A 57,671-nucleotide genomic window follows, 5' to 3' on the forward strand; every position below is an offset into this window, starting at 1 on the left:
TAAAATTGTATTAGTTGGGTACAAATTGAAGCAAAAAAAATCCAAATTCCAATCATTTGCAGAAAGGAATTTGGATTTTGAGATATTGATTTTATAATTTCTTAAACCGCAACATCATATTCACGAAGTGCATTATTTAATGAAGTTTTTAAGTCTGTAGATGGTTTGCGTGTTCCAATGATTAACGCACATGGAACCTGAAATTCACCCGCAGCGAATTTTTTAGTATAACTTCCCGGAATAACTACAGAGCGTGCAGGAACGTGGCCTTTCATTTCAACCGGTTCGTCTCCTGTAACATCAATAATTTTTGTAGATGCTGTTAAACACACGTTAGCGCCAAGCACCGCTTCTTTTCCTACGTGAACACCTTCAACAACAATACAACGGGAACCTATAAAGGCACCATCTTCAATAATTACCGGAGAAGCTTGTAATGGTTCTAAAACACCACCAATACCAACACCACCGCTTAAGTGGACATTTTTACCGATTTGAGCACAACTTCCTACAGTAGCCCAGGTATCTACCATAGTTCCTTCGTCTACATAAGCACCAATATTTACATAACTTGGCATCAGGATAACACCGCTCGAAATATATGCACCGTAACGTGCTACAGCATTTGGTACAACACGAATTCCTTTTTCAGCATAACCTCTCTTAAGAAGCATTTTATCGTGATATTCGAAAATACCAGATTCCCATGTTTCCATTTTTTGAATCGGGAAATACATTACAACTGCTTTCTTAACCCATTCGTTAACCTGCCATTTGTCTCCAACTGGTTCGGCAGTACGCAATTTTCCTGCGTCTACCAATTCGATAACTTCTCTAATAGCATCTGTTGTAGCGGTTTCTTGTAATAAAGCTCTGTTTTCCCAAGCTTGTTCGATTATAGTCTGTAAAGAATTCATACGTTTAAATTTTTGGCAAAGATAACGTATTTGCAGAAATGCAAAAAGGCAAATGAGTCTGAAAATGTTACAGGTTTAACTTTTTGTTTCTTATTTGTACAATTCGATAATGATAAGTTAATTGAATATTTACCAGATTACCTCTAAAAGTTTTTTTTATGTCAGAATATGACAAAAGTCAGGCTTTGTGTTTTTTCTTGGAGCTAATTTTGTTCCGTTGAAAAACATTCCAATCAACAAACTAATCATATAAGCAGTAAAATATGAATCAAGAAAATCTACTCCAAAACAGAGTAATTGTAGATAAGGAGGTAACCTGGGATAAAACACAGGTTATTATGAGTAAAACAAACGCATTTGGTATTATTGAATATGCCAATGAAGTTTTTGTAGATGTTTGTGGTTATGAGGACTACGAACTAATGGGTCAGCCGCATAACATTATACGTCATCCGGATATGCCAAAAGTTATTTTTAAAGTACTTTGGGAAAATCTTAAAAACGGTAAAAACTTTCATGCAATTGTAAAAAATCTGGCGAAATCTGGAAGATATTACTGGGTTATAACCGACTTTGAAATTGCACGTGACGAAAACGACGTTATTGTAAATTACTTCGGAAGAAGACAATCTGTTCCGCACGAAGTAATTGCCATGCACATTGAGCCTTTATACAAAAAGCTCCTACAGATTGAAGCGGCAAGCGGAGTTGAATTCAGTGAAAAATACCTGATTGGATTTTTGGAAGAAAAAAAGAGAAGTTATGTTGAATATATCAAGGAGCTAATTTACGAGCACGAGAAATCTCAATCTAAATTTGCTACTTATGTGGAAGAAGAGGATTCGGGAGAAGAAGAGCATAAAGGCTTTTTTGGAAGATTATTTGGAAGATAATTGAAGTTATTTTTTAGGTTTTGAATATTTGGATAGGATCCGTTCTGAGTTTTCAGGGCGGATTTTTTTTATGGTTTGTTAAAAGTCAAAAATCAAAACGGAAAAGTTTATCTTTGTGTTTTAACTTACAGAATTATGGAAGCGATAAGATTAGAATTTCAGCCGGAGATTAAAGAAAAGATCTTAAAATTATTAAGTTCGTTTACTTCTGATGAACTGAAAATTGTACAGGAAAATGATGTTTTTGATCCAAAATCGAATGAGGATAAGAGAAAATTAGAAATTGCATATGCTAAATTAAAAAATGGCGATGAAAAGCTTTACTCAATTGATGAGGCGAATTCAATTTTAGATGATACATTTTCGGAATATGACAATTAAAATTTCTAAAGCATTCTTAGAACTGCTTAAAGAACAGGTTCATTATATATATAAAGATAAGCCTAAAGCAGCATTGAAATTCAGAAAAGATCTGCTAAATAATATTAAAAAAGATTTAAAGCATCCATTTCACTTTAAAAAATCCATATTCTTTGACAACGAATATATTAGAGACTATATTTTTAAAGGTTATGTTTCTGTTTACGAAATAAATTTAGAGGAAAATATTGTTGTGGTTTTCGGTTTTATAAAATATCGAGATTCCCTGTAAGCTTTTAAAATTCAATTTATCTTTAAATAAACATGCCAAGAATCCTTTCCATAGATTACGGACAAAAACGCACCGGAATTGCAATTACAGATGAAATGCAAATAATTGCTTCAGGTCTAACTACAATTGCGACACATACATTAACAGATTTTCTGACAGATTATTTTGCAAAAGAAAAAGTGGAGGCTGTTTTAATAGGGGAACCCAAACAAATGAACGGCGAAGCTTCTGAAAGTGCTGCAGTAATTAATGGATTTGTAAAACATTTTACCAACGTTTTCCCGGAGATGAAAGTCATTCGAATGGATGAACGTTTTACCTCAAAAATGGCATTCCAAACCATGATCGACAGTGGCTTAAGTAAAAAACAGCGTCAAAATAAAGGCCTGATTGATGAAATCTCTGCCACAATTATGCTTCAGGATTATCTTTCTTCAAAAAAATAACGCTGTTCGACGTATTTTTTGTTTATAATTTAATGGTTTTTAGAAAATCCTAACTTTTATCCTGTAAAAATTAGTTTTTTTTTGCAATTAAAAAAGTACCTTTGCACTTTAAATAAAAATACTGTTATGCCTGACGAAACAATACGTTCAAATAGTGATGTAGTACTCATTGGCGCTGGAATAATGAGTGCCACTCTCGGAGTAATTTTGAAAGAATTACAACCAGATATTAAAATTGAAATTTACGAAAGATTGGATGTCGCTGCGGCAGAAAGTTCTGATGCATGGAATAATGCCGGAACGGGACATTCGGCTTTTTGTGAGCTAAATTACACTCCAGAAAAGGCAGACGGAACTATAGATCCTAAAAAAGCAATAAGTATAGCAGAATCTTTTGAGATTTCGCGCCAATTTTGGTCGTACTTAGTGCAGGAGAATAAAGTGCCTTCTCCGGAAAATTTTATTAGAAGCGTTCCTCATATGAGTTTTGTGTGGGGAGACAAAAATGTAGATTATTTAAAAAAGAGATTTGATGCGCTTCAAAGCAATCCGATCTTCTCTGAAATGACTTTCAGCACCGATTTTGAACAGCTTCAAAAATGGATGCCCCTTGTTATGGAAGGACGTAATGCTGATGAAAAATTGGCAGCGACGCATATGGAAATTGGTACCGATGTAAATTTTGGTGCTTTAACAAGAAGTATGTTCAATTACTTAGAAAAGCTGGATGGCGTTTCTTTATACTTCAACCACGAAGTTAAAAAGCTAAGACAACGTGAGGATAAATCCTGGAGAATAAAAATTAAAGATTTATCTACTGGAAATATTCGTAAAGCATATACCAAATTTGTATTTATTGGCGCAGGAGGCGGATCTTTACCGTTATTAGAGAAAGCAAATGTGCCGGAAGGAAAAGGATACGGAGGTTTCCCGGTAAGCGGACAATGGCTAAAATGCACGAATCCGGAAGTGATTGCAAAACATCAGGCAAAAGTTTATGGAAAAGCAAGTGTTGGTGCTCCGCCAATGTCTGTTCCTCATATTGATACCCGCGTAATTGATGGTGAAAAAGCACTTCTTTTTGGTCCGTTTGCAGGATTTTCAACGCGTTTCTTAAAAAACGGATCGTATTTGGATTTGCCTTTATCTATCAAAGCAAACAATTTAATCCCGATGCTGGCCGCCGGTTATCACAATATTCCATTAACAAAGTATTTAATCGAGCAGGTGCGTCAGTCTCCAAAAGACAGAATAAAAGCTTTACGCGAATACCTTCCAACGGCACGTTCTAAAGACTGGGTATTGGAAAAAGCAGGACAACGTGTTCAGGTTATTAAAAAAGACGAAAAAGAAGGTGGGGTTCTGGAGTTTGGAACCGAAGTAATTAATACCCACGACGGAACTCTGGCGGTTTTATTAGGTGCTTCTCCGGGAGCTTCTACTGCAGTTGCAATTATGGTTGATTTGATTAACAGATGTTTTGGAAATCAAATTAAAACACCGGAATGGGAAGCGAAACTAAAGAAAATGATTCCTTCTTATGGTCAGACTTTAAACGACAAGCCGGAACTTTTAGCAGAATTGAGAAAACATACTGCTGAGGTTTTAAAAATTAAATAAATCACTCGTAAGAGATCAGAATAATAAACAAATCCAGATGAATTAATCTGGATTTGTTGCTTTTAAATCGGTTGTATTTTTGAGGATTTTTTCAGAGAGATTACTCATCCAGATCAATTGTTCAATCACCATTTGTGCTTCCTGCATTTTTGCCTGACGCGTCTCTTTATCCAAATCATCATCTTCTGCAAGTCGGGTAAAGTTCTTCCTTTTAAGTTCCTCAAATTGCAGCGTGACATCTTCCTTTTCGAAAAAGGTGTCTTCCAGAATAACTTCATTTCTCAATATCGAAATAGAGTGATCCAGATTCGCCAGAATTGTTTTAATGATATAATTGAAAGATTCTGATGCTGATGTCGTCTGGTGAGATTGTATATAAGTAGAAAGTGATGCCAGGGCAGATAATAAAGAGTGATTCAGAACAACCAGTTTATTAACCAAAGGCATTGTTTTCTGCTTTGATTTTGGTTCCTGCATCATTCTTTGAAAAGAAGTCATCAGATTTCCAATTTCTACAAAGGCATTTTTTCTCGCCAGTCGATAAGAAGTGGGTACTTCACCTTTTTTATTATAAAAATCAGCAATTTCTTTTAAGTAGGTTCTGTTTGCGCGAATAGAATTTTCAATATGAATTGGTGTGTTTATAAACTCCCAGGCCGGCCATAAAAACTGGTTGGCAATAAAAGCAAGAATAGCTCCTGCAAGCGAATCTAAGATGCGGTACTGAATTACTTCGTTGACATCCGGCGTCAGAATTCCGTAGATAAAAACCACATACATCGTTACAAAAGTGGCGCTAATTTTATAATTGATCTGAGTAAATGCAATTCCGATAAGCATGCAAATTATAGAAAGAATGCTTAACGCTAAATGATTCTGGATCACAGAGACAATTCCAAATGCGATAAAACCTCCCAAGACAGTTCCAAAAATCCTGTTATAAGATCTTTCTTTTGTTAATCCATATCCGGGACGCATGATAACAACAATTGTGAGCAAAATCCAGTATACATTTTGAAAAGGAAGAATCTGCCCGAGAAAGAATCCAATTAAAATGGTAATTGTCAAACGTATCGAATGTCTGAAAATCGAAGAGGAATAACTTAGATTTTCTAACAATGTCCGAATCGGATAATATTGTGGCGTTAGGAATTTTTCGAGCTCCTTGTCTTTATCTTTTAATTTATAAGATTGCATAGCTAAAGAAAATGCCCGCTGGATGATTTTAATTTTCCCAACCTGATTTTTAGCATATTTCAGCATATTGGTTAGCATCAAAACCCCTTCCGCCGCTTCTTCTCTTCCTAAAGTTTTTTCATAATCAAAAATGGCAAATTCAAGAGCATCAAGTTCATTCTTCAAATCATGTTTATCGACATATACACTAATATGACGCACATTTTTGGATAATTTTTTTAAAGTCGAAGCCAGTTTGTACGCTACATTTTGGTAGGTTCTCAAAACATCCGGATGTTTGGCAAATTTTTGATGCAGCTTACTGTGATCAAAAGAAGTATAAAGTGCAAGTTCCTGTATCTCAACCAAAGTTATAAAGACCAAAAGCATTTTTCTGTTCTGACTTGTAGTTCCGGATGTATTCTGATTTCCGATGAGCATTTTTCTTAAATCTTCATGAATAAGATTTAATTCGACCTGAACAGCCAGTTGTTTTTCTATAATTGCTTTTCTATCGGCTTCCGGACTCCATAAATCGCCTCTCAGTTTTAAGTATTTTGCGGTTAGTTTTATGCCTTCAGCAATTTGTAATTCTACATATTTATATGGCTGTACGAAATGAAATATAAGCGAAACAATTAGATATAAAATTCCCCCAATAAAAATAAAACCGGAATACTCCACAGCCTGCCAGCGTTCATGAAGATGTCCAAACGAAAGTGAAATTGATAATAAAGCAGAAAAAGAAATTAAGGTTGCACGTTGTCCGTAAACCGAAATCATAGAACACAGAAACAATAAAAACCCTAAAAATATATAAAACAGAAAGGGATACGGATAAACCAGATTGACCAAAAGATTAACGCCCGAAACAATAAAAGAAGCCGCAATTAACCCTTTTATTTTATGACTTAAAGAACTGGGAATATCACTTGGATACGTATAGAATGCTCCTAAGGCGATAGTAAAACCAATTTCAAAATGACCTAAGTAATTTAAAACCAAAACCGGAACAACCGACGAAATTGTAACTTTAGAAGCGTTAAAAAAAGACGTACTATTTATAAATTTTGAAATCTGGTCAATCATAGAAGGCGGTTTATTATCAAAGATAAGAATTGTGTCAGTGATTTTGGCACAATTATAGCTGAGATTTTTACGGACTTCGAAAAAATATGATATAAAACAGTATTAGAATTATTCGTTGACTATTTTTTACTATTTTTGCCAGCTGAAATATCAGAACTTTAATTCTGTTTTTTACAGCATCAAAACATAAATAAAAACAAATGATTTTACCAATTGTAGGATACGGTGATCCTGTTTTAAGAAAAGTAGGTCAGGAAATTAGCCAGGATTATCCAAACCTGAAAGAAACGATCGCAAATATGTACGAGACAATGTACAATGCGTATGGAGTTGGACTTGCAGCACCGCAGGTTGGAATGCCAATTCGTTTGTTTGTTATAGACACAACACCTTTTAGTGATGATGAGGATCTTCCTTCGGATGAGCAAAAAGATTTAAAAGGTTTTAAAAAGACTTTTATCAATGCCAAAATCATTAAAGAAGAGGGAGAAGAGTGGGGATTTAATGAAGGATGTCTGAGTATTCCCGATGTACGCGAGGATGTTTACAGAAAACCAACTGTAACAATCGAATATTGTGAAGAAGATTTTGTAATGAAAACAGAAGTATTCGACGGATTGATAGCAAGAGTTATTCAGCATGAATACGATCATATTGAAGGAATTTTGTTTACAGATAAAATTTCGTCTCTTAAAAAAAGACTGATTCAAAAGAAACTAAAAAATATTACGGAAGGAAAAACGTTTCAGGAATACAGAATGAAATTTTTTGCAGCCAAAAAAGGAAGATAAGTTTTCTAAATAATTAGAAACAAAAAATAAATCAAATTCTTAATACAAATTTTAATAAAATGAATTTAACGAAAATTTTAGCTATTTCAGGAAAACCAGGTTTATACGAACTAAAAGTACAAACACGTACAGGTTTTGTTGCGGAATCATTAATTGATGGGAAGAAGATTACTGTAAATCTAAAAAGCAATGTAAGTTTATTGTCTGAAATTTCGATTTACACTTATGAAGGTGAAAAACCGTTAACCGAAGTAATGCAGCAGATTGCCGTTAAAGAAAACAAAGGACAAGCTATCTCTCATAAAGAAGACAATGCTACTTTAGCAGCTTATTTTAAAGAAATTCTTCCTGATTATGATGAGGAAAGAGTTTATCCTTCAGATATCAAAAAAGTATTAAACTGGTACAATACACTTCAGTCTAAAGGACTGGTTACAGATTTGGCTCCGGCTGTTGAAGAAGCTAAAGAAGAAGTTCCTGCTGCAGAACCAAAAAAAGCACCGGCAGCTAAAAAAGCAAAAGCTAAAAAAGAAGAAGAATAATAATATTATTTTCTTTTAAATATAATAATCCTGTTAAGAATGTTTTCCTGACAGGATTTTTTAATTTTACAGGAATTACGTTTAAAAAATTAAAAACTTCAAAATGAATAGAGGAAATCAGTTAAAGGCGTTTGAGAGATTACTGAATATCATGGATGAACTGCGTGAACAATGTCCCTGGGATAAAAAGCAAACGCTTCAGACACTGAGACATCTAACTATCGAAGAAACCTATGAGTTGGGCGATGCTATTCTGGATAATGATTTAACTGAAGTTAAAAAAGAACTGGGCGATTTATTGCTTCATATTGTTTTTTATGCAAAAATAGGTAGTGAAACCAACGATTTTGATATTGCAGATGTATGCAATGAAATCTGCGAAAAGTTAATTCATCGTCATCCTCATATTTATGGTGATGTGAAAGTGGAAAATGAGGAGGAAGTCAAACAAAATTGGGAAAAGCTAAAACTCAAAGAAGGAAAGAAATCTGTTTTGGAAGGGGTTCCAAGAAGTCTTCCTGCTTTAGTAAAAGCCAGCCGAATTCAGGATAAAGTAAAAGGTGTGGGTTTTGACTGGGAAGAACCTCATCAGGTTTGGGACAAGGTGCAGGAAGAATTACAAGAATTGCAAGAAGAAGTTAAATCTGGTAATCCCGATAAAATTGAGGACGAATTTGGAGATGTTTTGTTTTCGATGATAAATTATGCCCGTTTTTTAAATGTAAATCCCGAGGATGCTTTAGAAAGAACCAATAAAAAATTCATTAAACGATTTCAATACTTGGAAAGTAAAGCAGAGCAGTTAGGTAAACCTTTAATGGATATGACGCTTACAGAGATGGATGTTTTCTGGAATGAGGCAAAAAAGCTTTAATTATCGGCTAATTTTTTTAAAGCGCGAACGTCTTTCAGTAAAATCTTTTTTCCAACTAATTCAATTAAACCTAATTTATTAAAATCAGATAATAAACGAATACAACTTTCTGTAGCTGTGCCAATAATACCGGCTAACTCTTCGCGGGTTAGCTGTATTTTTAATGTCTTATCTGTGTCTTCTCCAAAAGCTTCATACAGATGCAGTAAAGTTTCGGCCAGTCTTTGCTTAACAGTTTTTTGAACCAAAGCAATTTTCTCATTTTCAGATTCTTTCAAATCCTCGCACACAGACTGCATCATGTTTAAAGAGAACTGATTATTGGTATTAAAAAAATTGATAATTTCGGTTTTAGGAATAAAACAAACTTCCATGTCAGCGATGGCTTTGGCACTCAAATTTGCCGGCTCATTACTAATCATAGAACGTTGGCCAAGAAGTTCGCCAGATCTTACCAATTTTACAATTTGATCTTTACCATTTGCGCTTAGTTTAGAAAGTTTTCCAACGCCGTCCTTTACGCAAAAAACGCCATTAGTTACCTCGCCTTCCTCAAAAATGGCTTCTCCTTTTTTAATTTTGTAAGTAGTTTTACTGCCAGCCAATTTTATAACCTCTTCTTTGTTAAGAGCTTTTAAAGAACTTAGCTGGCGCACAATGCATTGATCACATTTACTCATGACAATATTTGTTTGTGCAAAATTACATATATTTAAGGGTATAAAATATCATTATAGGGTAAATTATTCATAAAAAGATATCACCTTGAGGATGACTCTTTTATTTTTCATAATTTTAAGATCTAATTTCCCAATAACATGACAATTATCATCTTAATAATTGTGCGTTATTTGGAAATTTGCAGCCTAAAAACAAGTTTATGAGGGAGCAAAGTTGTTTTCATTGTGGTCTGACCATTGAACAAAATGAAGAAATCGATTTTGATAACAAAAAGTTTTGTTGTGCTGGATGTAAAACAGTCTACGAAATTTTTAGTATTAATGATTTAACCTCTTATTATGATTTTGAAAAATCACCTGGCGCCACTCCACAGGATATAAAAGGGAAGTATGATTTTTTAGATAATGATGCAATTCTGTCCAAAGTACTGGAGTTTCAGGAAGGAAATACAGCCATTGTTTCTTTAAGTATACCTCACATTCATTGCAGTTCCTGCATTTGGATTTTAGAAAATCTAAACCGTCTTCAGCCTGGAATCACTATTTCGCAGGTAAATTTTCACGAAAAGAAAGTTCGAATAACGTTTAATTCGGATTTAGTTTCTTTGAAAGAAATTGTATATCTCTTAAGTTCAATAGGCTATGAGCCTTACATCAGTTTAGAAAATTACGGATCTGAAAAAGCAAAAATAGACAGAAGTTTAACCTATAAGCTTGGTGTTGCCTTCTTTTGCTTTGGAAATATTATGCTGCTTTCATTTCCCGAGTATTTCGAAATGAAGGAATTCTGGCTGGATAGTTATAAACCATTTTTCAGGATTTTAATTTTTCTTCTCGCATTGCCCAGTTTTCTGTATTCAGCCAGCGGATATTATGTTTCTGCCTATCATAGTATTAGAACAAAAATGCTTAATATCGATATTCCGATAGCTTTAGGAATTATCGTTATGTTTATTCGCAGCTCTTATGATATGCTGATGGATCATGGCCCGGGATTTTTTGACAGTTTAGCGAGTTTGGTATTTTTTATGCTTCTTGGTAAAATGTTTCAAACCAAAACATATAGTTTTTTAAGTTTTGAAAGGGATTTTAAATCTTATTTTCCTATTGCCGTTACCAAAATACATAAAGATGCGTCAGAAGAAAATGTGGCAATCTACGATGTCCTAAAAGGAGATAGGTTACTAATTAGAAATCAGGAGCTTATTCCTGTTGATGGAATCCTAATCAGCGAAAGCGCAGAAATCGATTATAGCTTTGTAACAGGTGAAGCAGTGCCAATTACCAAAAAGTCGGGAGATAAAATTTTTGCAGGCGGAAAACAAATCGGAAAAGTGGTAGAGATGGAAGTTTTGCATTCTGTTTCCCAAAGCTATTTAACCCAATTATGGAGTAACGAAATTTTTCAGAAAAAAGTAGATCAGAAACACAAAACTATAACAGATGCAATAAGCCGGTATTTCACCCCAATCTTATTGCTCATTGCATTTGTTGGTTTTGGTTATTGGATATTTATAGATGCCAATATTGCTTTTAATGTCTTTACCGCTGTATTAATTGTGGCCTGTCCCTGTGCATTGGCCCTTACAGCTCCCTTTACATTTGGAAATATTTTAAGAATTTTAGGCAAAAAGAAATTTTATTTAAAAAATGCTGTCGTAATTGAGCAGCTTGCCAAAGTTAATACGATTGTTTTTGATAAGACAGGTACTATTACGACGAATAAAAAATCAAATATACTTTACGAAGGAAATGCTCTTTCTGATTCGGATTTAATGCTTATTAAAAACGTTTTACGAGGATCCAATCATCCGTTAAGCAGGATGTTGTATGATTTCCTGCCAGATACACAACGTATTAATGTTGATGACTTTAATGAAATTACCGGGAAGGGAATCATTGCATTTGCAGAAGGAAGAGAAATTAAAATGGGTTCAGGAAAATTTGTCAATGATATAGCTCCAGATAGTGAAATTGAAAAAACAGCGTTGCACATTAAGATAGGCGATATTTATTTTGGAAGATTTACTTTCCAGAACCAATATCGGAACGGTTTAAAAAAGCTGTTTTCAAATCTTAGTAAACAGTACGAAATTAAAGTACTTTCTGGAGATAACGATGGCGAAAGAGCAACTTTAGAAACGATTCTTCCAAAAGGAACAGAATTGATATTCAATCAGAAACCGGAACAGAAGCTTGAATATATAAAAGAACTCCAGCTTAAAGGTCATAATGTAATGATGGTAGGAGATGGTTTAAATGATGCCGGAGCACTTGCGCAAAGTAATGTTGGAATCTCTATTTCTGAGAATGTTAATGTCTTTTCACCTGCATGTGACGCTATACTGGACGCATCTGAATTTTCGCAGTTGCATTATTTTGTAAAACTCTCTCACAAAGCGATTTTAATTATAAAAATGAGTTTCACTTTATCATTGCTTTACAACGTGGTCGGACTTGCATTTGCTGTTACCGGAAATCTGCTTCCTTTGGTGGCTGCCATCATCATGCCTTTGAGTACAATTACGATTGTTAGTTTCGTTACTTTTATGTCTAACTATTTCAGCAAGAGTAATTTAAAATAATTTTAAATTATTTTTAAAATTATTTTTCGTACATTTAACAATCTTCTCCTTTATGATAATTATCATATTTTATACGCCTCCCACACGTTAATTTTGTTAACATAAATCCAGGGTATGAGTGTTATTTATCTATTAATTTCAGTAAGTATTTTTGTGGCAATCTGTTTCTTTATTGCCTTTATCGCAGCTGTCAGATCCGGACAGTATGATGATGATTATACGCCTTCAGTCAGAATTCTCTTTGACGACGAAACCAAAATTAATCCCCAGAATAATAATTCACCAATCGAAGAAAAACAAGTATAATTATGGAAATGGAACAGTTTTATTACGACAACAAAATTGTAAAAAAATTCATTTACGCCACAATACTCTTTGGAGTTGTGGGTATGTTAGTAGGGCTTACCTTAGCGGTAATGTACCTTTTTCCCAACATGACAGATGGGATATCATGGCTTAGTTACGGCCGTTTAAGACCCTTACACACCAATGCGGTAATTTTCGCCTTTGTAGGTAATGCTTTTTTTGCCGGTATGTATTATTCGCTGCAAAGATTGCTAAAAGCCAGAATGTTCAGTGATTTTTTAAGCAATTTACATTTCTGGGGCTGGCAGTTAATCATTGTTGCCGCTGCAATTACACTTCCTTTGGGATATACTTCTTCTAAAGAATATGCAGAATTAGAATGGCCGATCGATATTGCAATTGCTTTAATATGGGTAGTTATGGGAATCAATATGATTGGAACCATGCTGCGCCGAAGAGAGCGTCATTTATATGTGGCCATCTGGTTTTATCTGGCAACATTTGTGACTGTTGCGGTCTTACATATTTTTAATAATATAGAAATTCCTGTTTCCGCCTTAAAAAGTTATTCTGTATATGCAGGAGTTCAGGATGCTCTCGTGCAATGGTGGTATGGACATAATGCGGTTGCATTCTTTCTGACAACTCCATTCTTAGGATTAATGTATTACTTTGTTCCTAAAATTGCAAACAGACCTGTATATTCATACAGATTATCAATTATTCACTTTTGGTCGCTTATTTTTATTTATATCTGGGCAGGACCACACCACTTATTATATTCTGCTTTGCCAAACTGGGCGCAGAATTTAGGAGTTGCATTTTCTGTTATGTTGATTGCTCCTTCCTGGGGAGGTATGATTAACGGACTTCTCACATTAAGAGGTGCATGGGATAAAGTTCGTGAAGAACCGGTTTTAAAATTCTTTGTTGTTGCAATTACAGGTTACGGAATGGCGACATTTGAAGGTCCGATGCTTTCTCTGAAAAATGTTAATGCGATCGCGCATTATACGGACTGGATCGTTGCACACGTTCACGTAGGAGCATTAGCATGGAATGGTTTTATGTCTTTTGGTATTATTTACTGGTTGATTCCGCGAATGACCAAATCTGATTTATTTTCTAAGAAATTAGCAAATTTCCATTTCTGGATTGGTACTTTAGGTATCATTGTGTATACAATTCCTTTATATGTCGCTGGTTTCCAACAAGCTTCTATGTGGAAACAATTTAATCCAGACGGAACTTTAACCTATGGAAACTTCTTAGAAACAGTAACTGCTATTATGCCAATGTATTGGATGAGAGCAATTGGAGGTAGTTTATACCTAATTGGTATGCTTACTTTGGTCTACAATATTATAATGACCGTAAAAGCAGGAAATACTATTGAAGATGAACTGGCTCAGGCACCGGCTTTACAGAGAATAAGTAGTGGAAGAGTGAGAGGAGAAAAATTCCATTCCTGGTTAGAGAGAAAACCAATTCAGTTAACCATTTTAGCGACAGTTGCTATTTTAATTGGAGGTGTAATTCAGATTGTACCCACAATTATGGTGAAATCAAACATTCCAACAATTTCAAGTGTAAAACCGTATACACCTCTGGAACTGGAAGGGCGTGACCTATATATTAGAGAAGGCTGCGTTGGATGTCATTCACAATCTGTTCGTCCTTTCAGAAGTGAAGTAGAGCGTTACGGAGTGCAGGCAAAAGCAGGAGAGTTTGTTTACGATCATCCGTTCTTATGGGGTTCAAAACGTACTGGTCCCGATTTGCTAAGAGTGGGTGGAAAATACAATGACAACTGGCATTTTAACCACATGTGGAATCCGCAAAGTACATCTGCAGGATCAATTATGCCAGGGTATAAATGGTTATTTGATAATGAAGCAATGGATATTTCATTAACACAAAAGAAAATGCAGGCTATGATTTCATTGGGTGTCCCATACACACCGGAAGAAGTGGCAAATGCGCAGAGAACTTTGAGAGACCAGGCTGTTAAAATTGAAAAAAGCTTAGAAGCCGACCCTGATTTTGTGAAAAGTTATGAAGACAGCCGTAAAAAAGCTGCTGCAAAAGGTGAAAAATTCATCCCGATGAATGAAAGAGAAATCGTGGCTTTGATTGCCTACATTCAAAGACTTGGTACTGATATTAAAGTAAAAGAAACTTCAAAATAACAGCATTATGTTTGAACAAATAAAACACAATATGGAAACAATATCGGGTGTAGAAATTTACCCGATTCTTTCCCTTTTAATTTTCTTCCTTTTTTTTGTAGGATTAGGCTTTTGGGTATTCTCTTATAGAAAAGAAAAAATTCAGGAAATGAGTAATATACCTTTAGATGAAGGACTTAGTGTAATCACAAAAGATAGATAAAATGAAAAAGTTTTTCCCAGTATATGTTAGAGTACCGTTGATTTTTTTCATCGTATTTGCTTTGATGGAATATTTTATTGATTCAGGTGATAAACCTGCTTTTATTAAATATCCCATGGTTGCGCTCTTTTTATTTGTCTTTTTATTCATTCTCATTGCGATCGAAATTACACTTAGTGCTGTAAATAGAGTAATGTATCAGTTGTTATCTCCTGAAGAAAAGGAAAAATTAGAACTCGAAGAAAGTTTAAGTTTTAAAGAAAGCACCTGGTATAAAGATTTAATGCATAAGCTGACACAAACAGCTCCAATGGAAAAAGAGGGCGATTTGTTAATGGATCATGATTATGACGGAATAAAAGAGCTTGATAATAATTTACCGCCATGGTGGGTATATTTATTCTACATCTGTATCATTTTTGGAGTAATTTATGTCGTTCGCTATGATGTCATGGGAGCAGACAACCAGGAAATGGAGCTGAAAAAAGAAATGGCACAGGCAAAAATTGATGTTGAGGAATACATGAAAACGGCACCCGATCTAATGGATGAAAAAACAGTGGTTCTACTACGGGATACACCTAGTTTAGCAGAAGGCAAAGAAATTTTTACCACCAATTGTGCAGCTTGCCACCGTGCCGATGCAGGAGGACAAATTGGACCGAATCTTACCGATAACAAATGGATTTTGGGCGGAGGGATTAAAAATCTCTTTCACACAATTACAAATGGAGGCAGGGACGGTAAAGGTATGATTGCCTGGAAGGGAACTCTTAAACCAAAAGAAATACAAAAAGTAGCGAGTTATATTTTATCTCTGCAAGGAAGTAATCCCAAAGATCCTAAAGAGTCAGAAGGCGAAGTTTGGGTAGAAGATAGTGCCCCTAATGATTCAGCCGCTGCCAAAGATAATACCACTGAAGTTAAAAAATAAATAAAAATACCATGTCAAATTTACCAGACGAAGCTTTTAGAGATACTATTGGAACAATAGATGAAGGTGGTAAACGGAAATTTATATTCCCTAAAAAACCGTCTGGTAGATTTTACGATTACAGAAAGATTGTAAGCTACGTCTTGCTTGCAATATTATTCGTAAATCCTTTTATTAAGATAAATGGAAACCAGTTTATGATGTTCAATATTATGGAACGTCGTTTCAATATATTTGGTTTTCCTTTTTGGCCACAGGATTTTTATCTCTTCGTTATATCAATGCTAATAGGCGTTGTATTTATACTCTTATTTACTGTTGTTTTTGGACGAATTTTTTGTGGCTGGATTTGTCCGCAAACTATTTTTCTCGAAATGGTGTTCCGTCGAATTGAATATTGGATTGACGGGGACCGCGGTGCGCAATCCCGCTTAGCACGACAGGAATGGAATGCAGAAAAAATTAGAAAACGACTCCTAAAGTGGACTGTTTTCTTTTTAATCTCTTTTATCATTGCTAATGTCTTTTTGGCTTATTTGGTCGGAAGCGATGCTTTATTTTTAATGATAGAGCAGGGACCAGTCAACCAGGCAAGTAATTTTATTGCCCTTCTTATTTTTACCGGTGTTTTCTACTTCGTATTTGTTTGGTTTCGTGAACAGGTTTGTATTATTGCCTGCCCGTATGGAAGATTACAGGGCGTTCTTTTAGATAATAAATCCATAAATGTTGCGTATGATTTTGTGCGTGGTGAAAAAGAGAACGGACGTGCAAAATTCAATAAAAAAGAAGATCGGGCCTTAACCGGAAAAGGAGATTGTATAGATTGCCTTCAATGTGTTAATGTTTGTCCGATGGGAATTGACATTAGGAACGGGACACAACTCGAATGCACAAACTGCACAGCCTGTATTGACGAATGTGATCATATAATGGATTCTGTAGGTTTGCCAAAAGGTCTTATTCGTTATGCATCTGAAGATGAAATTGTCAAAAAAGAACCTTTCCGATTTACGGCCAGAATGAAAGGATACACTGCAGTCCTGTTTATTTTATTAAGCATCTTTGTGGGAATGTTATTTTTAAGAACAAATGTTGAGGCTGTTATTTTAAGATTGCCAGGTCAGTTGTTTCAGCATAATGGAGATAAAATCAGTAATGTTTACACTTATAAAATTGTAAACAAGACGATGAAAGACTACAAAGACATTCATTTTGAATTAATCGATCAAAAAGGGACCATCAAAAATGTCGGTAACACACATTTTAAAATGGCAAAAGAAGGAATTTCTCAAGGAACACTATTTATTGAAATTGATGAAGTTCTTTTGGAAAGTGACAAAACAAAAGTTAAAATTGGGGTTTATAATGGTTCTGAACTCCTTGAAACCACAACTACAAATTTCTTAGGACCAAGAAGTTTCAATTAAAAAAGTATTATTATGAAAGTTAACTGGGGTACCGGAATCGTCATAGCATTTGGATTGTTTATGACATTTATTTTATATTTTGTTTTTGAAGTTCAATCTAATTCTAAATATGATAATGATCTGGTTGTAGAAGAATACTACAAACACGATACACATTTTCAGGAAGAAATGGCGAGAATTCAGAATGCACATGATCTGCAGTATAAACCTTCAATAAAATATACCGGAAACGGAGTTGCGGTAACCTTTCCTCCGGGATTTGAAAGCGGGAAAGTAAAAGGAAATATTTTATTGTACAGACCTTCCAACAAGAAGTTTGACTTTAATACTCAGATTGCTCTAACGAATTCTGAAATTGTTATTCCTCAGAAAAAATTAATTAAAGGCCGTTGGGATGTCAATATGGAATGGCAATATGAAGGTAAAAAATACCTGTCTAAAGAAGTAATTTACGTAAACTAAACATAATGTTATTCTCAGCTTTCTTTCTAGGTTTAATTAGTAGTCTGCATTGCGTTGGAATGTGCGGACCTATTGCTATGATGCTTCCTGTTGACAGACAAAATGAAGCAAAAAAGATAACGCAGATGATGACGTATCACTTTGGAAGATTGAGTGCGTACGCGTCAATCGGATTGATTTTTGGATTACTCGGAAGAGGATTTTTTCTGGCAGGTTTACAACAAAAGATGTCCATAATTATCGGAATAATTATGATTGTAATCGTTTTGATTCCGGAAAAAAGATTTGCGCACTACAATTTTTCTAAACCTGTATATAAAATCATTTCTAAAATCAAATCAAATCTGGGAAGTCAATTTAAGAATAAGAGTTACAAATCTCTTTTTACAATTGGTTTACTTAACGGTTTTTTACCCTGCGGAATGGTATATGTAGCTCTTTTTGGAGCGATTGCTATGCAAAGTGCGAGCTATGGAGTTCTTTATATGATCCTGTTCGGAATAGGAACTATACCTTTAATGACAATTGTTGTGTATGTAAATACATTGCTGAGACTTCCGTTTCGAAATAAAATTCAAAAGGCGATTCCGTATGTAGCGGTTATAATAGGAGTATTGTTTATTCTGCGTGGTTTAGGATTAGGAATCCCGTATTTATCTCCTTCAAACATGAGTTTATTTGTACAGCAGACTCCTAACTGCCATTAAGAAATAATTTAAACTAACTAACCATTCTTAGACAGTCATCGAGAACAAATTTGTTTCCGGTGACTTTCTTTTTAAATGTAAATCAAAAGCCATACAAATATTACGTACAAATGGTCTTCCTTCTTCAGTGATTTTGATGCCGTTGTTTTCGATAACGATCAAATTGTCATTTTCTATTTCTTTTAAAGCAGTCAAAACTTCAGAAAGTTCAGGAAAATTTAAATAATCTTTCTCCCAGGAAGTTTTAAGTTCACAGGTTAAATTTAAAATGTGTTTTCTTATAATAAGATCTTCATCATTTAAAATATGTCCTTTTACGACAGGAAGTTTTTCAGATTCCAAAATCTGATAATATTCTTCAAGATTTTTAGTGTTTTGTGCAAAACTATACCAGCTGTCACTTATAGAGGATACGCCCAGACCAATCATAACCTGAGTTTTGGAAGCGCTGTAGCCCATAAAATTTCTATGCAGATTTCCGTTATGGGCAGCTTTATACAAACTATCCCCGGTCAAGGCAAAATGATCCATACCAATTTCGTGATAACCATTTTGGATCAATAGCTTTTTTCCTGTTTCGTAAAGTTTTCTTTTTTCAGAGTCTTTAGGAAGATTTTCGTCATTGAAACCTCTTTGACCATTTCCTTTTATCCATGGCACGTGGGCATAGCTGTAAAAAGCCAAACGGTCTGGTTTTAAAGAGTTGGTTTTTTCAACGGTATCAATTACATCTTCGATAGTCTGAAATGGAAGTCCAAAAATAATATCATGTCCAATTGAAGTATAACCAATTTCTTTTGCCCAAAAAGTAACTTTTGCAACATTATGAAAAGGCTGGATTCTGTTAATAGCTTTCTGAACTTTGGCAGAATAATCCTGAACGCCAAAGCTTACCCGGCGAAAACCTAAATCGTATAGCTTTTTTAGCTGTTCGTAAGTGGTATTGTTAGGGTGTCCTTCAAAACTAAATTCGTGATTCGGTGCTTTTATTGCATTAGTGAAAATGCCGTTTATAAGAAGCTCCAGATTTTCTTTAGAAAAAAATGTCGGAGTTCCTCCTCCCAGATGTATTTCCTTAATAACCGGCTTTTCTGATAGTAAGTCGCAATACATTTTCCATTCTTTCAAAACAGCCTGAATGTATTTTTCCTCAACAGAATGATTTTTGGTAATGCGCTTGTTGCATCCGCAAAAAGTGCACATGCTTTCGCAGAAAGGTAAATGAATGTATAAACTAATTCCGTTTTGTGAGTTGCTTTCTGAAAAAGATTTTTGCAAAGTAGTGATCCATTTTTCTGATGTAAAATCATCTTCGTTCCAGTAGGGAACAGTCGGATAACTGGTATATCTTGGGCCTGGGACATTGTACTTTTGAGTCAAAGAAATTTTCATAATGACAGATTTAGTTTTCATCAAAATTAAAACTTCGTGCAACGACAGAAAATGACAAATATCATGTAAACAGCAAAAAAAAGAGACTCACAACGGAGTCTCTTTAATTGAATTAAATAACTAACTTGAAATAGAATCTTGGATGATTTTAAGCCATTTTTTTGCAAACTGATGATCCTGGTAAACACTTATCTGTTTGATGCGGTCGTCGTCGAAATCATAGAATGGAATTATTATCTTTTTTGAAGTTGCTTTTTCCTGAAATTCAAAATCAATTTTAATAATCGTATCAGAATTTGAATCGGTTGTTGGAATCAATTTACAGGAAGAAACAGTATTTAAATCTACAAAAGTACATTCTTGTTGATTTGGATTGAAATTCATTAAAATGAACTTATTGTTTTTCTGATCAATTGTCAGCGTTTTATTATTGATCGATTCTGTTAAATCAAATTCTTCCGGATGATTAGGATTGAATCTCTTTTTAATATTTAAAATTTTTGATTTGTTCGCTGCAGATGAGCGTGCAGAAAAGTATACAGGGATTGCAACTATAATTAAAATTACAATACCCATTATTGTGGTAGTAGTTTCCATATTTTTTATGAATTAAATAAAATGATTTGATAACCAGCTTTCATATAGAAAAATGGTTAGTTTTAATTGAAGATTAGATCTTTATAAAAAAATCAAATATTTTATTTACCAGAAAAAGTGGAAAGCATAGAGAATTACCAAAACCTTTTTACTTTGAGTTGTAAAAACTTTAGTAAATGCGGAAAAAGAGGTAACCGTTTGATGTTGTGGAATAAGCGGTAAAAGAGAATCAAAAGACCTTATTATGCCTACAGGATTTGTTTTGATGTTTGCCGCAAACTGATAATTTCCTTGTGGCTGGATGAAAGCATCAGAATCTTTAACCTGTTTAGAGAAGCTGGAATCGGTTTTTTCCGTGTCACTTATATGCACAGATGAGCTGTCTGCCTGATAAGCAAACAAACCTGCAACTAAAAATGCAATTATAATAACGGTTTTATGAATCCATTTCATTTTGGCGAAATTAAGTCATAAAACACAATTAAAGAAACTTTATAGAATTAATTAACAGTCAAAAAAAAAATCCTTAGTATTTATTGAACTAAGGATTTGAGTTTATTGCTGCATCTTAAAATAATAATCGGCGGAATGTTTACCGCTTCCATAAAATAAAAAGAAGATACAAATCATTAAAGTTACTATCGCAAGAATCAAACTTTCTGAATGCATGTAACCCATAAAATTGATGAGAACAGCGCCAAATAAAATAGGTAATTGTGCAGCTATTGCCCAACGCGTCAGAAGCCCGAAAATAATCATTATACCACCAATCATATGAGCCGGAGCAATGTAATGCAGCATAAACATACCTCCGCCAAACCTGTCAATTGGAGAGATCAAGTCATGCAGGTATTGTACATTGGTTACAAAAGATACGCCTTTCATAAATAAAAATCCACCCAAAACAATCCGTACTAAATCTACTGGTAAATAAGTGTGCGAATTGGCCCATTTATTTAAACTTTTTACATTTTCCATGATGCTGTGTGATTAAAAATTCTATACTAAATTACTAATTTTTAATGATATATTTATTTTAACAGCCTGAAAATAAGTTTTTTACTTTTTTTATTTAGTGTTTTGAGGATTTTTAAGTTAGACCTGAATAACTCCTAGATTAAATTGTTTTTGAATAGGAGCGTGGTTGGCAGCTTCAATTCCAATTGAGATCCAGTTTCGTGTTTCCAAAGGATCGATTATGGCGTCTGTCCAAAGTCTGGAAGCTGCATAATAAGGAGAGGTCTGCTCGTCGTAACGTGCTTTAATTTTATTAAATAATTCCGTTTCTTTAGCTTCATCGACTATTTGTCCTTTCGCTTTAAGCGAAGATGCTTCGATTTGAGCTAACACTTTTGCTGCCTGAGTACCGCCCATAACGGCCAGTTCGGCGCTTGGCCAGGCAAATATTAAACGTGGATCATAGGCTTTTCCGCACATCGCGTAATTTCCTGCTCCGTAAGAGTTTCCGACAATGACGGTAAATTTCGGAACCACAGAGTTACTAACTGCATTTACCATTTTTGCACCGTCTTTTATAATTCCGCCGTGTTCAGATTTAGAACCCACCATAAAACCGGTTACATCCTGCAGAAACACTAAAGGAATTTTCTTCTGGTTGCAATTGGCAATGAAACGGGTCGCTTTATCTGCACTATCAGAATAGATAACACCGCCGAACTGCATTTCACCTTTTTTGGTTTTAACCACTTTTCTCTGATTTGCAATAATTCCGACAGCCCAGCCGTCAATTCTGGCGTAGCCGGTAATTAGCGACTGTCCATAGCCTTCTTTATAAGCTTCAAATTCAGAGTTATCGACTAAACGTTTTATGATTTCCATCATATCGTATTGCTCCGTTCTTGCTTTCGGAAGAATTCCGTAAATTTCATTTGGTTCTAAAGCAGGTTTCTCAGATTTAATCCGGCTGAAACCGGCCTTATCATAATCACCTATTTTATCGACAATATTTTTTATTTTGTCTAAAGCGTCTTTATCATCTTTAGCTTTATAATCGGTTACACCAGAAATTTCACAATGTGTTGTAGCTCCACCCAAAGTTTCGTTATCGATAGTTTCTCCAATTGCGGCTTTTACGAGATAGCTTCCGGCAAGGAAAATACTTCCTGTTTTGTCTACAATTAAAGCTTCGTCACTCATAATTGGCAAGTAAGCACCTCCTGCAACACAGCTTCCCATAACAGCGGCAATTTGGGTAATTCCCATGCTGCTCATTTGGGCATTGTTTCTAAAGATTCTGCCGAAATGCTCTTTGTCGGGGAAAATCTCATCCTGCATTGGCAGATAAACTCCGGCGCTGTCGACCAGATAAATAATGGGAAGCCTGTTTTCCATGGCGATTTCCTGTGCACGCAGATTTTTTTTCCCCGTGATCGGAAACCATGCGCCGGCTTTTACCGTTGCATCATTTGCTACAACAATACATTGTTTACCTTTTATATACCCAATTTTTACCACAACACCACCAGAAGGGCATCCGCCGTGTTCCAAGTACATTCCGTCGCCTGCAAAACCACCAATCTCAATACTTTTTGCATTTTCATCCAATAAATAAGCAATTCTCTCGCGAGCAGTCATTTTACCTTCAGCATGTAATTTTTCGATTCTTTTTTCGCCTCCGCCTAATTTGACTTTGGCAAATTTTTGTTTTAATTCAGAAAGGAGTAATTTATTGTGATCTTCGTTTTTATTGAAGTTTAAATCCATGATATAGTATTGATTTTATAAAATAGTGTTGGCTAATTTACAAAATCCATTGAAATAAACCCGATAAAGTAGTTGTAGTAAATAGAAATAATTTTAATAAAATAGCTAAAAAAAACAGAAGCTTTGCTTCTGTTTTTTTTTAGCACCTTAGCACCTTAGCACCTTAGCACCTTAGCACCTTAGCACCTTAGCACCTTAGCACCTTAGCACCTTAGTTTATTTTTTAGAATTACAAACCATTCTTTTTAAAATGGCCCATTGTTTTAGAGCGTCTCTTGCTTCTACAGCAGGATAACCCAACATGGTTTTCCCTGCAGGAACATCGCCTGTAACACCAGAACCAGCACCTATAGTAGCACCGTCTCCAATAGTAGTGTGATCTTTTATAGAGGCACTTCCGCCAATAATAACACCGTTTCCTAGAGTAACAGAACCCGCAAGGCCGCTGTTTCCGGCCATAATACAAAATTTTCCTAATTTACTGTTATGACCTATCTGAACCAAATTATCAATTTTACAGCCATCTCCAAGAACTGTTGAGCTGAATTTACCACGATCAATACAAGTATTCGCACCAATTTCTACACAGTTTCCTATAATAACATTTCCAATTTGTGGAATTTTAACCAGACCTTTTTCTGCACAAGGACGAAATCCAAAACCATCGGCACCAATTGTCGCATTTGGGTGAATGATACAGTCGTTACCAATATGACAACGCTCACGGATAACACTTCCGGACCAAATTGTGGTGTTTCTTCCAATGGTGCATTCATCTAAAATGGTTACGTTAGGATAAAGTATTGTACCTGCTCCAATTTCGACTTTTGGTCCTACGTAACATCCCGCACCAATTTTAGCGCCTTCGCCAATAATTGCCGTCTCATCGACAGTTGCTGACTTGTGAATGTCTGCGCGGAACAAAGGGGCAGGAGGAGCAAAAAGAGCAAGAATTTGGGACATAGCCAAATCTGCATTTTTAACCTTAATAAAAGCACGGTTTTCGCCAGGTTCTATCGAAATATCTTCATTAACAACCGCTATTGAAGCATTGGAAGCCGACCAGTATTTTTCATATTTTTTATTTCCTATAAATGAAATTTCCGAATTGGTCGCTTTTTCCAGTTGTTCTGTAGCAGTAATGTGTTGAGATGTAGTGCCATAAATGACACCGTTTATTATTTCGTTAATTTCTTGAATTGAATAGGATCTCATTAGCAGATAAAGGGTTAATTTTTGCCAAATAAAATGAATTACATTTTAATAACCTAATGGTTTTTTGAGATATGTGTAAAATTATATTGCCAATATTGAAAAATTAACTTTTTGTATATTAAATTGATGTATTTCTTTTAAAATTTAGCATTTGCTTTAATATTTATTTCCTGACAAAATAAAATTTTATAAGTCCTTAACAATGAGAGGGAAGAGCATATTTAAAAAAAAAACGATTCCTATTATAGGAATCGCTTTTGTGACTATTTGATATTATTTACTCTTTTACTTTTGACAAAGAAAGAGCATTTATGCAATATCTTAAACCGCTTGGTTCAGGACCGTCAGGAAAAATATGTCCCAGATGGGAGTCGCAGGTATTACAAACTACCTCAACACGAATCATTCCATGAGATTTGTCCGCATAATATCCAACGGCATTTTCTTTTACGGGTTGTGTAAAAGAAGGCCAACCTGTTCCTGATTCGAATTTTTCGCTGGCGTCAAAAAGTAATGTTCCACAACATTTACATTCGTAAATTCCAGGTTCGAACAAGCTGCACATTTCAGAACTGAAAGATCTTTCGGTTCCTTTTAAACGTGTAACCTGAAATTCTTCAGGAGTTAAAGTTTCCTTCCATTCTTCCGGTGTTTTTTCAACTCTCTTATCCGGAGCCGGATTTCCTTTATTTGTAAAATGAATTACATCTGCCCATTTTATCATAACTATTGTTTTTTTAGTTCAGGTTTAATGTCTGAAGTTAGAGATTCAGGTTTCATATTTGTGCAAACTGAATACTAAATCCGGGCACTAATTTACTCTTCCTCTTTTTGTCCCATCATCATTAAATAGGCTTTTAAGAAAGCATCAATATTTCCGTTCATAACGCCGTCAACGTCGCTGGTTTCGTAACCGGTACGAACGTCTTTTACTAATTTATAAGGCTGCATTACGTAATTACGAATCTGCGAGCCCCATTCAATTTTCATTTTTCCGGCTTCGATATCAGCACGTTGTGCCTGCTGTTTTTTTAATTCAATTTCATACAATTGAGAGCGAAGCATCTGCATAGCCCGTTGTCTGTTGTCTTGCTGCGATCTGGTTTCAGAACATTGAATCTGGATTCCGGTTGGCTTATGTACCAATTGAACCTTCGTTTCCACTTTATTTACGTTCTGTCCTCCCGCACCACTCGAACGAGATGTAGTAATTTCGATATCAGCAGGATTAATGTCGATCTCAATACTGTCATCTACAAGCGGATACACGTATACAGAGACAAATGAAGTATGACGTTTTGCGTTACTGTCAAAAGGTGAGATGCGAACCAGACGGTGAACACCATTTTCTCCCTTTAGGTAACCAAAAGAATAGTCTCCTTCAAATTCTAAAGTTACGGTTTTTATTCCGGCAACATCACCTTCCTGAAAGTTAAGTTCTTTTATTTTGTAACCATAACTTTCGCCCCACATCATGTACATACGCATCAGCATTCCTGCCCAGTCACAGCTTTCGGTTCCGCCGGCTCCCGCTGTAATTTGTACAACGGCACTTAAACTGTCGCCTTCATCAGAAAGCATATTTTTAAATTCTATGTTCTCGATGTGCGATTGCGCCGCATTATACTGTTCATCCAGTTCTTCAACAGAGAATTCTCCTTCTTTATAAAAATCATATGCAAGCTGTAATTCGTCTGTAAGCGAAACGGCTTTGTCATAATCTTCGATCCATTTTTTCTTGTTTCGAAGGTTTTTTACAATATTCTCTGCTTCTTTTGCATTGTTCCAAAAGTCTGGGGCGAACGTTTTTTCTTCTTCGTTTGCGATTTCGATTAGCTTGGCATCAACGTCAAAGATACCTCCTCAACGCACCAAGGCGCTCCACAATACCTTTTACTTGTTCGGCTGTTGTCATAAATTAATTAATAGGTTTTATATGTTTTTTAGAATTATTACGTTAATTTGGTCTATAGAATCCCGCGAGTTAAATTTTACCAAACTTGCGGAGAATAACTATTTGTAATACGTAATTTTGCATACAAAAATAAGATATAGTTTTTAGAATATGGAAATAAATTTAATCAGCGATACCATAACCAAGCCCACTTATGAAATGCTGCAGTATATGTTTAACGCTCAGGTAGGTGATGATGTATACAAACAGGACCCAACGGTGATTGAATTGGAAAACAGAACAGCAGAGTTTTTTGGTATGGAAGCTGGACTTTTTTTTCCGTCTGGAACTATGGCCAATCAAACTGCGATTAAGCTGCATACCCAGCCGGGCGAACAATTAATTGCCGATAAATATGCGCATGTGTATCATTATGAAGGAGGCGGAGTGTCTTTTAACAGCGGAGTTTCCTGTTGTTTGATTGACGGAAACCGCGGAATGATTACGGCTTCTCAGGTAAAAGCTGCAATAAACGATCCCGAATTTTATCATAGTCCGCTTACAAGTCTCGTTTGTGTAGAAAATACAACAAACAAAGGAGGTGGTGCCTGTTATGAATTAGATGATTTAAAGGAAATAAAAAAAGTTTGCGACGCCAATAATTTGAAATTTCACTTAGATGGCGCGAGAATCTGGAATGCATTGGTCGCTAAGAGGCAAAATCCAAGAGAATTTGGTGCAATATTCGATACTATTTCGGTGTGTCTGTCTAAAGGATTAGGAGCACCTATTGGATCTGTACTGTTAGGAAGTAAAGCTGATATTCACAGAGCGTTGAGGATCAGGAAGATACTTGGTGGAGGAATGCGTCAGGTAGGTTACTTGGCTGCAGCCGGATTATATGCGCTGGCACATAATATTGAAAGACTTGCGGAGGATCATCGTCGGGCGAAAGAAATTGCGAAGATATTAAGTACAAAACCCTGGATTGCTGCAATTGAACCCGTAGAAACCAATATTTTGATTTTTTCACTGGCGGAAGGTTACAGCGATCAATTATTAATAGAAAAATTAAAACAAAAAAACATATTAATAAGCTCTCTTGGGCATAATAAATTAAGAATTGTAACGCACCTGGATTACAAAGAAGTTATGCATACGTATGTTTTGGAGACGCTATCGAAGTTCTAAACGAAGGTTTAAAGGTTCAGAGGCTCAAAGTTGCAAAGATTTAAAAAAAAAGGACAAAGGTTAACCGGGAAGTTAACCTTTGTAACTTTAAAGCTTTATTGCTTTGTTCCTTATTTAAACAAATTATCCATTCCCGGAATAGAAGGCATATCCATTCTCGCAACAGCGTCTAATTCTCTTTCGTTAACATCTGTAGCTTTTTCAATTGCTTTGTTTAATGTTACAATCAGGTAATCTTCCAATTGCTCTTTATCTTCCAGAAGAGAATCGTCTATAGAAATTGTTTTTATCTTTCTGCTTGCGGTAATTGTAATTTTTAATAATCCGTCAGCGCTTTGTTCATCAATCAAAACAGTATCCAGACGCTTTTTAGTATCTTCAATTTTTTGTTGGGTTTCTTTAAGTTTACCCATCATTCCCATTAAATCCATTTTTGTCGATTTTTTAAATTATTTCAGACAAAATTAGTATATTGCTTTGTGAATTCAATAGAATATTTTAAGAAAAAGTTAATCATGTTCTGTTGGGTTTGTGTTATTTTTGCGTCTTCAATTTAAAAATTAATGCTCATTCAATGCAAAATGATATATCGGCTCCAAAGGCTAAAATAATTCCTAAAACATTAAAAAAACATAAAGAATCCAGAGTTGATAACTACTTCTGGCTAAATAACCGCGAAAACCCCGAGGTTATAGAGTATCTAAATCAGGAAAATTCTTATTATGAGAATATGACTTCTCATACCAAAAATTTGCAAAACAGTCTTTTTGAAGAAATGAAAGCTAGAATAAAAGAAGATGATTCCTCTGTTCCTTACTTTTATAATGGCTATTTTTACATTACGCGTTTTGAAACTGGTCAGGATTATCCAATTTTTGCAAGAAAAAAAGGGAGTCTTTCAGCAGAGGAAGAAATTTTATTCAACTGCAACGAAATGGCCAAAGGTTATGCTTATTTTAAACTGGGCGGATTAAGTATAAGTCCGGATAATAAATTTGCAAGTTTTGGAGTAGATTTAGTGGGAAGAAGAATCTATACCATTCAAATTAAAAATTTAGAAACAAACGAAATATTAGCGGACAGAATCGAAAATGTAACGGGAGCTTCTGTTTGGGCAAACGATAACAACACGATTTTTTACGTTAGACAGGATGAAACAACTTTAAGAGCTGATAAAGTTTTCAGACATAAACTGCAAACAGATTCAAAAGATGATGTTTTGGTTTATAATGAAACAGATGATACTTTTAATGTTTCTATTAGCAAAGAAAAATCAAGAAAATATATTGTAATTGGTTCAGGAAGTACGCTTACGACTGAATACAGAATTTTAAATTCAGATCATCCTGATGGTGAATTTCAGGTTTTTCAGCCGCGTGTACGCGGACTGGAATATAGTATTTCGCACTATGAAGATTCGTTTTATATTTTAACAAATAAAGATAAAGCGACGAATTTTAAATTAATGAAAACGCCAGAAAACAAAACAGGAAAGAAAAACTGGGTAGATTTGATTCCGCACAGAGAAGATGTTTTGTTGGAAGATATTGAGATATTTAAAAATTATTTAGTTGTAGAAGAGCGCTCAAATGGTTTAAACCACATCCGCATTATGCCCTGGAATGAAGAACCGGATTATTATCTTCCTTTTGGCAGTGAAACTTACAATGCTTATACAACAACAAATGTTGATTTTGACACCGATATATTGCGTTACAGCTATCAATCTTTAGCAACGCCTTCTTCTGTAATTGATTTCAATATGAAAACTAAAACCAAAGAAATTTTAAAAGAGCAACAGGTTTTAGGAGGAAAATTTGATAAAGAAAATTACATCGAAGAACGTGTATGGGCTACAGCCAGAGACGGAGTGAAAGTTCCTATTTCTATGGTTTACAGAAAAGGACTTGAGAAAAACGGTAAAAATCCTTTGCTGCTTTATGCCTACGGCTCGTACGGAATCACAATGGATACTTATTTCTCTTCAACCAGATTATCGCTTCTGGACCGTGGATTTGTGTATGCAATCGCCCATATCAGGGGAGGTGAGGACCTGGGAAGACAATGGTACGAAGATGGAAAACTGTTAAAAAAGAAAAATACCTTTACAGATTTCATCGATTGCTCTAAATTTGTAATAGACCAAAAGTATACTTCACCGGAACATTTATATGCTGAAGGAGGATCTGCCGGCGGACTTTTAATGGGAGTAATCGTAAATGAAGCTCCTGAATTATATAATGGAGTCATTGCTCAGGTGCCTTTTGTAGACGTAATTACCACGATGCTGGATGACAGTATTCCGCTTACAACCGGAGAGTATGACGAATGGGGTAACCCAAACAATAAAAAATATTATGATTATATGTTGTCGTATTCACCTTACGATAATGTAAAAGCACAGGATTATCCTAACATGTACGTGTCTACGGGATTGCATGATTCGCAGGTACAGTATTGGGAGCCAGCTAAATGGGTTGCAAAATTGCGGGAAATAAAAACAAATAATAATCTTTTGTTTTTAGATATCAACATGGATGCAGGGCATGGCGGGGCTTCGGGACGTTTTGAGGCTTTGAAGGACTTAGCAAAAGAATTTAGTTTTTTATTAGATTTAGAAAAAATTGAAAGCTAATTAGAAAATTTTTGTTAAATTTGCAACCTATCAAGGTTAATTAAAAAGACCTTTGATTAACTATTTTTTTATGAAAGAAGAAATAACCGCTTATAATAATGTTTTAGAGTTAATAGGTAATACTCCGCTTATTAAGCTAAATAAAATCACCGAAGAGTTAGAAGGAAATTTCTACGCAAAGGTAGAAGCTTTCAACCCAGGTCATTCCTCAAAAGATAGAATAGCATTATATATTATTGAAGAAGCCGAGAAAAAGGGAATTCTGTCGCCGGGAGATACCATTATCGAAACCACATCCGGAAATACCGGATTTAGTTTAGCAATGGTAAGCATTATTAAAGGTTACAATTGTATTTTGGCAGTAAGCTCAAAATCATCCAAAGATAAGATTGACATGTTGAGAAGTTTGGGCGCCAAAGTGTACGTCTGTCCGGCTCACGTATCGGCAGATGATGAAAGATCGTATTATAATGTTGCCAAACGTTTACATGAGGAGACAAAAGGATCAGTTTACATTAATCAATATTTCAACCAATTGAATATTGATGCTCACTACAACACTACAGGTCCTGAAATTTGGGAACAGACAAAAGGACAAATCACGCATTTAGTTGCTTGCAGCGGAACGGGAGGAACTATCTCTGGAACTGCAAAATTCTTAAAAGAAAAAAATCCAAATATTAGAATTCTCGGAGTTGATGCTTTTGGTTCTGTATTGAAAAAATACCACGAAACAAAAGAATTTGACAGTAAAGAAATTTACCCGTACCGCATAGAAGGCTTAGGTAAAAACTTAATTCCGTCTGCAACTGATTTTGATATTATTGATAAATTCATGAAAGTAACCGACGAAGAAAGTGCACACTCAGCAAGAGAAATCACTCGTAAAGAAGGTTTATTTGTTGGATATACTTCGGGAGCAGTAATGCAGGCTATAAAGCAATACGCAGAAGAAGGAGAGTTTACAAAAGACAGCAATATTATTGCCATCTTTCCGGATCACGGATCACGTTATATGAGTAAAGTATTTAGCGATGACTGGATGAACGAACAAGGTTTCTTTGACAGTGTTAATGAAGAAGAAGCTCAAAAAATTGAATTTATAAAGTAAAATATTTACTATCGCAATAAAACTCCATTCTAACAGAATGGAGTTTTTTTTTGCTCCCTAATATGTAATGTTAATTTCTTTTAGATTTTATAATGAACTTTAAAAAATAACGTGTTTATACGTAAGAAATTAGAAAACACATTAAAATAAGTGCATTTTTTTAATATTATTTTTAAAGTTTATAAAATGCTGTTTGTCGACAAAAAAGCAATGATTTGGTTATTTTAACGAGTATTTGTGTAGGTTGTCGGGAATATTTCCGTCAGCTATCATAATAATATAGTTTAGTGTATTGAAATGGCATAAGTCGTTTAATCCTTAAAATTCAATTATTATGAGAAAATTTCTACTGACATTGTTGTTTGTAAGTTATTTTAATGCCGATGCACAAACACCAATTCAGGAATTTAACTTTAATGGTACATTAAACAATACTACCAATACTATCTCCTTCATGGGTACTGACAATTTCGTTGCTGATAGGGCGGGAGTTGTTAAAGGCGCTCAACGTTTAAATAATAAAGCTCTTGAGGCGGTAATAGATGATCTTCCTCAGGGAAAGAGTGCGCGCACAATAAGTATTTGGGTGAAGTTTAATGATATTGCAAGTGCAAATTATATCTGGGGATACGGCAATCCGTATAATGCGCAGTACTGCGGCCTTTTACAACAAGGGACAACTAACTCTAATTCTGATCTAAGTTTAGCGGCGTGGGGTGCTTCTAATGATGTGATAGTTTCTACGCCACTTGAAAAATATGTATGGTACAATTATACAATTACTTATGAAGGCACTACATCTAAAATATATCGTGATGGAAAATTATTAAAGTTTTTGGAAGGAATGACTAGAGCGACCAATGGAAATGTTTTTAGATTGGGCGAAATAAATACATCAATAGGAATTAATGCAGATGTTGACGATTTAAAAGTGTTTGATATTGCTTTAACAGCAGAGCAGGTAAATGAATTGTATGAAGGTGAAAAACCTCTTACGGCTGTTGGGCCGTCTTTAGAAACTAAAAGCACCAAAGCTATGGTTACGAGAGGGAAAAACGTAAAGTCTGCTAATGCTTCAATAGTAACATCCGGTGATGTTAATGGAGTAACAAAAAATATAGAGGTTTATTCGCAGGGACAAAAAATAGTAGGTAGTAATGCTATGAATATTAACGATCTTCCCGAAGGAACCTATTTGTTGAAAATTACAAGTGCTCCTGCTAAAAAAGTCACTTCTAAATAAAATAATTGAAATTATAATTTTGGTTAATTTTTCCTGCTGCTTCGGAATACAATTTTTGAAATAGTAAAAAGACCTTTTGAAAGCCTCAAAAGGCCTTTTTGTCTATGAGAGAAATTTATTTTGCATTGCAATAGAAAATTATAAGTAATGTAAAATTAATTTAGAAGAGAATTGTGTAATTATATGCATGAATTATTTTGTGAAGCTGAATTAAAATTATAATTTTAACAAAATTTGTAAAAAATAATATGCAAAACTCTGAATGAGCAATTTACTGACTTATAGTTTTGTATCTAATAATAAAAATTTAATATAATACTTTTCTAAAATAAATTCTTATGAAAAAAATAGTACTCACCTTGATATTTGCAGTTTTTTTAAAGGCCAATGCGCAAAATCCGGTGCAGGAATTTAATTTCAATGGAAATTTAAACAGTGCTGATATTTCTACGTCTTTCTTAGGAACGCCTGTTTTTGTAAATGACAGATCGGGAACTCCCAAAGGGGCTTTAAGACTTATTAATAAAGGATTTCAGAGTGTAGTTGGCGATCTTCCGCAAGGCAATAAGCCCAAAACTATTTCGGTTTGGGTAAAATTTAATGCGGTCAATACGGCGAATTATATTTTTAATTATGGTACACCAGTAAACGGACAATATTTTGCATTAATCCAACAACCGGCAACTTCCGGAACTTCTGATCTTAGTTTAGTGGGGTGGGGCGACAAAAACAATGTTATCGTTTCTGTTCCGCTTGTAAAAGACACCTGGTACATGTACACTGTCTCTTATGATGGAAATGTCTCGAAGATTTATCGAAATGGTGAGCTATTAAAATCAGTTGACGGGATTCAGAGAATGGCAAAAGGTTATATTTTAAGTCTTGGAAAACTCAATACAGCAACCAGTATCAATGCAGATATTGATGACCTGAAATTATATAGCGTTGCCATGACAGACGAGCAGGTAATGGAAGCATATAATACCTCTAAATCAAATACTGTTGTAAGTCAGCCAAAGTCTGTTGCCGTTGCCACAGCAAAAAAAGAATTACCGTCCACTGTTAAAGCACCAGCTGCTGCGACAAATCTCATAGCGACTACGGGTAAAAATATTGAAGTTTACTCTGAAGGAAAAAAAATTATGGATAGCAACGGATCTAATCTTGGCGATTTACCTGAAGGAACTTATCTGATTAAGGTAATGAATACATCGGTAAAAAAATAACGTTTATTAGCAAAAAAAAAATAAAAGTCTTCTGAATCCGGAAGACTTTTTTTTAGTCCAATTTCCACCCAAAAGTGGTTTGAAAAACATAGTCTTCTTTTGATGATCCGGGATTCGGCTTGTTGTCGTAATTATAAATATAAGAGAGTTTGATAAAAAAATCCAAAGGCAAATCGTATTTGGTGTCCAGTGAAAAATCGGTACGGATCCTTTTACTTTCTGTGATACTAGGAAAAACGGTTACTTTTGACTGAATGCTAAAATCGCCCACATCGTAAAAATTAACATCTGTTCCCAAAAATAGCTCTAAACTTTTATTGGGTTCGCTTGTTCCTGTAAAACGTTCATGGTTAAAAGATAATCCCGAAGCAACTCCCCAGTATTTTTTATTGCTGTGTACAAGATATTTTCCATATCCGGCTTTAGATATTACACGAAGCTCAATATCCTGTTCTGTATTGGACAAAGTGGTTACGGATAAGGGAATAAAATAGTCTTTAGGGAGGAGATGCACATAACTCAAATCGGTATCAATCCTGCGTATGGGTTCGCTGTCATCCTGAATCGACTGAATCTGCTTAAAAGTTGCCGTACCATACCATCTTTTTGCCGTATAGCCTAAATTAACATTGATAGTTAATTGCTGCAGGTTCTGAGATTTTGTCAATTTTATTCCTGCATCGAAACTCGCATCCAGTCGGTCCCAGAAGCTGTTATCTACAGGTTTTATACGAACAATATCGGTAAGATCCACGATGCTTTTGGTTTGCGTTTCAATATTGGTAATCTCACATTTATATGGTGAATTGATTTTTTTGATTTTACCGTTTAACAAAACGCCATTGGAGAGATTAATGATATGAATTCTGTCTGATCCTATATTTTTTACATACTTCCATTCCACTTTAAAATCGTCCTTGCTGTAATCTGTCTCTATTTGTAAAATACCTTTGTTCATTGTTTTTATCTCTCCAACAATAATATCGTTGTTTTTTAGCACGATTGTATCATTGGTCTGACCGCTGATTTCAAGAAAAAACAAAAGAAAAAATAAAGGTAGAATTCTCTTCATATTTGTGTTTATTTCTTTGATTATCAGCTTGTAAGTATAAAGTTAGAAATAAAAACGAAATGAATTCAAAAATCATAAAAAAAATCCCACTCCAATGAATTGAAAATGGGATTAAAGATTATGTTATTACTGTAAGATATGGATTATCTTTTTTTCTGCTGACCTGGTGCATACGCTCTGGCGCTTTTATCTCCGTTCATTTTTTTGGCTTGTCCCGGTGGAATTTTACCACTAGAGCGTACATGTGTATGAGTGTGTGTATGCGTACTGCAGCCGACTACGCTTAAAATTAAAAAGATTAGCACTAAAGCGACTACGCCTATTTTGGTAAATTTTGAGGTTTGCATTTTTTTGTTTTTAATTATTTTATTTTTTCAAAAATATGTAATTGATTTCCCGTATGCAAAGTATAAATTTTATTTTCGATTATTTAGAATGCTTATTCAGTTAACCAACTATACCAAATTCAATATCTTCTATTAGAGATCCCCAAAAATACCCATTGTCATTTTTTAATAAATCTTGATCGATTTTTAATAATTCACTTTCTAAAAATTGAGCATATTTCTTGTGATTTCGATCTTCCCTATAATTACCAAATTTTTTTTCTGGAATAATAATTTGCCATAAACTATCATATGCATAGAGCTGCAAAACTAGATTTTTGAGGGATTTTGAAAGAAAAACTGCATCATCTCTAATTATCATTTTTGATGTAGTATCTAGAATTATATTGTTATAAAAAGTATTTCCAATTTTAATTTCTGTTTTTGATAATAAGAAAATGTCATTAATGAATTGAAAATCTAACACACCATTTGGTAAGCCAATTTTTGAAATAATTAAATTTTCTTCATCTGTTAATTTTTCGCTTAAATTTAATTCTATAATCCTTTTTACTAATTTATTATTAAAATACTTTGTTATTTTACTTTCAAACATCATTTTAAATTATTTAAACATATTAAAATCAACGGCTCTTTGTTCAATAGATGATTGTCTTATTAACTTTACGCTAGCATCACTTCCAATTCCTGGATAGTCATAACTATATCTTATTTCTTCATTTGGCCCAATTTTATCTAAAAACAATTTAATATCAGCCTCAGGATAACGCTCTTTAAATGGTGAATCAACTATTGATAAACAGTAATCATCTTGAGTTAAAGCAAAGTCAAGACATTTATATAACATTTTCCCATATTCCAATGTTCCTGTTTTTAATAAATGCTCCCAATAATCATCTTCAAACACTTTTTCATTATTCAATCTATGATGATGATAATAAATAAAATGAACTGCCATTCCTAAATATTTTTGAAGAGTTTTTACTTCCATTTTAGTAAATTCTATTTATTTTAAGATTATTTATATTCACTCCTCTAGAAATTAATTCTTCAATCAACCGTGTTAATGATTTTGCTGAAGTTTAGATGTATACATATCATCTTTAAAGAACTTCATTATTGTCTCACATTGTGCATTTGAACTAAGAAATGAAAATAATGCAATACAGAGAGTTAAATTTATTTTTATTATTTATCGCCTTTAATTTTTGTAATTATTTCATCTGTCAACAGAGGTGATTCCCAAATACCTAAAATATAGGTAATATTTTCTCCTAGGCTATCTTCCGCGGCGCTTCTGGGCTGGAATTCAGATGCCCATCTTTTAAATTCAATTATTACATATTCTTTTCCTTGTTGTTCAATTAAGATAATTTCCCCAGGAGAATTATATAGCTTGTTAATTCTTAAAATACTATAATTATAACCTTTATGAATTGAATGTTCTTCAATTTCAAATCCATATGTTTTAGATAAAAAGATTAATTCATCAATAGAAAAAGATTCATGTGGGTCAATAAAAGGATTCGCTATTAATCTTTTGCTATAAATTTTTCTTTCAGCAGATATAATATTCCCATCATTATTTAAGAATTTTATAGAAGGCCTTATCAATTCCGTTTTAATTGAAACTATACCCTCACTATTTTTTGTTGTGCCATTTCCAAAGTTTTCGGTTTGGATACAATAAAAATTATCTATTAGTTTCATATACATCAATTTTATCTATTAATTTGTCGATCATTAAATAATTTGTCAAAGAAAAAGTTTTTTTTACAATAAAGGATCTTCAAAGCTATTAAGAATCAATAACAGAATTATTTCTTAGGATTGTAGATTTCTCCATCTGTTCCATTCGGCCATAGGCCAAATCTTGACTTAAATTCTTATAGAGTATCTGGTCGACTCATATTACCATAAAGAAAAAGAGGATCTTCTTCTATTTTTTTTATAAGTGCTTGTTTTTTTTGTTCATCTATAATTTTTTCCCCTTCAGTCATTTCTAACCTCTAATTTTTAGATTGCTTAGCTTGATTTTCTTCGACGATGTCTAAAATGATATTTAATTGTCCTCTTTGTAAAAGTATTTCAAATATAATTGCCCAACTAAAATCTTTTTTTGGAGATTCTTCACACATTTCAACTAATATTTTTATAGTTTCACTATCCAGAATAGTTGGTAAATTCTCAGGTATAATGTATTTTTTCATTATAGTCCAATTAAATCTAAATAATATGCTAAATACCCTTCCAATTATAATTTGATCTCCTCTCGAGTCAATTATTGGGCTTGGTTCGGTAGTTTGTTTAAAACTACTGGGATTCATTAATACTTTATTAATTCTTCGTTCATTATTAATTTAAGTTAAATCTTTTAATACTTCATAAAAACAAAATACTTACATACTATAAAGCCAAAATTTATGACGGAGTTTTCAGTTTAAATCTCACTTTTGGATTTATTATATTTTAAATATCCAATCTGTCGCTCTTTGTTGTTAATGTATCTCTGTAATATCCGTCTCTTTATATAGGGTAATTTCCAAAGATTATAGTATTCTAAGTTAATAAAACGATCTTCTTTTTTTAGTTCATTAAATAAATCATAAGCTAACATCCAGCCATCATTTGATGTATATTTTTGGAGTAGATTTTCAGCGCTTATATTTAATTCATCTAATTCCTCTTTTGTTATAATTTTTTCGGGTATTAAATAATCATAGAGTAATAAGTTCGCATAATCTTTTATTTCAAAATTTGTATATTCCTCTGGATTAATTAGTAATTGACTTTCTTTTGCAATATTTACCCAATCAAAATTTACATCATCGATTGCCTCAACAAAATTTTTCAATAAATCTGGTTGAATTATCATACCATTATCAATAGCGTTATTAAGCATACTAACACTATCATTATAAGGTAACCACCAATCTTCTGCAAAGTTTGCTAATGCTAAGATTAAATTTTCGCAATTTCTTTTCATTTTAAAAAGCTCAGAACATTCATAATTAGTTTGTCTCACAGGTTATTTATTAATCATAATATGATTTAATGTATGGGGTTTCGTTAAATAATTCGTCAGTCATGATATGTTATAATTCCGTTTTATTTTCTTCATCATCTAAAAAAATCATATCTGATTGTTTTAGATATAGATGATATAAAGTTAACTTTTCTTCAGCATAAGGTTGAAATAAAGCCTTAAGACTTGTAAAATTAGAAGGCTTTTGGTTTTTATTTTTGTATCGTTTTTTAGCTTATTACACTAAGAACTATGAATAACATTACTAGTACTATTACTGCGAATTTTGTGTAACTAATTTAGTTCTTCAATATTAGTTCGTAAAGCTGGAGCTTCATTCCTTAGAAGGAACCATGCATTAAAACCATTAGGTTCTTTAACCAAAACTTTGAATTCAGCACTGGAAGTAGATAAATCTGTAGCAAAAAACGCAACAGGGCAAGGATCCCCAGGCCCTGCTTTCATAATTAGTTGTGTTAATAGCAGTAAATAAAAAAAGAATCTTTTTGTTATATTTTTCATTTAGTTTATTTTAAAGTAAGTACTTATAAATTTATCATCTTTTTTTTGGAGTAACTCCATTTGTAATTGATTTGATTGGTAATCCTGTCCTCTGTATAGCCATCGAAAAAAATCCGGATATAAGCCAGTAATGTTTCTCTCATCAATAATTTTTTGTTTTTCTAAATCATATATAAAATAAATATTAGAAAATGCCTGAATAATTAAAACCTGAGTGGCATCAATTAAGTATGCCCATTCAATATCAAAACCTTCTTCAAATTTTATTTTTTTGTTTTGTAAGGTTGCAAGATCAGTTACGATTAAGCTTCTTTTATTAATTAATAAATGAGTTTCCGGATAGAAAAAGCTTCCAACTAAACTGTCCTGGATTGTATTTCCATTTTCTCTAAAAGATACTTTTAAACTTGTTTTATTAAAGTTCTCCGTATTCAATAAAATAAAATCTTTGCATGGTATAAAGGCGAAATTTTTGACAGGATGTTCTGTATCAATTTTCTCACTTAACGTGCATTGAATTGTATCTACAGAAAACAATTCTCTAGTTCTGTCTATTCCATCAATTAATATGGAATAAAATACGAGTTCCTGACCTCTGTTTGGTTCTTCCCATCCTTTGTAAACAAACTCTATTTTTTTATTTAGATTTTTATATAAATCTAAATTTTTAACTTTTTTTAATTCAATCATAATCTAATTGCTGAAGCTTTATGGTCTGTAAATAATTTCCAGTCCTCTTAAATAGAAGTAGTAAAGTGATTGTGGCAATTTTTGAGTTTGGAGTTTTTTTTAATTGATTTCCAAATATCCAAAGCATAAATTTTATTTATTGTTATTTATAATTCTTATTCCATTATATAGCTCACAAAATCCTCTCTTTTATCATAAGGAATATCATAATGTAGAGATTTTAATATCATTGTATTCCATGGTTTCCATACATCAGAAAGTTCAGTGTTTGTAACTTTGTAATGTTCCTGAATTCCTTCTACAAAATAATCTTTTAGAGGAAGGTCCAAAATTCGTACTTTTCCATCTTGTGTGAGGGCCACTTTGTACTCTAAATCATTTTTTTCATTAATATGAAAAGTAAATACACCACTATCCCAAGAACTTAAATATTCCAAGTCTCCATCCGAATCATATTGTGTAGGTATAAGGTTATTATCTTTCTCATATTCGAATATCATCGACATCATTCGCTCATTTACCCATTGGTAAAAGACTTCTGCGTAATCTAATAAATTTTTATATGCTTTCTCACTTTCCCATTTATATGAAACAGTGTATGAGCCATCATTTTTAATTTTGTATCTTACAATGTTAAATTGATCATTTGAATCAATTTTGGATTTAAAATGTTCAAAAACTTGTCTCTCATATGGATAAAGTTCTTTTCCATCTAAACTTCCTTCTTTTTTGTTGATATCTTCAAAATAGTATGTATAGATATCATAGCTGCCTCCAATGGTAAAAATAAATTTCACTTCCAAAATATCATATGAAAATTCTTTGTAGTACTCATAAAAAGCTTTAACTATTTCTTGTTCTTTCATATCTATTTTTTTATGGATTTGTAATGGCTCTTTTACTTAGTATAGTAGCTTTAACACCATCAATATATTTATATATCTACTCTTGTTGAAGTAGGTCTTTTTTGATGATCCATCAAAATGAAACTCCATCTCTACTTTAATTTTTTTGTTAGCATTAGCTTTTTTAAAATCAGATAAGGCTTTTTCCATATTAAACCAGTCTCCACCAGCTCTGTTTTGCACAATATTTTTTGCGAGAAATATCCATGCTATAAAATTTATTACTGTAATCTTATTCCATTATATAGCTCACAAAATCCTCTCTTTTATCATAAGGAATATCATAATGTAGAGATTTTAATTTCATTGTATTCCAGGATTTCCATACATCAGAAAGTTCGGTGTTTGTAACTTTGTAATGTTCCAGAATTCCTTCTATAAAATAATCTTTTACAGGAAGGTCCAAAATTCGTTCTTTTCCATCTTGTGTGAGGGCCACTTTGTACTCTAAATCATTTTTTTCATTAATATGAAAAGTAAATACACCACTATCCCAAGAACTTAAATATTCCAAGTCTCCATCCGAATCATATTGTGTAGGTATAAGATTATTATCTTTCTCATATTCGAATATCATGGACATCATTCGCTCATTTACCCATTGGTAAAAGACATCTGCTGTATTTAATAAATCTTGCTTTTCTTTTGTGATATCCCAATATTGTTCCTGAGAATAGGTTTTGTCATTGTTTATTTCTATGATAAAGCGATTAAATCTTTTTTCAGTATGAATAGTCTCTTCGAAATATTCAGATATTTTTTCTACTTCATCATCAATAGGACCAGAGCTTTTATTTGTGGAAGTTGTCGTTTCAGATAAATATCTTACCAAAAATTTGTAGCTGCCCGATGCCGTGAATTCATATTGTATACGTAATTTTTCATATGGATATTCATTATAATAATTATAAAAAGCTTCTACAACTGTAACTAAATTTATACTCATTTTTTTAAGCTTATTTAATTTTTTAACACTTAGAACTTCATCACTATCTAATATTCTAAATTCGACTATTCTTTACTATGCTGTTGCTTTATTCAATTATTGCATAATTTCTTGTTTTCTTCATTAAAACTATTTCTCCAAACTTAGTATGCAAATTAATTCTTTGTTATATTGAATACATTAGATCTATAAATATTAACATTGCAAGCAGGAATTGATAAAAAAAAGCCCTGGAAAATTCCAGAGCTTTAAATATATTAAATAAAAGAAAAATTATTCCTCTTTCATCGTATGATAAACGTTCATCACGTCATCATCCTCTTCAATTTTTTCGATTAATTTTTCAACATCCGCGATTTGAGCTTCCGTTAATTCTTTTGTAATTTGTGGAATACGCTCAAAACCAGAAGATAAAATTTCAAGGCCTCTGTTTTCAAGTTCTTTTTGCAAAGCACCAAAACTTCCAAAAGGAGCGTAGATTAAAATTCCGTCTTCGTCTTCAAAAACCTCTTCGGCACCAAAATCAATTAGCTCTAATTCTAATTCCTCAGGATCCAGATTTCCTTTTGCAATTCTGAAGTTACAGGTATGATCAAACATAAACTCAACAGAACCCTGAGTTCCCATTGTTCCGTTACATTTATTAAAATAGCTTCGAATATTGGCCACTGTTCTGTTATTGTTATCAGAAGCAGTTTCAATTAAAATTGCGATTCCGTGAGGCGCGTAGCCTTCAAACAAAATTTCTTTATAGTTGGCAGTATCTTTATTACTTGCATTTTTTATCGCGCGCTCCACATTGTCCTTTGGCATGTTGGCAGCTTTCGCATTTTGTATAACAGCTCTTAATCTAGAATTGGCATCCGGATTTGGACCGCCTTCTTTAACAGCCATTACGATGTCTTTACCAATTCTGGTAAAAGTCTTGGCCATTGCAGACCAACGTTTCATTTTTCTTCCTTTTCTAAATTCGAATGCTCTTCCCATTTCTAATTTTTAGTTTTGTGATGCAAAAATACGGTTATTCCTTATTTTTCCAAAAACAAATAAGATAGTTTTTTTGTTTTTTTAGTTTCAGCATTCTGGTCAGGTAAATTATTTAGCAGCTCCGTTAAACTCATTAATAATATTGACAGCTTCATTGAGATACGGATTGGTTTTGAGATTATCCATCTGGCCCTGATTAATCATTTTATCGGTCGGATAAGCGCCCAGTAAAAACTGATTGATACTCGAGTTGTAGACATCCAGCGGATTATTTTCATCATTAAAAGTATTGATTTCTGTCCAAAGCGCATTTAATGTTTTTTTCTGTTTGAAAACCGCGTCCAGTGTCATCAGAACCTCAGCTTTTGGGGTATTCACGAGCTGATCTATTTTGAAATTGATCTTTTTAATGTTGTTAAAAAAGTAATTATCTGTGAGTCGGGCAGAACTGTTTTTCGCAATTTTGTCGATTAAATTTCGTTTTACGTAAGTTTTATATTTTAAGAAAGGCTCAATACTGTCATTTTTTATGGCAGTCGGAAAATCACTTTCTTTCTGATAAATATCTTCATAAAACTCCGGCAGTACAACATCGGGTCTTACACCTTTATACTGATGGCTTTTTCCGGTAATTCGGTAAAATTTATTAATAGTAATTTTTAAGAAATCGGTATTTTTTTGTTCGTCAAGCGGAAGAATGGTCTGCATTGTAGCTTTTCCCAGTGTATTGCTTCCTAATAATAGGGCGCGATTGTAATCCTGCATGATAGAAGAGAAAAATTCGCTTGCAGAAGCGGTATTGCTGTTTACCAAGACCACAATCGGACCTCTGTAAATCACACCTTTGATAGGATCATTAATAACCGACTTTTCCTTTCTGTTGTCGACTACAATCGAAAGCGGCCCGGAATCTACGAACATTCCCGCCAGTTTAATAGCCTCTTCCATAGAACCACCGCCGTTGTCTATTAAGTCAATAACAAGTCCTTTAATGTTATCACGCTCGAGTTTAATAACCTCGCGTGCTACATCATCTGCACAACCTTTTCTGCTGTTACCGTCTAAATCTGCGTAGAAACTCGGAATTTTGATGTAGCCAATTTTACTGTCTTTACCGATAATAAAACTGAAAACAGAGTTCTCTTCGTCTTTCATCATCTGTTTTTCGATATAAACATCAAAACTTTTACCGGAATTGCGTTTTAAAGTCAGTGTAATCTGTTTGTTTGTTTCAGACAAAATCATCGTCGAAATAGATTCTAAAGAAGCACAGGAAACCTGTAGAGTCTCTTTCTGATTGGAAATCGAAATAATCTGATCACCTTTTTTTACCTGTCCCGTTTGAAATGCCGGTCCGTTTGGATCTACTTCATCAATAATAATTTCGTTTTTCTCATTCAGGTTGACAGTCATTCCCAGAGATAAATGTTCTTTGGATAAAGAAGCGACAAAACTAGTTTTAGAATCGTCACTAAAATAAGCTGTATGCGGATCAAAATAGGTACAGAAAAAATTATAGAATTTCTCTTCCTGCTTGGTATTGGTGTCCAACAGAGTGTTAAAACGACAAATTTCGTTAGCAAGAATTTTATCTTTTGAAACCATTTCGATAGACTTAAAATTGGTTTTAAGAGAATCGAGATTATCACTTGTTTCTGCGATTTCGTCTAAAATTTGATAACGCAGCTTTTTTGTCCAGACTCTCTCCATGTCTTCTTTTTTAAGATAAAAAGCAAAGGATTTTTTATAAAAACGAATGGTATCTTTTTTAGCGTAATCAATAGGGGCAGACTGAATTTTTTCTAAAACTTTCTTAGTACGCAAAAGTCCATTTACATAATGGGCTTTTATGTCGGTAAGAAAGCTGCAGTCATTTTTCAGAATCAGATCATCGAGATTGTAACGGTATTTTTTGGACAATTCGTCATATTCGCTTTTAAAAAAGATATTGCGTGACGGATCAAGATCGCTAATGAGATTATCAAAAACAAAAACAGATAAACTGTCATCGACTGGTTTTGGTCTTAAATGTTCGGCCTGAATCAGCGCATTTATTTTGTTTACAATTTCACAGGTTTCTGCACTATTCTGACCTAAAAATACAGTTGATGTCAGCAAAAAAAGGAACAGTGAAATCTTTTTCATAAATGGAAATTCGTGGTTTTATAATTAAAGTTACAACTATTTTTTTTACAAAAAGCAGTATTTTCTTTAAATATCGATGACCAAAAGTTTTTTCACCGTGAAATGCATTTATTTGTTTGACATCAATTAAAATATTTTTTTGCCACAGATTAAAATGATTATTAAATCTATACAAAAGGAATTCACATAAACCCCTGATATATGATTTCAAAAAACAAAAGATCACCGAAATTAGTGTAAATTCGTGGCAAAGAAACCCCCAGATTTACTAAGCATATGAATAACAAGGAATCTGTGTGATCTTAGCAAACAAAAGATTAGCGTAAATTAGTGCCATTCGTGGCAAAAAAACGAACAGAAATTAGTGTAATCCGTGGCAAAAGAATAAAAAGACATAAAAAAAATGCGTTACAACTTTCATTGCAACGCATTTTAAATATAGTTTTAAAACTAATTATTTTTTATAAAACGGCAGTTTAACCACTTTTGCAGCAACATCATTTTTTCTGATTCGGATATAAATATCACTATCTACAGCACTGTTTGCAACCGTCACATAACCTAAACCAATCCCTTTATTCATAGAAGGCGACATAGTTCCCGAAGTTACAATTCCGATTACATTTCCGGCATCATCTACAATTTCATAATCATGTCTAGGCACAGCGCGTTCCTGCATTTCAAAAGCAACTAATTTTTTAGAAACACCTTCTTCTTTTTGTTTTTTCAGGTTTTCAGAATTCGTAAAATCTTTATTGAATTTTGTAATCCATCCTAAACCAGCTTCAAGCGGAGAAGTAGTATCGTTAATATCATTTCCGTAAAGACAGAAACCCATTTCAAGACGCAAAGTATCACGCGCAGCAAGTCCGATTGGTTTAATTCCAAAAGCAGCTCCGGCTTCAAAAACCTTATTCCAAACCTGTTCTGCTTCCTCATTTTTGCAGTAAATCTCAAATCCTCCAGAACCTGTATATCCTGTTGCAGAAATAATTACATGATCAATTCCGGCAAAATCACCCACTTCAAAATGATAATACGGAATCGCAGCCAAATCAACAGAAGTCAAAGACTGCATAGCCTCAACCGCTTTTGGTCCCTGAATCGCTAATAGGGAATAATCATCAGAAAGATTTCTCATTTCAACACCCAAATCATTGTGAGAAGAAATCCAGTTCCAGTCTTTTTCAATGTTAGAAGCATTTACAACCAGTAAATACTGCTCTTCTTTCATTTTGTAAATAATCAAATCATCAACAATACCGCCATCATTATTTGGCAGACAAGAATATTGCGCTCTTCCAATTGTTAAAACAGACGCATCATTTGAGGTCACTTTCTGGATCAAAGCCAAAGCATTTGGACCCGTCAATAAAAATTCTCCCATGTGCGAAACATCAAAGACACCAACAGCATTACGAACTGTTTCATGTTCTGCATTAACTCCTTCGTATGTAATTGGCATATTATAACCCGCAAAAGGAAGCATTTTTGCTCCTAAACCTTCATGTATGTGCGTAAGCGCAGTATTTTTCATTGTGATGTTTTATAAAATTGTTTTGCAAATCTATTCAAAAAATATCTAATTTGAATCGCCTAAATTATAAATTTCGCAATATTTAGAAGCTATTTCCTGCTATCCGCTATATCTTTTACTTTTTAAAGAAAAAAGTAAAGGATACTCCATGAGCTTCGGGACTATCAGGGCCAGGACAGTCAGTTTCAAAAGAAGAATTCTGGTTTCATTTTTTTCAGTAACTTTAGTATATAAAAGATAGGGTTTTCAATTTAGCTATGTTTATCAAAAAAGTAAAACACCTTTTGAAATAAAATTACTATTCCGTTCCGATACTTTTGAATCGAGGCTATGTGTTTAAAAATATATTTATGAAGATGAAAGAACCGTATTTAATTACCAAGGAAGAAATTGTAAAATTATACAAGCCAATAGATTCCAAAGCACACAAAGGAACGCAGGGCCACGCACTGATAATTGCCGGAAGTTACGGTAAAATCGGAGCCGCCGTTTTAGCATCCAAATCCTGCTTAAAATCGGGATGCGGACTCGTAACGACTTTTACACCAAAATGCGGTTACCAGATCCTTCAAATCTCAATTCCCGAAGTTATGGTTGTAACCGATGAAAATGTAAATTTCATCACCAATATCCATTTTTCAATAATTCCGCAAGCCGTCGGAATCGGACCCGGAATAGGAAAGGAGCTCGGAACCCAAAAGGCCTTATTTGAATTTTTAAGAATCAATAAAGCACCGCTTGTTCTCGATGCTGATGCTTTAAATATTATTTCAGAAAATATATCCTGGCTGGAATTAGTTCCCGAAAACACGATTCTGACACCTCATCCAAAAGAGCTGGAACGCTTAATAGGAAAATGGAATTCAGAATCGGAAAAATTTCAGAAAACAATCGCTTTTTCAGAAAAATACAAAGTCATTGTCATTATGAAAGGTGCCCCGACATATATCATCAACAGGACTTCGGTTTACCAAAACACAACCGGAAACGCCGCACTCGCAACAGCCGGAAGCGGAGATGTCTTAACCGGAATTCTGACAAGTCTGCTCGCACAAGGCTATGAACCTAAATATGCTTCAAAATTCGGCGTATATCTCCACGGCTTAACAGCCGATTTAGCACTGCCAAATTTTGGTTACGAATCTTTTACGGCTTCCACAATTATTAAATATTTAGGAAAAGCTTTTTTGCAATTAGATAATTAGAAAATTAGATAATTAGACAATGTGTCAAATAGATAATCTGCTTATATCAGCTTAAATCTTTTTAAATCTGCGTGAAACAAAAAACTTTGCGCCTTCGCGACTTTGCGAGCTATTTTGCATTTCAGAATGGCGTTCTTAAATCTTGGCGCTCTTTACTCTTAGAAAAAATCTAGAATCTACCCTCTAAAATCTAAAATCAAAAATTTGTAAGTTTGTAATGTCAAAGATTAGAAACTTAGCAGCTTAGTTTCTTAGCGTCTTAGAATCTTTAAAAAATGGAAAACAACTTCGATCTCAGAACGGTAAACGTTACCCGTTATATAACACCACTGCGCGAAGGCGGATCTTTGCCCGCTTTGGCAGAAGCCGATGACGATTTTAAATACGTCTTAAAATTCAGAGGCGCCGGTCACGGTGTAAAAGCATTGATTGCCGAATTAGTGGGCGGACAAATCGCAAAAGCCTTAAAATTACAATTACCCGAACTGGTTTTTGCCAATCTCGATGAAGCCTTTGGAAGAACCGAAGCCGATGAAGAAATTCAGGATCTGCTGCAGGGCAGTCAGGGATTAAATCTGGCGCTTCATTTTTTATCTGGTGCCATAACTTTTGATCCTGTTGTAACTACTGTAGATGATAAATTAGCTTCGCAGATTGTCTGGCTGGATGCTTATATTACCAATGTAGACAGAACTTTCAAAAACACCAATATGCTGATTTGGCACAAAGAATTATGGCTCATAGATCACGGAGCGTGTCTGTATTTTCATCATTCCTGGAACAATTGGGAGCAGCATGCCAAAAGTCCGTTTGCTTTGATCAAAGATCATGTTTTATTGCCGCAGGCTTCCTTGTTACAAGAAGTCGATGCCGAATTTAAAGCCATTTTGACTCCGGAAATCCTGGAAGAAATTGTCAATACTATTCCGCTGGACTGGCTGCAGTGGGAAGATGCAGACGAAACGCCTGAAGGCTTGCGAAATGTATACCTGCAGTTTTTAAAGACCCGTTTAGCTCATTCAGAAATCTTTGTAAATCAGGCTAAAAATGCAAGATAATCACTTATATGAGTATGCCGTGATTCGTGTTGTACCAAGAGTAGAACGCGAAGAATTCCTGAATATCGGAATCATTTTATTTTGTAAAAAAGCGAAATTTATAAAAGTATTGGCGCACATCGACGATGCCAAAGTACAAGCGCTTTCCAGCGATTTTGATATCCAGCAATTGCATTGTAATGTAACAGCTCTAAAAAAGATAGCAGCAGGAGACAAAGACGGAGGTCCAATAGCAGAATTTGAAATTCCCGAACGTTTTCGCTGGTTAACAGCAATTAGAAGTTCTGCAATCCAGACGTCAAGACCGCATCCTGGTTTGTGTCAGGATTTAGAAAAAACGATTAATCGCTTGTTTGAAGAGTTGGTTCTCTAGAAAAGGTTCAAAGGTTCAAAGGAACATATGAGCAAAGATTTAAATCAGGAAATACACTCATTTTTGTCATCCCGAGGAACGAGGGATCTCCGTAAGTAGCTCGACAAAGATTGACGATACACTGCATGGGGTTACTTGTGGAGATCCTTCGTTCCTCGGGATGACAAACTATGCGTTTAATTTATTTTAAAAAAAACTTCGCGACTTTGCGAGATTAAAAAAAGAAAACTTTGCTCCCGATAGCTATCGGGATTGCGTAACTCTTAGCACACTTCACGGTTAAATTCTCAAAGCCTTTTCCTCATAAAAATAAACTCCAAAGGTTCATCAGAAACCGTAACATGAATTTCGCTTTCGGGAAATGGTTCTCTTTCTCCCGTGTCCACATAACCATGACGTTTGTACCACGCAATCAATTCTTCGCGAACTGAAATCACCGTCATAATAATAGAATCCAATCCCAAAGATTTTGCGAAGACTTCTGCTTCTGCCAACATCTTTTTTCCTATGCCGCTATTTTGGAGTTCCGGAGAAACGGTTAACATTCCTAAATACAATTGCTGTCCTTTTTCAATTAGTAAGACTGAACCGATAATTGTATTATTTTCCGTAAACTTCAGAATTGTATTTTTTGGATTAAGAAAAATGGCTGTCATTTCCTCTTCATCAGTTCTTTTTCCTTCTAGTAAATGCGCTTCGGTTGTCCAGCCTTTTTTAGAAGTTTCTCCTCTGTATGCTGAATTTACTAAAGTTGTTAATGCCGGAATATCTTCCAGTAATGCTTTTGTAATCATGTTTTAATAAAGAATTTGAATTGTATCCGGCTTTAGCCGGATGGGCAAAATTAGAATATTAAGAAATGCTTTAGCCAAATTGCATCGTTTTTTTGGCTAAAGCCGAAATGAGATTAAAAATCTAGACCTCCAGCTAAAGCCGGAGACAATTGAAATTGGTCGCTTTAATTTTAATAAATGTAAGGAAATATCTGAAAAATTATTGAAATTTGTAATAGTCCGAAAACAAAACAAAATATGGCAAGAATTCATTTATTCGAATTTGAAGATCAAAGTTGGTTACCCAGTTTTATAAGAAATTGCATGACCGATTTTCTGCAATTCCTTTCTAATAAAACACCCATGTACAAAGGAATTGTGCCAATTATACAAAAAGGATTAAGAGAAACCAACACCAGTCAGATAATAGATTTAGGTTCTGGCGGAGGCGGGGGGTTAATCTGGCTGAATAAAGAATTGACAAAGGATATTCCACATCTAAAAATCCTGCTGACGGATTACTTTCCCAATATTCCCGCTTTTGAACACACTCAAAAACAAGCCGATAATTTCGAATTTATAAAAACCAGAATTGACGCCAGAAATGTTCCCGAAAACCTGACCGGACTCCGGACGCAGTTTTTATCCCTGCATCATTTTAAACCTAAAGATGCACAGCAGATTCTGCAAAACGCTGTTGACTCTAATAGTTCGATTGCGATTTTTGAAGGGCAGGAGCGAAGCTTTCAGAGTATTTTAGCGATGATTTTTTCGCCGATTACAGTTTTGCTTACAACGCCTTTTATAAAACCATTTCATATTGGCCGGATTATTTTTACGTACCTGATTCCGATTGTGCCGATTTTGATTTTGTGGGATGGCGTGGTTTCTTCTTTACGAACGTATTCTGTTGACGAAATGAATGCTCTGGTTGCTAATTTAAATAACGCAGCAAATTTTAACTGGGAAATTGGAAGGGTGAAATCAGGGCCAACTAAGATTTTGTATTTGTTGGGTACGAAGAAATAGAAGGTACTTTGTTGTTTAATCAATTGCGTCTAGCTTTAGCTGGATGATACAATTAAATAGTTAAGAAAAGTGGTTGAACTTTACGAACGTTTGGTGCAAGCTGAAAAAGATAAAGTGGAGTATTTGGAGAAATTACTGAATGGGAAATAATCGTTTTTTTGAAGATATATTGAATTGAGAAGAGACCTTTGTGAGGTCTCTTTTTTTTTGTTTTGTTTCTTACCTCATATTTCTAGCGAGAGTAATTTCTAATTTTAAGTATTTATCCATTATTAATATTTAATCATTAAATTTTAAAGAATTGAATAAATCATAGATAAGATCATTTTCATTGGCAGGTTTTTTGTTTTCTGATTCCTTTAGTTCTTGATCTTCGATATATGAATTAAGACTTCCATCGATATAACTGACTCTTTGTGGATAATAACCATCAGGAAATTCATCGCGATTATAATAATAATCTTGCTCGCCTTCTAATTTTTCAATCATTTTTTCTACTTCTTTTCTATTTTCATACGTATCAAATCCAAAATCGGTTTCCATTGATTTTAGCTCATCGTTAATACTTTGAATGGTTGAAATTTCTTCACTATCAGAAGCTGATTGCATAAGACTAGATACAACATCATAGTAAATTTCATATAGATTATCTTGGTTATTTTCTTCAAATAATTCAAATTTGTTAGGAAATGTTGCTTGGATAGATGATAAAACACTTAAGTCTTCATAATACCAAATACTCGACAATATATTTTCTAATATTTTTTCGATATCAAAATTTTCTTCATCAGCAAAAATGCATAACAAATTTGAAAATTCATTAACGGATTTATTTGATATTTCTTTGGAATAAATAAATTTTGAAAATTCAGAATTAATAAATTCTGTAATTGTATCGTTATTCTTAAAAGAATAATAAATTAAATGAAGTTTATTTATAGTGATATCAGTTTGAGTTGATTTAGAATATCTTATAGTAGTGGACTCAAATTGAATATCATTAAAATTTTCGATAATGCTATCCTCCAATAGCTTAAGATGACTAGTATTTAGTTTTATTTTTAAATTAGGGTTTGACTTTTTTTCAGTTGTAAATATTTCGAATGCAGGCTTTAAAAATTTTATCGCTTTAATTATGTAGTCCTTAGCAATTGAATCTTTATTAATATAACTAACTAAAAAATCTTGAATTGATGGATTTTGATACTTAATTACTAACTTTCCAGCATAATTTTTATTTATTTGAATCATAGAGTTTTCTAATTCTCGTAAAGCTAATTTGTAAGTATAATGATTAATAGTATTGTAGGTATTTGAATTTCTGGCTTGAAATGTTTCTACTTGTTTAAAAAGTTGATCATAACTTATTTCACTGCCTACTATTAGAAGCGAATTTAAAACTATTCGTGACGTATCAGTTATCTGATTTTCATATACATGATTCCAAATTAAAAAAGGAGAATCAAATAATTTAATTAATTCTTTTGGAAATTCTAGAGAAGAAGACTCTCTCCAAAATTTATGGTTTGTAAAAGTTTCAATTATTCTAGGGTTATAGTTTGAATGATTTATAATAGATAATAAAAAATTTTGTTTAATTATTTCATCAATGTATTCGAAAGGAACTTTATTGTATAACAAATGGTTGTACAGAATCTGTGCTTTGACTAATTTGGAGTATCTTGATATGTCTAATATGCATTTCGCCAACTCTTGATCTAATATATCAAATTTTTGTTGCGCCTGATTAAGTATATATTCTCTTGTAGTAAAAATTAAAAAATGGGTGCTTGATTTTTTTATCTTATTTATAAATCGTACAATTTTTTTTTCGTCATTTAGAGCAATCGAATTATGAAGAAAATTTCTTCCTAAAAAATCGTCAAATAAAAAAATCTGCTTTTTATTTTCATTATACATTTTAAATGCGTCATCAATACTATCTGATAGATAAATAAATTCATGATTAGGTTCACTTAAAAAACTAAACACAAGCATTTCCGCTAAAGTTGTTTTTCCAATACCAGGAGAACCAGAAATAATAACATATTTATTTAGGTTTAATATGTTTAAAGCTTCATTAAAACTTTCATTTTGGACATATACTTCTAGTTTTTCAAAAATTTCTTCTTGTGAAAAACTACTTTGATTTGCTATTTGATTATTAAATATTTCGTTTAAAATGTCAGTGCTTGAAAGCCAAAGTTTAAAGAAGTTTTTTTCTACAGAAGGGAATTTATTTAGTAAATTATTAAGATCTTCTTTACCTAAAATGTCGTCATCATATTTTATAAAGGGATCGAATAAATTCTTAATTTTCACTTTATGCTGGGGAGATAGGGAAACACTAGTTGACAGAATATATCTTTCTGGCTTTAATTTTTTGACTTTATCTACTTCCTTTTTTAAGTTTGTAAATAAGTTATTGAAATTTTTATATCGCTTTGCTTGTATTATCAATAGTTTTCCTTTCGAACATCTTAGATCAATTCCCTGATCACTTCCTTCTCCAAAAGATTCTAGAAAAATATTAAGATGTAATTGTAGTAAGTCCCTTGTTAAAAGTTCAAATTCATATGGAGAGAGAATATTGAAATCGTAATTTTTCATCTTTAGAAAGTGGCTTTTGAAATTAGATAGTTATCAAACTTAATAATTTCTCTTACATTATGCTAATCTAAATCTATAAAATAGAAATCACAAATTTCAAGAAATTGAATTCTTTGAATTTGTGATTTTAAAATTTTTATAAAAGAAAAAATCTACCCCAAGAAACTTTTCAACTCCTCATAACTCCCAATCTTCACACTAACTTTCTTCTCATTAATAATACTCTCAATCTGCGCCGGAATCGGAAGTGTAATTCCTAGTGCCGGTTCAACCACATCTAAGAATTTAATTGGGTGAGCGGTTTCTAAGAAAATACCAATGGCGTTCGGGTATTTTTCAAGCTCTTTTTTCAAGCCTAAATAGCCAACAGCGCCGTGAGGTTCTGCAATGTAACCGTCGGTGTTGTAAATTTGTTTCATGGCTTGTAGCGTTTCTTCGTCGGTGTAGCTGTACGAAGAGAAATCTTTTTCAAAAGCCTTTAAATCATTGTTGTATAATTCCTGAATTCTAATAAAGTTACTTGGGTTTCCAACATCCATGGCGTTAGAAATGGTTGCTTTAGAAGGTTTTGGGTCGTATTTTCCGTTTGCTAAGAATCTTGGCACCGTATCGTTTACGTTTGTAGACGCTACGAAATGTTCAATTGGCAAACCTAATTTCTTTGCCATAATTCCGGCGCAGATATTCCCGAAGTTTCCGCTTGGACAAGAGAAAACCAATGGTTTGTTTTGGCTTTTCAACGCTTTGTAAGCAAAGAAGAAATAAAACATTTGCGGTAACCAGCGTGCAATATTAATAGAATTCGCCGAAGTCAGGTTTTTGTGTGCTAAAGTTTCGTCTAAAAATGCTTTTTTCACCATATCTTGGCAATCGTCAAAAACACCGTCAACTTCCAAAGCTTTAATGTTTTGTCCTAAAGTCGTCAATTGTTTTTCCTGAATGTCGCTTACTTTTCCAGACGGATATAAAATCACAACGTCAACACCGTCAACGCCTAAAAATCCGCTCGCAACCGCTCCGCCTGTATCGCCGGAAGTGGCTACCAAAACCGTATTTTTAGCGTCTTTTTTATCTTTATTAAAATAGCCCAGACAACGTGACATAAATCGCGCTCCAACGTCTTTAAACGCCATCGTCGGTCCGTGAAATAATTCTAACGAGTAAATTCCGTTTTCAACTTTTACAACAGGAAAATCAAAAACCAAAGTATCAGCAATGATTTCTTTTAATTTGGCTTCCGGAATTTCATCGCCCACAAATTGTTTGATCGCTTCAAAAGCAATTTCTTCGTGGCTTAAACTTTCGATTTTATCAAAAAAAGAAGAATTAAGAGGCGTAATGCTTTCCGGGAAATATAATCCTTTATCGCTCGCCAATCCTTGTATTACCGCTTCCTGAAAAGAAACTTTAGGGGCATTATGGTTTAAACTGTAGTATTTCATTGTTTTTTTGTTTAGTACTTAGTTTTTTAGTACTTAGTCCTTAGTTTTTTTAGTTTCTAGTTCTTAGTCCTTATTTCTTAGTCTAAACCTTTAGCTTTTTAGGCTAAGGACTAAAAGCTAAGGACTAAGGACTCTCTAAATAATTCGTACTCCGTCAGGATTAATCTTCGAAACATGAATTTCATACGGTAAATTCATTTTTTCGTAAACGTCGCTCATGGCTTTTGCGATTTGATCTGCGGTGTTTTTTCCTCGGCTTAAAGCGAAAATCGAAGGACCGGAACCTGAAATTCCAGAACCTAAAGCGCCGTTTTCTAAAGCCGTTTGTTTGATTAAATCAAATCCCGGAATCAAAACACTTCTTAAAGGCTCAACGATTTCGTCATGAAGCGAACGGCCAATTAATTCGTAATCTTTGGTGTAAAGACCCGCAATCAATCCGCCGACATTTCCCCATTGCATAATGGCACTTTTTAGCGAAACCGTTTGTTTTAAAACCGAACGAGCGTCAGAGGTTTTTAATTCAATTTGAGGATGAACCACCGTCGCAAACAATTCTTCCGGACTATCAATTCTGATAATGTCCAGCGGAGCATAACTTCTTACCAAAGTAAAACCGCCTAAAAGGGCAGGAGCAACGTTATCTGCATGTGCGTTTCCACTCGCTAATTTCTCGCCCTGCATCGCAAACTGAACTAAATCTTTTCGCGAATACGGTCTTCCTAACAATTCATTAATTCCGAAAACCGCACCGGCTGAACTTGCAGCGCTGCTTCCGATTCCGCTTCCGGCTTTGATGTTTTTATAAATTTCGATTTCAAATCCAAAATCCAATTCGTCTAAAGTCGCTAACATTGCCAAAGCTGCAACTCCGGAAACATTTTTCTCTGTTTCAAGAGGCAAATCGGCACCAACGATTTTAGTAATTCGAACTCCTTTCTGATCTGATTTCCGAACGATCATTTCGTCACCCGCATTGTCTAAGCAAAGTCCAAGTACGTCAAATCCGCATGAGAGATTTGCGATTGTAGCGGGACAGAATAATTTTATTTCTTTCATTTTTATAGGTTCAGAGGGGCAAAGGCTCAGAGGTTCAGAGGTTTTGCCAATCATTAGTTTTTGTTTTTTAGATTCAAAGGTTTAAAGGTTTAAAGAAAAAAACTTTGCACCTTTGTCACTTTGCACCTTTGTACCTTTTTTAAACATTTCCAATACGAATTACATCTGCAAAAATCCCTGAAGCCGTAACTGCAGCACCGGCTCCGGCGCCTTTGATTAATAAAGGCTGATCTACATAACGATCGGTGTAGAAAAGCACGATATTGTCTTTTCCTTCCAGATTATAAAACGGATGATCTTTTGGGATAAACTGCAGGCCAACGCTTGCTTTTCCGTTTTCGAATTGCGCTACGTATTTCAATCTTGAATCTTTGGCTAAAGCTTCTTTATAAATATTCTCAAAATGCGGTGCATGTTTGATTAACGATGCAAAGAAATCTTCGTTGTTCGTTGTTGCCAGACATTCTGCCGGTAAAAACGATTCGTTTGCAATGGCATCAATATCCATTTCGTAACCGCTTTCGCGAATTAAAATCAGGATTTTACGCGCAACGTCGATTCCGCTAAGGTCAATTTTTGGATCCGGTTCCGTAAAACCTTGTACTCCGGCCTCTTTTACCACATCGTGAAAAGAATTATTCTCATCAAAATTGTTGAAAATAAAGTTTAAACTTCCTGATAAAACCGCCTGAATTTTATGCACTTTATCACCAGAAGCGATTAAGTTTTTTACGGTATCAATAATCGGTAATCCCGCACCAACATTCGTTTCAAACAAAAACGGAGCGTTGTATTGACGAGAAAGATTTTTTAGTTTTTTATAATTATCATATGCAGAAGAACAGGCAATTTTATTACAAGTTACAACGGCAATACTTTGTTTTAAGAACTCTTCGTAAGTTTCAGAAACCGTTGCATTTGCTGTAATATCCACAAAAATACTGTTGCGTAAATTTAGTTCTTTGGCACGTTCTATAAAAGCTTCTTTGTTGGCTGGTTCGCCTTTATCCAAATCAGACTGCCATTCTTTTAAAGAAATTCCGTCTTCATCAAAAAGCATTTTTCTGGAGTTGGATAAAGCGATAACGCGCACATTAATTTTTAAATTCTCCTTTAAGAATTTCTTTTGGTTGTGAATCTGCTCGATGAATTTCTCCCCTACATTTCCAACACCCATTACAAACAAATTCAGCTGTTTGGTATTTTCTTCAAAGAAATTTTCGTGTAAAGTATTCAACGCTTTCTTAACGTCTCTTTCATTAATTACAGTCGAAATATTACGTTCAGATGCACCTTGAGCAATCGCACGAATGTTTACATTGTTTTTTCCTAAAGTGCTGAACATTCTTCCGCTCAGACCCTGGTGATTTTTCATGTTTTCGCCTACCAAAGCAATAATGCAAAGGTCTTTTTCTACGTAACAAGGATCGATTTTGTTTTGAGCAATTTCAATTTCAAAGGCGCTGTTAATGGCAGCTTCGGCATTATCGGCATCCGAATTTAAAATTCCGATACAAATAGAATGCTCAGAAGAAGCCTGAGTGATAAAAATTACGTTGATTTTTTCCTGAGACAATACTTCAAACAAACGTCGGGAAGAACCTGCAACACCAATCATTCCGGGACCTTCGAGAGTCAGTAACGAAATATGATCGATATGACTGATTCCTTTTACAACCGTATCTTTTGTAGAAACATGATCGGAAATTAAAGTTCCTTCGGCTTCAGGTTCGAAAGTATTTTTGATTAAAATCGGAATATTTTTTCTTAAAACCGGCTGAATTGTTGGCGGATATAAAACTTTGGCACCAAAATGCGACAACTCCATTGCCTCTTGATATGAAATAGTAGCAATCGGACGGGCTTGTTTTACAATTTTTGGGTTGGCAGTAAACATTCCGTTTACGTCAGTCCAGATTTCCAGTTGTTCGGCGTCAAGCGCTCCGGCGATAATCGCTGCGGTATAATCAGATCCGCCGCGGCCGAGTGTTGTAGTTATGCCGTCGGGAGTCTGTGCAATAAATCCGGGTAAAATTTGAATTTGAGTTTCGCTTTGTCCAAAATATTCCTGAATCAAACTGTTAGAAACTTCAAAGTTTACTGTGGCTTTACCGTAATTATTATCTGTTTTTATCAATTCCCTGCTGTCTTTGTAGGCAGCATTTTTATTAATTTGCTGATACGCCTGCGCAATAATGTAAGACGAAAGTAATTCGCCAAAAC

Annotated in this window: 56 protein-coding genes and 1 pseudogene (1 of these 57 only partly in view); 26 read left to right on the forward strand and 31 right to left on the reverse strand. The window is 34.1% G+C overall.

What is annotated here, in order from left to right; all coding sequences use genetic code 11:
• Window positions 1-101: 101 nt before the first annotated feature.
• Complete coding sequence (locus ABEB31_RS11150) at window positions 102-917, reverse strand: 2,3,4,5-tetrahydropyridine-2,6-dicarboxylate N-succinyltransferase (protein ID WP_347051733.1); 816 nt, start codon at window positions 915-917, stop codon at window positions 102-104.
• 263 nt (window positions 918-1,180) lie between these two features.
• Here ABEB31_RS11150 and ABEB31_RS11155 point away from each other — a divergent pair, with 263 nt between their 5' ends.
• The 5 genes from ABEB31_RS11155 (at window position 1,181) to ABEB31_RS11175 (ending at window position 4,528) form a co-directional block, all read left to right on the forward strand.
• Complete coding sequence (locus ABEB31_RS11155; protein ID WP_347051735.1) at window positions 1,181-1,810, forward strand: PAS domain-containing protein; 630 nt, start codon at window positions 1,181-1,183, stop codon at window positions 1,808-1,810.
• Window positions 1,811-1,945: 135 nt separating this feature from the next.
• Window positions 1,946-2,191, forward strand: a complete 246-nt coding sequence (locus ABEB31_RS11160) for a hypothetical protein (RefSeq protein WP_347051736.1) — start codon at window positions 1,946-1,948, stop codon at window positions 2,189-2,191.
• Window positions 2,181-2,462 carry a type II toxin-antitoxin system RelE/ParE family toxin gene (locus tag ABEB31_RS11165; RefSeq protein ID WP_347051738.1) on the forward strand — a complete coding sequence of 94 codons (282 nt, stop codon included), beginning with the start codon at window positions 2,181-2,183 and terminating at the stop codon, window positions 2,460-2,462. Before ABEB31_RS11160 ends, ABEB31_RS11165 begins: the two co-directional genes overlap by 11 nt.
• A 32-nt stretch (window positions 2,463-2,494) precedes the next feature.
• Window positions 2,495-2,908: a Holliday junction resolvase RuvX gene (gene ruvX, locus ABEB31_RS11170; RefSeq protein WP_347051739.1), complete on the forward strand. Its 414-nt coding sequence runs from the start codon at window positions 2,495-2,497 to the stop codon at window positions 2,906-2,908.
• Between the two features lie 126 nt (window positions 2,909-3,034).
• The gene (locus ABEB31_RS11175; protein ID WP_347051740.1) at window positions 3,035-4,528 is read left to right on the forward strand and encodes a malate:quinone oxidoreductase; all 1,494 of its coding nucleotides are present in this window, start codon (window positions 3,035-3,037) and stop codon (window positions 4,526-4,528) included.
• A 42-nt stretch (window positions 4,529-4,570) separates the two neighbouring features.
• On the opposite strand, the gene ABEB31_RS11180 is transcribed toward ABEB31_RS11175, so the two are convergent.
• The gene (locus ABEB31_RS11180) at window positions 4,571-6,793 is read right to left on the reverse strand and encodes an FUSC family protein (RefSeq protein ID WP_347051741.1); all 2,223 of its coding nucleotides are present in this window, start codon (window positions 6,791-6,793) and stop codon (window positions 4,571-4,573) included.
• Window positions 6,794-6,993: 200 nt separating this feature from the next.
• On the opposite strand from ABEB31_RS11180, the gene def reads away from it, so the two are divergent.
• The 3 genes from def (at window position 6,994) to mazG (ending at window position 9,000) form a co-directional block, all read left to right on the forward strand.
• Entirely contained in the window at window positions 6,994-7,584 is a 591-nt protein-coding gene (def, locus tag ABEB31_RS11185; protein WP_347051742.1) for a peptide deformylase, read from the forward strand.
• 59 nt (window positions 7,585-7,643) lie between these two features.
• Window positions 7,644-8,126, forward strand: a complete 483-nt coding sequence (locus tag ABEB31_RS11190) for a DUF5606 family protein (protein ID WP_347051744.1) — start codon at window positions 7,644-7,646, stop codon at window positions 8,124-8,126.
• A 103-nt stretch (window positions 8,127-8,229) separates the two neighbouring features.
• The gene (mazG, locus tag ABEB31_RS11195; RefSeq protein ID WP_347051745.1) at window positions 8,230-9,000 is read left to right on the forward strand and encodes a nucleoside triphosphate pyrophosphohydrolase; all 771 of its coding nucleotides are present in this window, start codon (window positions 8,230-8,232) and stop codon (window positions 8,998-9,000) included.
• Here mazG and ABEB31_RS11200 read toward each other — a convergent pair.
• Window positions 8,997-9,680, reverse strand: coding sequence for a Crp/Fnr family transcriptional regulator (locus tag ABEB31_RS11200; protein ID WP_347051747.1), 684 nt, complete (start codon window positions 9,678-9,680; stop codon window positions 8,997-8,999). The two genes, mazG and ABEB31_RS11200, sit on opposite strands and share 4 nt — an antisense overlap.
• A gap of 200 nt (window positions 9,681-9,880) precedes the next feature.
• Between ABEB31_RS11200 and ABEB31_RS11205 the strand changes: the two genes are divergently transcribed.
• The 8 genes from ABEB31_RS11205 (at window position 9,881) to ABEB31_RS11240 (ending at window position 18,495) form a co-directional block, all read left to right on the forward strand.
• Window positions 9,881-12,265: a heavy metal translocating P-type ATPase gene (locus tag ABEB31_RS11205; RefSeq protein ID WP_347051749.1), complete on the forward strand. Its 2,385-nt coding sequence runs from the start codon at window positions 9,881-9,883 to the stop codon at window positions 12,263-12,265.
• 114 nt (window positions 12,266-12,379) lie between these two features.
• Window positions 12,380-12,571: a cbb3-type cytochrome oxidase assembly protein CcoS gene (ccoS, locus tag ABEB31_RS11210; protein WP_347051751.1), complete on the forward strand. Its 192-nt coding sequence runs from the start codon at window positions 12,380-12,382 to the stop codon at window positions 12,569-12,571.
• Window positions 12,572-12,573: 2 nt separating this feature from the next.
• Complete coding sequence (gene ccoN, locus ABEB31_RS11215; protein ID WP_347051752.1) at window positions 12,574-14,760, forward strand: cytochrome-c oxidase, cbb3-type subunit I; 2,187 nt, start codon at window positions 12,574-12,576, stop codon at window positions 14,758-14,760.
• 7 nt (window positions 14,761-14,767) lie between these two features.
• Window positions 14,768-14,962 (forward strand): CcoQ/FixQ family Cbb3-type cytochrome c oxidase assembly chaperone, encoded by a 195-nt coding sequence (locus ABEB31_RS11220; protein ID WP_347051754.1) that lies wholly within the window; start codon window positions 14,768-14,770, stop codon window positions 14,960-14,962.
• Between the two features lies 1 nt (window position 14,963).
• Entirely contained in the window at window positions 14,964-15,896 is a 933-nt protein-coding gene (locus tag ABEB31_RS11225; protein ID WP_347051755.1) for a cbb3-type cytochrome c oxidase N-terminal domain-containing protein, read from the forward strand.
• 11 nt (window positions 15,897-15,907) lie between these two features.
• Complete coding sequence (gene ccoG, locus ABEB31_RS11230; protein WP_347051757.1) at window positions 15,908-17,326, forward strand: cytochrome c oxidase accessory protein CcoG; 1,419 nt, start codon at window positions 15,908-15,910, stop codon at window positions 17,324-17,326.
• A 12-nt stretch (window positions 17,327-17,338) separates the two neighbouring features.
• Window positions 17,339-17,788, forward strand: coding sequence for a FixH family protein (locus ABEB31_RS11235; RefSeq protein ID WP_347051758.1), 450 nt, complete (start codon window positions 17,339-17,341; stop codon window positions 17,786-17,788).
• A gap of 5 nt (window positions 17,789-17,793) precedes the next feature.
• Entirely contained in the window at window positions 17,794-18,495 is a 702-nt protein-coding gene (locus ABEB31_RS11240) for a sulfite exporter TauE/SafE family protein (protein WP_347051759.1), read from the forward strand.
• A 27-nt stretch (window positions 18,496-18,522) separates the two neighbouring features.
• On the opposite strand, the gene hemN is transcribed toward ABEB31_RS11240, so the two are convergent.
• The 8 genes from hemN to prfB all read right to left on the reverse strand — a co-directional run bounded on the left by hemN (window position 18,523) and on the right by prfB (window position 26,338).
• The gene (gene hemN / locus ABEB31_RS11245; RefSeq protein ID WP_347051760.1) at window positions 18,523-19,887 is read right to left on the reverse strand and encodes an oxygen-independent coproporphyrinogen III oxidase; all 1,365 of its coding nucleotides are present in this window, start codon (window positions 19,885-19,887) and stop codon (window positions 18,523-18,525) included.
• 120 nt (window positions 19,888-20,007) lie between these two features.
• Entirely contained in the window at window positions 20,008-20,484 is a 477-nt protein-coding gene (locus ABEB31_RS11250; RefSeq protein ID WP_347051761.1) for a hypothetical protein, read from the reverse strand.
• 105 nt (window positions 20,485-20,589) lie between these two features.
• Window positions 20,590-20,937: a hypothetical protein gene (locus ABEB31_RS11255; protein ID WP_347051762.1), complete on the reverse strand. Its 348-nt coding sequence runs from the start codon at window positions 20,935-20,937 to the stop codon at window positions 20,590-20,592.
• Window positions 20,938-21,039: 102 nt separating this feature from the next.
• A complete protein-coding gene (locus ABEB31_RS11260) occupies window positions 21,040-21,462 on the reverse strand; it encodes a DoxX family protein (RefSeq protein WP_347051763.1) in 423 nt (140 codons plus the stop codon).
• 117 nt (window positions 21,463-21,579) lie between these two features.
• Window positions 21,580-23,208 (reverse strand): acyl-CoA carboxylase subunit beta, encoded by a 1,629-nt coding sequence (locus ABEB31_RS11265; RefSeq protein WP_347051764.1) that lies wholly within the window; start codon window positions 23,206-23,208, stop codon window positions 21,580-21,582.
• 216 nt (window positions 23,209-23,424) lie between these two features.
• Window positions 23,425-24,423: a UDP-3-O-(3-hydroxymyristoyl)glucosamine N-acyltransferase gene (lpxD, locus tag ABEB31_RS11270; RefSeq protein WP_347051765.1), complete on the reverse strand. Its 999-nt coding sequence runs from the start codon at window positions 24,421-24,423 to the stop codon at window positions 23,425-23,427.
• Window positions 24,424-24,700: 277 nt separating this feature from the next.
• A complete protein-coding gene (gene msrB / locus ABEB31_RS11275) occupies window positions 24,701-25,147 on the reverse strand; it encodes a peptide-methionine (R)-S-oxide reductase MsrB (RefSeq protein ID WP_347051766.1) in 447 nt (148 codons plus the stop codon).
• Between the two features lie 92 nt (window positions 25,148-25,239).
• Window positions 25,240-26,338 (reverse strand): peptide chain release factor 2 gene (gene prfB / locus ABEB31_RS11280; RefSeq protein WP_347051767.1). Its coding sequence is split into 2 segments (ribosomal slippage): window positions 25,240-26,274 and window positions 26,276-26,338, totalling 1,098 coding nucleotides; the frame shifts between segments, so codons are not numbered across the junction.
• A 150-nt stretch (window positions 26,339-26,488) separates the two neighbouring features.
• On the opposite strand from prfB, the gene ABEB31_RS11285 reads away from it, so the two are divergent.
• Complete coding sequence (locus tag ABEB31_RS11285; protein ID WP_347051768.1) at window positions 26,489-27,508, forward strand: threonine aldolase family protein; 1,020 nt, start codon at window positions 26,489-26,491, stop codon at window positions 27,506-27,508.
• Between the two features lie 110 nt (window positions 27,509-27,618).
• Here the strand turns inward: ABEB31_RS11285 and ABEB31_RS11290 are convergent, their stop codons facing one another.
• On the reverse strand, window positions 27,619-27,939 hold the full coding sequence (locus ABEB31_RS11290; RefSeq protein ID WP_347051769.1) for a YbaB/EbfC family nucleoid-associated protein: 321 nt from the start codon (window positions 27,937-27,939) through the stop codon (window positions 27,619-27,621).
• A gap of 143 nt (window positions 27,940-28,082) precedes the next feature.
• Between ABEB31_RS11290 and ABEB31_RS11295 the strand changes: the two genes are divergently transcribed.
• From ABEB31_RS11295 to ABEB31_RS11310, 4 genes are all read left to right on the forward strand, one after another.
• Window positions 28,083-30,143 (forward strand): S9 family peptidase, encoded by a 2,061-nt coding sequence (locus tag ABEB31_RS11295; protein ID WP_347051770.1) that lies wholly within the window; start codon window positions 28,083-28,085, stop codon window positions 30,141-30,143.
• A gap of 70 nt (window positions 30,144-30,213) precedes the next feature.
• Window positions 30,214-31,254: a cysteate synthase gene (capA, locus tag ABEB31_RS11300; RefSeq protein WP_347051771.1), complete on the forward strand. Its 1,041-nt coding sequence runs from the start codon at window positions 30,214-30,216 to the stop codon at window positions 31,252-31,254.
• Between the two features lie 334 nt (window positions 31,255-31,588).
• Complete coding sequence (locus tag ABEB31_RS11305; RefSeq protein ID WP_347051772.1) at window positions 31,589-32,497, forward strand: LamG-like jellyroll fold domain-containing protein; 909 nt, start codon at window positions 31,589-31,591, stop codon at window positions 32,495-32,497.
• 338 nt (window positions 32,498-32,835) lie between these two features.
• Window positions 32,836-33,723 carry a LamG domain-containing protein gene (locus tag ABEB31_RS11310; RefSeq protein WP_347051773.1) on the forward strand — a complete coding sequence of 296 codons (888 nt, stop codon included), beginning with the start codon at window positions 32,836-32,838 and terminating at the stop codon, window positions 33,721-33,723.
• 52 nt (window positions 33,724-33,775) lie between these two features.
• On the opposite strand, the gene ABEB31_RS11315 is transcribed toward ABEB31_RS11310, so the two are convergent.
• The 14 genes from ABEB31_RS11315 to gcvT form a co-directional block, all read right to left on the reverse strand.
• On the reverse strand, window positions 33,776-34,795 hold the full coding sequence (locus ABEB31_RS11315; protein ID WP_347051774.1) for a DUF481 domain-containing protein: 1,020 nt from the start codon (window positions 34,793-34,795) through the stop codon (window positions 33,776-33,778).
• A gap of 143 nt (window positions 34,796-34,938) precedes the next feature.
• Window positions 34,939-35,142, reverse strand: coding sequence for a hypothetical protein (locus tag ABEB31_RS11320; RefSeq protein ID WP_347051775.1), 204 nt, complete (start codon window positions 35,140-35,142; stop codon window positions 34,939-34,941).
• Between the two features lie 100 nt (window positions 35,143-35,242).
• Window positions 35,243-35,740: a hypothetical protein gene (locus ABEB31_RS11325; RefSeq protein WP_347051776.1), complete on the reverse strand. Its 498-nt coding sequence runs from the start codon at window positions 35,738-35,740 to the stop codon at window positions 35,243-35,245.
• Between the two features lie 6 nt (window positions 35,741-35,746).
• Window positions 35,747-36,133, reverse strand: coding sequence for a hypothetical protein (locus tag ABEB31_RS11330; RefSeq protein ID WP_347051777.1), 387 nt, complete (start codon window positions 36,131-36,133; stop codon window positions 35,747-35,749).
• 197 nt (window positions 36,134-36,330) lie between these two features.
• The gene (locus ABEB31_RS11335; RefSeq protein WP_347051778.1) at window positions 36,331-36,852 is read right to left on the reverse strand and encodes a hypothetical protein; all 522 of its coding nucleotides are present in this window, start codon (window positions 36,850-36,852) and stop codon (window positions 36,331-36,333) included.
• A gap of 299 nt (window positions 36,853-37,151) precedes the next feature.
• Complete coding sequence (locus tag ABEB31_RS11340) at window positions 37,152-37,352, reverse strand: hypothetical protein (protein ID WP_347051779.1); 201 nt, start codon at window positions 37,350-37,352, stop codon at window positions 37,152-37,154.
• Between the two features lie 230 nt (window positions 37,353-37,582).
• Entirely contained in the window at window positions 37,583-38,167 is a 585-nt protein-coding gene (locus ABEB31_RS11345; RefSeq protein WP_347051780.1) for a hypothetical protein, read from the reverse strand.
• A gap of 294 nt (window positions 38,168-38,461) precedes the next feature.
• Window positions 38,462-38,689 carry a hypothetical protein gene (locus ABEB31_RS11350; RefSeq protein WP_347051781.1) on the reverse strand — a complete coding sequence of 76 codons (228 nt, stop codon included), beginning with the start codon at window positions 38,687-38,689 and terminating at the stop codon, window positions 38,462-38,464.
• Window positions 38,690-39,379 carry a hypothetical protein gene (locus tag ABEB31_RS11355; RefSeq protein ID WP_347051782.1) on the reverse strand — a complete coding sequence of 230 codons (690 nt, stop codon included), beginning with the start codon at window positions 39,377-39,379 and terminating at the stop codon, window positions 38,690-38,692.
• A 155-nt stretch (window positions 39,380-39,534) separates the two neighbouring features.
• On the reverse strand, window positions 39,535-40,245 hold the full coding sequence (locus tag ABEB31_RS11360; protein ID WP_347051783.1) for a hypothetical protein: 711 nt from the start codon (window positions 40,243-40,245) through the stop codon (window positions 39,535-39,537).
• Between the two features lie 271 nt (window positions 40,246-40,516).
• Window positions 40,517-41,230, reverse strand: coding sequence for a hypothetical protein (locus tag ABEB31_RS11365; RefSeq protein WP_347051784.1), 714 nt, complete (start codon window positions 41,228-41,230; stop codon window positions 40,517-40,519).
• Between the two features lie 273 nt (window positions 41,231-41,503).
• Window positions 41,504-42,217, reverse strand: coding sequence for a YebC/PmpR family DNA-binding transcriptional regulator (locus tag ABEB31_RS11370; RefSeq protein WP_007811539.1), 714 nt, complete (start codon window positions 42,215-42,217; stop codon window positions 41,504-41,506).
• Between the two features lie 108 nt (window positions 42,218-42,325).
• Window positions 42,326-44,362 carry a S41 family peptidase gene (locus ABEB31_RS11375; RefSeq protein WP_347051785.1) on the reverse strand — a complete coding sequence of 679 codons (2,037 nt, stop codon included), beginning with the start codon at window positions 44,360-44,362 and terminating at the stop codon, window positions 42,326-42,328.
• A 454-nt stretch (window positions 44,363-44,816) separates the two neighbouring features.
• On the reverse strand, window positions 44,817-45,899 hold the full coding sequence (gene gcvT / locus ABEB31_RS11380; protein WP_347051786.1) for a glycine cleavage system aminomethyltransferase GcvT: 1,083 nt from the start codon (window positions 45,897-45,899) through the stop codon (window positions 44,817-44,819).
• 356 nt (window positions 45,900-46,255) lie between these two features.
• On the opposite strand from gcvT, the gene ABEB31_RS11385 reads away from it, so the two are divergent.
• The 3 genes from ABEB31_RS11385 (at window position 46,256) to ABEB31_RS11395 (ending at window position 48,535) form a co-directional block, all read left to right on the forward strand.
• A complete protein-coding gene (locus ABEB31_RS11385; protein WP_347052240.1) occupies window positions 46,256-47,104 on the forward strand; it encodes an NAD(P)H-hydrate dehydratase in 849 nt (282 codons plus the stop codon).
• A gap of 275 nt (window positions 47,105-47,379) precedes the next feature.
• Window positions 47,380-48,162 carry a HipA family kinase gene (locus tag ABEB31_RS11390; RefSeq protein ID WP_347051787.1) on the forward strand — a complete coding sequence of 261 codons (783 nt, stop codon included), beginning with the start codon at window positions 47,380-47,382 and terminating at the stop codon, window positions 48,160-48,162.
• Window positions 48,152-48,535 (forward strand): DUF3037 domain-containing protein, encoded by a 384-nt coding sequence (locus ABEB31_RS11395; protein WP_347051788.1) that lies wholly within the window; start codon window positions 48,152-48,154, stop codon window positions 48,533-48,535. Before ABEB31_RS11390 ends, ABEB31_RS11395 begins: the two co-directional genes overlap by 11 nt.
• A gap of 287 nt (window positions 48,536-48,822) precedes the next feature.
• On the opposite strand, the gene ABEB31_RS11400 is transcribed toward ABEB31_RS11395, so the two are convergent.
• Window positions 48,823-49,329: a GNAT family N-acetyltransferase gene (locus ABEB31_RS11400; RefSeq protein WP_347051789.1), complete on the reverse strand. Its 507-nt coding sequence runs from the start codon at window positions 49,327-49,329 to the stop codon at window positions 48,823-48,825.
• Between the two features lie 237 nt (window positions 49,330-49,566).
• Here ABEB31_RS11400 and ABEB31_RS11405 point away from each other — a divergent pair, with 237 nt between their 5' ends.
• On the forward strand, window positions 49,567-50,337 hold the full coding sequence (locus ABEB31_RS11405; protein WP_347051790.1) for a hypothetical protein: 771 nt from the start codon (window positions 49,567-49,569) through the stop codon (window positions 50,335-50,337).
• A gap of 60 nt (window positions 50,338-50,397) precedes the next feature.
• A pseudogene (locus ABEB31_RS11410) lies at window positions 50,398-50,487 on the forward strand (transcriptional regulator); the annotation flags it as partial.
• A gap of 129 nt (window positions 50,488-50,616) precedes the next feature.
• On the opposite strand, the gene ABEB31_RS11415 reads toward ABEB31_RS11410, so the two are convergent.
• From ABEB31_RS11415 to thrA, 4 genes are all read right to left on the reverse strand, one after another.
• Complete coding sequence (locus ABEB31_RS11415; protein ID WP_347051791.1) at window positions 50,617-52,947, reverse strand: nSTAND3 domain-containing NTPase; 2,331 nt, start codon at window positions 52,945-52,947, stop codon at window positions 50,617-50,619.
• A gap of 152 nt (window positions 52,948-53,099) precedes the next feature.
• The gene (thrC, locus tag ABEB31_RS11420; RefSeq protein WP_347051792.1) at window positions 53,100-54,389 is read right to left on the reverse strand and encodes a threonine synthase; all 1,290 of its coding nucleotides are present in this window, start codon (window positions 54,387-54,389) and stop codon (window positions 53,100-53,102) included.
• Window positions 54,390-54,524: 135 nt separating this feature from the next.
• Window positions 54,525-55,448, reverse strand: coding sequence for a homoserine kinase (locus ABEB31_RS11425; RefSeq protein WP_347051793.1), 924 nt, complete (start codon window positions 55,446-55,448; stop codon window positions 54,525-54,527).
• A 139-nt stretch (window positions 55,449-55,587) separates the two neighbouring features.
• A protein-coding gene (gene thrA, locus ABEB31_RS11430; RefSeq protein WP_347051794.1) for a bifunctional aspartate kinase/homoserine dehydrogenase I crosses the window boundary here: on the reverse strand, window positions 55,588-57,671 show its 3' portion. Its footprint extends 364 nt past the window's final position; 2,084 of the gene's 2,448 nt are visible here — the last part of the coding sequence; the start codon falls outside the window, past its right edge; it ends in the stop codon at window positions 55,588-55,590.

Origin of the sequence: Flavobacterium olei (assembly GCF_039749035.1) — a bacterium.
GTDB lineage: Bacteria > Bacteroidota > Bacteroidia > Flavobacteriales > Flavobacteriaceae > Flavobacterium > Flavobacterium olei.

Coding starts and splice junctions, on each gene's coding strand:
- ABEB31_RS11150 (WP_347051733.1), bottom strand. CDS start 917: ATGAATTCTTTACAGACTATAATCGAACAAGCTTGGGAAAACAGAGCT.
- ABEB31_RS11155 (WP_347051735.1), top strand. CDS start 1,181: ATGAATCAAGAAAATCTACTCCAAAACAGAGTAATTGTAGATAAGGAG.
- ABEB31_RS11160 (WP_347051736.1), top strand. CDS start 1,946: ATGGAAGCGATAAGATTAGAATTTCAGCCGGAGATTAAAGAAAAGATC.
- ABEB31_RS11165 (WP_347051738.1), top strand. CDS start 2,181: ATGACAATTAAAATTTCTAAAGCATTCTTAGAACTGCTTAAAGAACAG.
- ruvX (WP_347051739.1), top strand. CDS start 2,495: ATGCCAAGAATCCTTTCCATAGATTACGGACAAAAACGCACCGGAATT.
- ABEB31_RS11175 (WP_347051740.1), top strand. CDS start 3,035: ATGCCTGACGAAACAATACGTTCAAATAGTGATGTAGTACTCATTGGC.
- ABEB31_RS11180 (WP_347051741.1), bottom strand. CDS start 6,793: ATGATTGACCAGATTTCAAAATTTATAAATAGTACGTCTTTTTTTAAC.
- def (WP_347051742.1), top strand. CDS start 6,994: ATGATTTTACCAATTGTAGGATACGGTGATCCTGTTTTAAGAAAAGTA.
- ABEB31_RS11190 (WP_347051744.1), top strand. CDS start 7,644: ATGAATTTAACGAAAATTTTAGCTATTTCAGGAAAACCAGGTTTATAC.
- mazG (WP_347051745.1), top strand. CDS start 8,230: ATGAATAGAGGAAATCAGTTAAAGGCGTTTGAGAGATTACTGAATATC.
- ABEB31_RS11200 (WP_347051747.1), bottom strand. CDS start 9,680: ATGAGTAAATGTGATCAATGCATTGTGCGCCAGCTAAGTTCTTTAAAA.
- ABEB31_RS11205 (WP_347051749.1), top strand. CDS start 9,881: ATGAGGGAGCAAAGTTGTTTTCATTGTGGTCTGACCATTGAACAAAAT.
- ccoS (WP_347051751.1), top strand. CDS start 12,380: ATGAGTGTTATTTATCTATTAATTTCAGTAAGTATTTTTGTGGCAATC.
- ccoN (WP_347051752.1), top strand. CDS start 12,574: ATGGAAATGGAACAGTTTTATTACGACAACAAAATTGTAAAAAAATTC.
- ABEB31_RS11220 (WP_347051754.1), top strand. CDS start 14,768: ATGTTTGAACAAATAAAACACAATATGGAAACAATATCGGGTGTAGAA.
- ABEB31_RS11225 (WP_347051755.1), top strand. CDS start 14,964: ATGAAAAAGTTTTTCCCAGTATATGTTAGAGTACCGTTGATTTTTTTC.
- ccoG (WP_347051757.1), top strand. CDS start 15,908: ATGTCAAATTTACCAGACGAAGCTTTTAGAGATACTATTGGAACAATA.
- ABEB31_RS11235 (WP_347051758.1), top strand. CDS start 17,339: ATGAAAGTTAACTGGGGTACCGGAATCGTCATAGCATTTGGATTGTTT.
- ABEB31_RS11240 (WP_347051759.1), top strand. CDS start 17,794: ATGTTATTCTCAGCTTTCTTTCTAGGTTTAATTAGTAGTCTGCATTGC.
- hemN (WP_347051760.1), bottom strand. CDS start 19,887: ATGAAAATTTCTTTGACTCAAAAGTACAATGTCCCAGGCCCAAGATAT.
- ABEB31_RS11250 (WP_347051761.1), bottom strand. CDS start 20,484: ATGGAAACTACTACCACAATAATGGGTATTGTAATTTTAATTATAGTT.
- ABEB31_RS11255 (WP_347051762.1), bottom strand. CDS start 20,937: ATGAAATGGATTCATAAAACCGTTATTATAATTGCATTTTTAGTTGCA.
- ABEB31_RS11260 (WP_347051763.1), bottom strand. CDS start 21,462: ATGGAAAATGTAAAAAGTTTAAATAAATGGGCCAATTCGCACACTTAT.
- ABEB31_RS11265 (WP_347051764.1), bottom strand. CDS start 23,208: ATGGATTTAAACTTCAATAAAAACGAAGATCACAATAAATTACTCCTT.
- lpxD (WP_347051765.1), bottom strand. CDS start 24,423: ATGAGATCCTATTCAATTCAAGAAATTAACGAAATAATAAACGGTGTC.
- msrB (WP_347051766.1), bottom strand. CDS start 25,147: ATGATAAAATGGGCAGATGTAATTCATTTTACAAATAAAGGAAATCCG.
- ABEB31_RS11285 (WP_347051768.1), top strand. CDS start 26,489: ATGGAAATAAATTTAATCAGCGATACCATAACCAAGCCCACTTATGAA.
- ABEB31_RS11290 (WP_347051769.1), bottom strand. CDS start 27,939: ATGGATTTAATGGGAATGATGGGTAAACTTAAAGAAACCCAACAAAAA.
- ABEB31_RS11295 (WP_347051770.1), top strand. CDS start 28,083: ATGCAAAATGATATATCGGCTCCAAAGGCTAAAATAATTCCTAAAACA.
- capA (WP_347051771.1), top strand. CDS start 30,214: ATGAAAGAAGAAATAACCGCTTATAATAATGTTTTAGAGTTAATAGGT.
- ABEB31_RS11305 (WP_347051772.1), top strand. CDS start 31,589: ATGAGAAAATTTCTACTGACATTGTTGTTTGTAAGTTATTTTAATGCC.
- ABEB31_RS11310 (WP_347051773.1), top strand. CDS start 32,836: ATGAAAAAAATAGTACTCACCTTGATATTTGCAGTTTTTTTAAAGGCC.
- ABEB31_RS11315 (WP_347051774.1), bottom strand. CDS start 34,795: ATGAAGAGAATTCTACCTTTATTTTTTCTTTTGTTTTTTCTTGAAATC.
- ABEB31_RS11320 (WP_347051775.1), bottom strand. CDS start 35,142: ATGCAAACCTCAAAATTTACCAAAATAGGCGTAGTCGCTTTAGTGCTA.
- ABEB31_RS11325 (WP_347051776.1), bottom strand. CDS start 35,740: ATGATGTTTGAAAGTAAAATAACAAAGTATTTTAATAATAAATTAGTA.
- ABEB31_RS11330 (WP_347051777.1), bottom strand. CDS start 36,133: ATGGAAGTAAAAACTCTTCAAAAATATTTAGGAATGGCAGTTCATTTT.
- ABEB31_RS11335 (WP_347051778.1), bottom strand. CDS start 36,852: ATGAAACTAATAGATAATTTTTATTGTATCCAAACCGAAAACTTTGGA.
- ABEB31_RS11340 (WP_347051779.1), bottom strand. CDS start 37,352: ATGAAAAAATACATTATACCTGAGAATTTACCAACTATTCTGGATAGT.
- ABEB31_RS11350 (WP_347051781.1), bottom strand. CDS start 38,689: ATGAAAAATATAACAAAAAGATTCTTTTTTTATTTACTGCTATTAACA.
- ABEB31_RS11355 (WP_347051782.1), bottom strand. CDS start 39,379: ATGATTGAATTAAAAAAAGTTAAAAATTTAGATTTATATAAAAATCTA.
- ABEB31_RS11360 (WP_347051783.1), bottom strand. CDS start 40,245: ATGAAAGAACAAGAAATAGTTAAAGCTTTTTATGAGTACTACAAAGAA.
- ABEB31_RS11365 (WP_347051784.1), bottom strand. CDS start 41,230: ATGAGTATAAATTTAGTTACAGTTGTAGAAGCTTTTTATAATTATTAT.
- ABEB31_RS11370 (WP_007811539.1), bottom strand. CDS start 42,217: ATGGGAAGAGCATTCGAATTTAGAAAAGGAAGAAAAATGAAACGTTGG.
- ABEB31_RS11375 (WP_347051785.1), bottom strand. CDS start 44,362: ATGAAAAAGATTTCACTGTTCCTTTTTTTGCTGACATCAACTGTATTT.
- gcvT (WP_347051786.1), bottom strand. CDS start 45,899: ATGAAAAATACTGCGCTTACGCACATACATGAAGGTTTAGGAGCAAAA.
- ABEB31_RS11385 (WP_347052240.1), top strand. CDS start 46,256: ATGAAAGAACCGTATTTAATTACCAAGGAAGAAATTGTAAAATTATAC.
- ABEB31_RS11390 (WP_347051787.1), top strand. CDS start 47,380: ATGGAAAACAACTTCGATCTCAGAACGGTAAACGTTACCCGTTATATA.
- ABEB31_RS11395 (WP_347051788.1), top strand. CDS start 48,152: ATGCAAGATAATCACTTATATGAGTATGCCGTGATTCGTGTTGTACCA.
- ABEB31_RS11400 (WP_347051789.1), bottom strand. CDS start 49,329: ATGATTACAAAAGCATTACTGGAAGATATTCCGGCATTAACAACTTTA.
- ABEB31_RS11405 (WP_347051790.1), top strand. CDS start 49,567: ATGGCAAGAATTCATTTATTCGAATTTGAAGATCAAAGTTGGTTACCC.
- ABEB31_RS11415 (WP_347051791.1), bottom strand. CDS start 52,947: ATGAAAAATTACGATTTCAATATTCTCTCTCCATATGAATTTGAACTT.
- thrC (WP_347051792.1), bottom strand. CDS start 54,389: ATGAAATACTACAGTTTAAACCATAATGCCCCTAAAGTTTCTTTTCAG.
- ABEB31_RS11425 (WP_347051793.1), bottom strand. CDS start 55,448: ATGAAAGAAATAAAATTATTCTGTCCCGCTACAATCGCAAATCTCTCA.